Raw genomic sequence first — 54,695 nt, forward strand, 5'->3', positions numbered from 1 at the left:
GCATTGGCCTTGAGGTAGTACGCGCCCAGCAACTGGCCCTCGTCCTCGACCACCAGCGTGTGCAGCGGCACCTCAAGCCACAGGTGCCGGGCCTGCTCCAGGCTCAGGTTCGGGTCGTAGGCGTAGGTCTCCCGCGCTGCGATCACGGCCTGGAAGGTGGGCCAGAAGCGGTCGAAATCGGCGGCGGTCATCGGGCGGATCTGCAGCATGGGAATCCTTGGCGGGCGAAGGGGGCGGGTGGGGCGCCATTCTAAGGGATTGCGCCCCGACCGGCGCAATCAACTGAACGCTGGCGCCGGGGTGGGCTCCAAATTCGACCACTGGTTGCGGATACCCAGACATGTCGAAAATCATCACCCAGCCCTTGCCCGTGCAATCGAGCGACGAAGACGACCCGTTGCTGTTCGGCTCGCCCAAGGAGCGCCTGGACTTCTACCGGCGCGAGATCCAGTACGAAACCAGCCTGCTGTCCAACCGGACCAACGCCTACCTCACGGCGCAGTCGTTCCTGGTGATCGCCTTTGCCTCGTCGATGGCCAACCTCAACCCCGAATGGGGCAAGCTGTTCACCCTGGTGGTGCCGTGCCTGATGGCGCTGCTTGGCATCGTCAGCTCGCTCAACGCCTGGCCGGGCATACGCGCGGCCTACCTGATCATCGATCACTGGCACTTCAAGCAGAGCAACCTGCTGCACAGCAAGCCGGCCATGGGCCTGGCCTACGACGAATCGCCGCTGTTCAACGAGCTGGAATCGAGCCACAAGGGCTTTTGCAAGTCGCTGCTGTTCTCCATGCGCACGCCCTGGCTGTTCATCGGCTTCTGGCTGCTGCTGGGCAGCTTCTGCCTGTACATCCAGTTCACCAACCCGGGTGGTTGAGGCCACCGTACAGGCCGGCTAGAGTGGCGGCTCATGCATTCACAGGGGAAGGGAACCCATGGAGTCGATCACCTTGCGCGCGGCCCGGGCCGGCGATGGGGCAGCGGTATTTGCGGTGACGCACCAGTCGATCACGCAATTGGCGGGTGGGCGCTATTCGGATGAGCAGCTGCGCGGCTGGATGGGCCAGCGAACCCATGAGGATTACGAGCGTTCCATTGCCAAGGGCTCGATGGTGGTGGCATGTCAGGGTGAGACGGTGGTCGGTTTTGTCGACGCTGAACCTGGCGAAGTCACGCGTCTGTTCGTGCTGCAGCAGGCGGCCGGCCAGCAACTGGGCAGCCGCCTGCTGGAGGCGGGCCTGGCCAAGGCCCGGGCGCCGGGCGTGGAGGTGATCAAGGTCGAGTCCACGCTCAATGCCGAGGGCTTCTATCAGCGTCACGGGTTTGTCGCCAAGGGGCGCGACTTCTTCTCCCACGGGGTGGGCGGCGACCCGATCGAGGTGGTGCTGATGGAGCGGCCTGCGCAGCCCTGAGCGCAGGCCCCGGGCCGGGTTACTCCCCGGCCTTGCCCACCGCATCCAGTGCGCGCGCCGAGTACACCAGGGCGGCGCCGGCGTTCATCGCCACGGCCACGCCCAGGGCCTCGGCGATTTCCTCACGGGTGGCGCCTTGCTTGACCGCCTGCGCCGAGTGCACCGCAATGCAGCCGTCGCAGCGGGTGGTCACCGCCACGGCCAGGGAGATCAGCTCGCGGGTCTTTGCGTCCAGGTGGTTGGTCTTGGCCCCGGCGCCGCTGGCGGTCATGTAGCCGTCGACCGTGCCGGGCGAGAGTTGCTTGAGGTCGCCGATACCGGCCATCAGCTGTTTGCGGTAGCCATCCCAGTCCATCATGCTCATCGTCTTCACCTTTTTGTGTTGCGACAAAATGAACAGTGAAGCTAGTTTTTTCGGCACTGGGGCGCCGTTGGTCGATGGTCGGGGTGGGGGCGTACTTTGGTAGGGGCCGTTTTGCCGCAAGGCCGGCCCCCACAGGCTCACGCGCCGCCGGCAGGAGCCGGCCTTGCCGGCGAAAGGGCCACCTCAGATATAGATGAACACCAGCAGCAACAGCGCCACCACTGCCCACTTCTCCAGGTAGTAGCGCAGCCGGTTGCGCTTCTTCAGCGCCTTGCCGCGCTCGCGGATCTTGTAGATGCGCGTGAACAGCCGGTTGATCCCGCCGGTCTTGTCGCCCGCATCGTTCGGCGCCGCAGCGGCGGCCATCACCTTGCGGCTGAACCAGCGGTTGAACGCCGTCGCCCAGCGGTACTTCAGCGGTCGCTCCACATCACAGAACAGGATGATGCGATTGTGCTCGGTGTGGTTGGCCGCGTAGTGGATGTAGGTTTCGTCGAACATCACCGCCTCGCCGTCGCGCCAGTGGTAGTTCTCGCCGTCGACGCAGATATAGCAGGCCTCGTCGTTGGGCGTGTCCAGCCCCAGGTGGTAGCGGTAGGAGCCGGCATACGGGTCACGATGGCGCACAAGTTTGGAGCCCGGCGGCAGGGTGGCGAACATCGCCGCCTTGACCGTGCCGATGCCCTGCAGCAGTTCGGTGGTGCGTGGGCACAGCTTCATGGCCGACGGGTGGCTTTCGCCGTACCACTTCAGGTAGAAGCGCTTCCAGCCGCTCTTGAAGAACGAGTTGAAGCCGACGTCGTCATGGCTCTGCGAACTCTTGATTTCGCCCACGTGCAGCAGTTGCTGGGCTTCGGCACGAATTTCCTGCCAGTTGTCCTGCAGCGGCTTGAGCTCGGGGAAGGCCTCCACCGGCAGGTAAGGCTTGGCCGGCAGCCGGGAGAACAGGTAGAGGAACACGTTGATCGGGGCCAGGAAGCTGGAGTGATCGCCCAGCTGGCGGGTGAGCTTGTGCCGCACGCGCCCGCGCAGGTGCACGTAGGCGATGGAGAAGACAAACAGTAGAACGAGAAAGATTTTCATGGTCGATTAACAGGTCGATGTGGCTATGCGCCATGGCATGAGCAGGCCAGCATAAACAATCAACCGCGTGCTTTGTACATATTGTTACGTTTTGGGGTGCCGACCTTTGGCTAGGTCGGCGGTCGTTCGGCAGGCATCAGGACGGTTGATGGCGCCACACCGGCTGGCCATGGGCATCCAGTGCCCAGTGCGCCAGCCCGGCCTGCAGGCGTACACCGCCTACCCAGCGTTCGGGGGCCGCCTGGTCCAGCCAGTAGGCGTCACCTGCCAGTACCCGCTGGCCCAGGGCCGTTAGGGTCAGGCTGCGTTGCGGCCAGGGCAGGTGAACGTCCGCTTCGAACAGCAACGGCGTGGGCGCATCGATCAGCGGGCGCATCAGCGCATGGAACATCTGGTCGCCCAGGTACGGCAGTGGCTCGCGCCTGCCCATGAGCTCTGCGAACACCCGGCCGAACGCCAGGCTGCCGGCTTCGGCGACGATGCCCAGGGCCAGGCGCTCGGTCAGCGACAGGCCGTCGGCCAGCCCCGGCAGTTCCTGCAACTGGCGCAGCAATGCCGGCGCCAGCAAGGGCAGTGCCGGGCTTGGCGCATGGGCCAGCTGCGCCCAGGCCAGTGGCGAGGGCGCGCAGTACGCCGCCCAGGCACGCCGGGCCAGCGCCAGCGCTGCCTCGTCCAGGCGCCGACGCTGGGGCCACAGCCAGGCCAGCAGGTCCGGCGCGAGCTGGCCGATGCCGATGAAACGCTGCACACCCGGCACCTGGCTGATCTCGATCAGTTCCAGGCACTCGGGCAACTGCTCGATGCCCGCCAGCACTCGGATCAGGAACAACTGGTCATAGGCATCCGCCTCGCACCACAGCACGGCATGCGGGCACCCGTCGAGCTGCGCCAGGGCGGCGTACTCCTCGGCACTGCGCCGCGCCACGTCGGCTTCTGGCATGCCGAACACGCGGCTGATGTAGTCGTTGCGCAGGGCGAGCAACGGTTGCGCCGGCAGTGCCGGTACCGGGCCCATGCACAGCGGGTCGATGAAGGTATGGAAGGCTCCCTTGAAACCGGCCAGGCGCAGGGTATGGGCGATGTCGTTGCCACACCGCCAATGCACGCTGCGGGCTTCGTCGTCGGCTTCGAAGCCGGGGTTGCGTGCGGCAAAGTCGATGGCGTCGACATGCGCCTTGAGCCTTGGCCAGCTGGCAAAGCCCAGCTCCTGCGCGATCAGCCACTGCGCATCGGCCAGGCGTGGGGCGCGGCTGTGGGGCAGGGGCTTGAAGTGCGCCGGCGCAGTGCCGGCCAGCAGGTGCCTGAGCAGGGTCTTGGCGCGTTTGCGCTGGTGTTCGAGGTTGATTCTGCCGTCATGGCAGATGTGCGGGGGCAGGGCGGCGAGCATACGATCTCCTGGGTCGGGCCTTGTCCGCTTGCAGGCCGGGAGTCGTATCGACGAATGAGGCTGTTCTGTACCGGGGCGTGGCCCTTTGCGCGGACGGCAGGCGCGGAGAACGCCAGGGCGTGACTATAGCGAAGCCCGCCGGCAGCGACAACGGGCAACCGGCGTGAGCGCACGATGCGGGAGAAATCGTGCCCTCGCCGTGCAGCAGGAGTACCCTGTCGCCTTCGCTCATTCTGGAACCCACTGGGCAAGGACCTTATGCCGATACTCCCTTCCAACAGCGATTTCATGCAACTGGCCCTGATCGAGGGGCGCCGTGCCTTGCCGGCGTGCCGGCCCAACCCGCCGGTGGGCTGCGTGATGGTCCGCGATCACCAGGTGATCAGCCAGGGCCACACCCAGCCGCCGGGGCAGCCCCATGCCGAGGCGATGGCGTTGGCGAAATTGCCGGAAGGGGGCCGGGGTGTGACAGCGTATGTGACCCTGGAGCCCTGTTCGTTCCAGGGGCGCACCCCGTCGTGTGCCCTGGCGTTGATCGACAAGGGGGTGGAGCGGGTGTTCGTCGGCATGCTCGACCCGGACCCGCGCAATGCCGGGGCCGGGGTTCGCCTGTTGCGCCAGGCCGGTGTCGAGGTGATCGTCGGGCTGCTGGCCGAAGAGGTCTCCAGGGACCTGCGCACCTACCTGCTGGCCGAGGCCTGAGGCGCCCCACCCACTCCAGCCGCCGGCCTTGCCGGCGAAGGCGCGCCCGCAACCTGGCATGCATAGCCTCATCGCTATGTATTTTTGTATATTGCGAAGGTCTTCCCCGAAGTGCCATCGCCATGTCCAGCATTCGTCAACGCAACCAGCAGCTGATTCTCGAGGCCGCCAGCGAGGAATTCGCCAGCAAGGGCTACAACGCCGCCCAGACCCGCGACATTGCGGCCCGCGCCGGCGTGCCCAAGGCCAACCTGTACTACTACTTCCAGACCAAGGAAAACCTCTACACCCGGGTGCTGATGGCCTTTCTGGAACCCTTGCTCGCGGCCTCCGCCGTGTTGCGCGCCAGCGATGACCCGCAGGTGGCGCTGCCGGCCTACATCCAGGCGCGCATCCGCATCGTGCGTGACCACCCGTACACCTCCAACGTGTTCAGCAGCGAGCTGCTGCACGGGGCCAAGCAACTGCCCGGGGTGTGCCGCGACCTGCTGCGCGCCGAGGCGCAGCTCAACGTGCACTGCCTGAACAGCTGGATCAAACGCGGCCTGATCGCCCCGGTCGACCCGCAACACCTGATGCTGTTCATCTGGTCGGCCACCCGCACCTACACCAATTTCGGCTGGCGCATGGCCCAGCTCACGGGCGTGCATGCGCCCCAGGGCGACGACTACGCGCTGGCGGCCGCCACCATCACCCGCCTGGTGCTGCAGGGCGCCACGCCTGGCATGCCGGCGCCGCGCCCCATGCGGCCGACCAACTAGAAACAATCCTGCATTTTTTTGTACACGAAACTGTATTAAAGATTTTTACCCCCCCAGCCGAAACAGCGGTGATAGCAAATTGCCAGAACTCACGCTGCACGGGTGACTGGCGCCTCATGCCCGGGGAGGGTGAAGCGCGCGATGAATATAAAAAACAAGCTGGTCCTTGCGTTTGTACTGGTGGCTTTCATCCCGGTGACGGTGGTCGCGGTGGTCAGCGTGATGAATATCCGCACCCAGGCGGTTGAACAGTTCATCGATGGCAGCACCCGGGAAATACGCCAGATCGACGGCAACATGCGCCAGTTCTTCGACGGGATGCAGCAGAACGTCGATCAGATGTCTGCCGATCCTGTATACAGCGCTGTGCAGACGCTCAAGGACTACCGCGCTGCCGACGCTGCCAGCCAGCCCCTGCCAGCGCCGGCCCAGGGGGTGATCGACGCCTTTGCACGCTTTGGCGCCACCCACCCGGCGGCGGCCATCCTGTCCATCGGCCTGGAAGACGGCACCTACGCCAAGTGGCCGGATGACCCGCAACTGGCCAACTACGACCCGCGCCAGCGCCCCTGGTACAAGGCCGCGATGGCCAGCCCCGGCAAGACCGTGCGCACCCCGGCCTACTACTACGACAAGGACGACGTGGCCCTGGTGGGCACCGCCCGGGCCATGCTCGACGGCGCCGGCAAGCCCCGCGGCGTGTTCGTGGTCAGCGTCTCGCTGAAGAACCTCACCGAACTGGTCAAGAGCATCAAGCTGGGTCAAAGCGGCTACGTGATGCTGATCGAGGACGGTGTGGTGCTGGTCGACCCGCGCGACGACGGGCACAGCTTCAAGCCGCTCAAGGACCTGGGCGAGCCCTACGCCAGGCTCGCGGCCACCGAACAGGGGGCTGCCGACGTCGAGATCGACGGGGTTCGCTACATGGCCAACGTATGGACCTCCCCAGGCCTGGGCTGGCGCTTCGTGGGCCTGATCGAGCAGCGCGAAGTGATGGGCGCCGCCACGCGCATGACCTACCTGGCCGGGATCATCGTGGTGGTGCTGGCGATCTTCTTCGCGCTGATCGGCGCCGCGTTCGCCCGGGTGATCGTCAAGCCCATCGGCCAGGTCAGCACGGGCCTGCAGTCGATCGCCGAGGGCGAGGGCGACCTGCGCCGCGACCTGGTTGTGCAGGGCAAGGACGAAACCGCCGAGCTGGCCGGCTGGTTCAACCGGTTTCTGGCGGCCATCCGCCAGTTGATCCAGCGCATCGGCGCAGCTTCCACCAACCTGCACGACGCCTCGCAGGTCAACAGCGAGGTGGCCACCAACATGAACCAGGCGGCCGGGCGCCAGCGTGAAGCGGTGGAGCTGGTTTCCACCGCATTCAACGAAATGGTCGCCACCGCCAACGAGGTAGCCCGCTCGTGCAGCAACGCCGCCGATTCCGCCGAAAGCGGGCATCGCCGGGTGGCCGAAGGCAAGCAGCAGATCGAGCTGACCACCGAGAACGTCAACCGCCTGGGCAACCGCCTGAGCGAGTCGTCCCAGGCCATGGTCGAGCTGGAGGAGGGCAGCCGCAGCATCAACCAGATCCTGGGCACCATTCGCGCCATCGCCGAGCAGACCAACCTGCTGGCGCTCAATGCCGCCATCGAGGCCGCCCGCGCCGGCGACCAGGGCCGCGGCTTTGCCGTGGTGGCGGACGAGGTGCGCGCGCTGGCCAAGCGCACCGCCGACTCCACCGGCGAAATCGACCAGTTGCTCGGTACCCTCGCCAGCAAGACCCAGGAGGTATCGCAGAAGATGCAAAGCTGCCAGGACCTGTCCCGGGCCAGTGTCACCTCCATCGAAAGCGCGCGCGACAGCTTCGAGGGCATCCAGCTGTCGGTCAACGAGATCCGCGACCAGAACCTGCAGATCTCGGCCGCCGCCGAGGAGCAGCACAGCGTGGCCGAGGAGATCAACCGGCATATCCAGCAGATCTACGACGAAGCGCGCCTGGTCGAAAGCCTGGCCAGCTCGGCGCAGGAGGACTCCGGACGACTGTCCACGCTGTCGGCCGAATTGAACGCACTGGTGGGCCGCTTCAAGTCCTGACCACCGACAACGTTACAATTAATGTCAATGTGATATCATGGCTTCACTGCCGCCGAGTGATCCCGCCGGCAGTGGAGCAAGCACTCATAAAGAACACTGCCCTCCCGCTTCACCGCCTTGCCTGCAGAACCTGACCGCGCCGCCTGTCCCGTCGCGGGTTGTACTTTTGCAGCCACAAGGAACACCCCATGCTTCTGCGCTCCCTCAACATTTCCCTGCGTGCCGGCCTCAGCTTCGCGCTGATTGCCCTGCTGGCGATGGCCCTTGGCGGCCTGTCGCTGCTGGAAATGCGTCGAATGAACGAACAGTCCAACCAGGTCGACCAGAACTGGCTGCCCTCGATTGTCGCGGCCAACGGCGTAGCGCTGACCAGCACCCAGATCCGCACCCTGACCCTGCGCCTGCTGGTACTGCGCGACGGCGACGACCTGCAGGACCTGATCACGCGTCTGCACCAGCTCGAAGCGCAGCTGGACACCCAGGAGGCGACCTATGCCGGGCTGATCACCCTGGCGCAGGAACAGGCCGCGTTCGCCCGCTACCAGCAGGCCAAGACGCGCTACCTTGCCGATCAGCACAAGGTCGTCCAATTACTGCAGCAGGGGCGCAAGGACGACGCCATCGCGCTGGTGGACGCCGGCCCGTACCTGACCAATGCCGACGGCATGCTCACCGACCTGCTCGAAATCATTGCGCTCAACGACAAGGGCGGGGAGCAGGCGGCCCAACGCAGCACCGAGGTATTCCATGGCGCCATCAGCCTGGTGCTGGCGATTCTGGCCGTGGTGCTGGCTTTGACCGTGGCGCTGGCAGTGCTGCTCACGCGCAGCATCGTGCGCCCGCTGGGCGAAGCCGTGGGCATTGCCCAGACCATCGCCGGTGGCGACCTGTGCGACGAGATCAGCATCAGCGGCAAGGATGAGCCGGCGCGTCTGCTGCTGGCGCTGCGCGACATGCAGGGCAGCCTGCGCGGCACGCTGCAGAAAATCGCCAGTTCCTCCAGCCAGCTGGCCTCGGCCGCCGAAGAGCTGCAGGCTGCCACCGACGACTCCAATCGCGCGCTGCAGCAGCAGAACGACGAAGTGGAGCAGGCGGCCACGGCGGTGAACGAGATGACGGCGGCCGTGGAGGAGGTGGCCCGCAACGCCGTGAGCACCTCCGAGGCTTCGCGCCAGACCGACGAGACCGCCCACCACGGCCGCGAGCAGGTGCAGCGCACCGTCGACTCCATCGGCCAGCTTACCGACGACGTGACCCACACCTGCGAGCAGGTCGAGCACCTGGCGGGCGATGTACGCAACATCGGCCAGGTGCTGGAAGTGATCCGCGCGATTGCCGAACAGACCAACCTGCTGGCCCTCAACGCCGCCATCGAGGCGGCCCGGGCCGGGGATGCCGGGCGGGGCTTCGCCGTGGTGGCCGACGAGGTTCGGGCGCTGGCGCACCGCACCCAGCAGTCCACCCAGGAGATCGAGACCATGATCGGGACCATCGAGCAGGGCACCGGCACGGCGGTCACGGCAATGCGCAACAGCAACCAGCGCGCCCACGCTACCCTGGAAGTGGCGCAGCTGTGCGGTCACGCCCTGGACGAGATCACCCAGGCCATCACCGGCATCAACGAGCGCAACCTGGTGATCGCCAGCGCCAGTGAGGAGCAGGCCCAGGTGGCCCGCGAGGTGGACCGCAACCTGGTCAACATCCGTGACCTGTCGATCCAGACCGCGGCCGGTGCACGCCAGAGCAATGCCGCCAGCCAGGCGCTGGCAGGCCTTGCGGTCGACCTCAACCTGCTGGTGACCCAGTTCAAGGTCTAGCAGTAGCCACCATCACGTAGCGCCCCCGGGTCCCCTGCCTTAGACTCAGGGGCTTGAACCCGGGGGACAACCGATGAACGAACCAGTACGCCTTACCCAGTACAGCCACGGCGCCGGCTGTGGCTGCAAGATTTCACCCAAGGTGCTCGAGGTGATCCTCGCCGGCAGCGGCGCGCAGAACCTCGACCCGCGCCTGTGGGTGGGCAACGCCTCGCGCGACGATGCGGCGGTGTATGCCATCGATGACGAGCGCGGCGTGGTCTCGACCACCGACTTCTTCATGCCCATCGTCGACGACCCCTTCGATTTCGGCCGCATTGCGGCCACCAACGCCATCAGCGACATCTACGCCATGGGCGGCGACCCGCTGATGGCCATCGCCATCCTGGGCTGGCCGGTCAACGTGCTGGCCCCGGAGATCGCCCGCGAGGTGATCCGCGGCGGGCGCGCGGTGTGCGATGCGGCCGGCATTCCCCTGGCCGGCGGGCATTCGATCGACGCCCCCGAGCCGATCTTCGGCCTGGCGGTCACCGGCATCGTCGACAAGCGCCACATCAAGCGCAACGACACCGCCACCGTCGGCTGCCAGCTGTACCTGACCAAGCCGCTGGGCATCGGCGTGCTCACCACGGCGGAGAAGAAGGGCCTGCTGCGCGCCGAAGACGTGGGCCTGGCGCGTGACCAGATGTGCACCCTCAACCGTATCGGCAGCCAGATTGCGCGCCTGGAGGGGGTCAAGGCCATGACCGACGTCACCGGCTTCGGCCTGCTCGGGCACCTGGTGGAAATGGCCGATGGCAGCGGCGTGACCGCGCGCCTGGAAGCGGCGCAGGTACCGCGCCTGGCCAGTGTCGAGCACTACATCGAGCAGGGTTGCGTACCCGGTGGCACGCTGCGCAACTTCGACAGCTATGGCGAGCGCATCGGCCCGTTGAGCGAGGCGCACAAGCTGTTGTTGTGCGACCCGCAGACCAGTGGCGGGCTGCTGGTGGCGGTGGCGCCCGAAGGGCAGGTGGCGTTTATCGAGCTGACGCAGGCACAGGGCCTGGCGCTGACGCCGATCGGCACGTTGGTGGCGCGCGGCACCCATGCGGTCGAGGTGTGTTGATGCACGACGACTGCACCGACTACCGTTCGATCTTTCTCGACGATGTGCCCCTGATGGATGTGCGCGCACCGGTCGAGTTCGACAAGGGCGCGTTCACCCACGCCAGCAATCTGCCGTTGATGAACGACGACGAGCGCCAGCAGGTGGGCACCTGCTACAAGCAGCATGGCCAGCAGGCGGCAATGGTGCTCGGGCACCAGCTGGTGTCCGGGGCGCTGCGCCAGGCCCGTATCCAGGCCTGGGCGCAGTTCGCCCGAGCCAACCCCGATGGCCTGCTGTACTGCTTTCGCGGTGGCCTGCGTTCGCAGATCACCCAGCAGTGGCTGCGCGATGAGGCCGGTATCCGCTACCGGCGCGTAGGCGGGGGCTACAAGGCCTTGCGCACGTTTCTGTTGGAGGTTGGCGACCAGGCCGTGGCGCAGTGCGATTTCGTGCTGCTGGGCGGCATGACCGGCACCGGCAAGACCGAGGCGCTGGCGCAGCTGGACAATGCGCTGGACCTGGAGCGGCACGCCAACCACCGTGGCTCCAGCTTCGGCCGGCATGCCACTGCGCAGCCGGCGCAGATCGGTTTTGAAAACACCCTGGCGGTGGACCTGCTGAAAAAGCGCAACGCCGGCATCGAGCAGTTCGTGCTCGAGGACGAGGGGCGCATGATCGGCAGCCGCGCGGTGCCGCTGGGCCTGTACCGGCGCATGCAGCAGGCGCCGCTGGTGTGGCTCGAAGACAGCCTGGAATGCCGCGTGCAACGAATCCTGCAGGACTATGTGATCGACCTGTGCGCCGAGTTCGTGCTGGCCCACGGGCCGGAGCAGGGCTTCGAACACTTTGCCGGGCGGCTGCGCGAGAGCCTGTCGGGCATTGTCCGGCGCCTGGGTGGCGAGCGTTACCAGCGCCTGGCGGCGGCGATGGACGCGGCGTTGCAGGTGCAGCGTGCGAGCGGCGCCGTGGAGCTGCACCGTGCGTGGATCGAGGGCCTGCTGAGCGAGTACTACGACCCGATGTACGCCTACCAGCGCGATGCCAAGGCGGCGCGGATCGAGTTCGCCGGCGATCGGGCCGCGGTGCTGGCCTACCTGCGCGAAAGGCGGCTGTAGGCATCTTTGCCGGTGCTGTGGGGGCGGTGCACGCCGGCCCTAGAGCACCAGCAGCGCAACCAGCCCGCTGAGCACCCCCACCAGCATCGTCAGCAGCGCAACCCACACCAGTACCCGCGTATCGAAGGAGGTGCGCAGCATCAGCAGTGACGGCAGGCTCACGCTGGGCAAGGTCATCAGCAATGCCACCGCCGGCGCGGTGCCCAGCCCCAGGGCCATCAGCGTCTGCACGATCGGGATTTCCGCCGCCGTCGGGATCACGAACAGCGTGCCGACCACCGCCAGCGGTACCAGCCACACCAGCCCTGAACCCATGCCGCCCTCGACATGCGGAAACAGCCATACCCGCGCCGCGCCCAGTACCAGCACGGCCAGCACATAGATCGGGATGGTGGTCCAGAACAGCTGCCACAGGGTTTTCATCCAGCGTGCCAGCAGGCTGCCGGGCACCGGGGTACTGGCCACATTGGCCGCGTCCACCGCGGGTTCGGGCAGTACGTCCGGGCGCGAGATGCGCTGGGCGAACAGCGACACCCCCACCACCAGTACCACACCCGCCACCAGGCGCAGGGCACTGAACTCCCAGCCCAGCACGAAGCCCATGAACACCAGCGTGGCCGGGTTGAGCACCGGGTTGGCGATCCAGAACGCCAGCGCCGCGCCTACCGACACATTCTGCCGACGCAGCCCGGCAGCCACCGGTGCCGCGCAGCAACTGCACATCATGCCCGGCAGGGCGAACAGGCCGCCACGCAGGGTCGAGCCCAGCCCGGCCTTGCCGAACAGGCGCAGCAGCCAGTCCCGCGGTATCAGCACCTGAACCAGCGAGCCGAGGATCACCGCCAGCAGCGCCGCCTTCCAGATGGCCAGGAAATACACCTGGGCATACGCCAGCGCTGCCGTCAGCGGTGCGTACTGGTGATCGTCCAGGATCGAGGCGCCGATGCTGTGGCTGTCGGCGGCAACAAACGACTTGGCGTAGTAGGGCGACCATTTCACGTAGTACAGGCCGATGGCGGCCACCAGCAGGAACGCCAGCGGTTTGCACCACTGCGTCCAGCCACGGGGGGCGGAAGTAGACAGGCCAGGCATGGTGCAACTCCAGGCAAGGGGGCGTTCAGGCAAGAATAGCCGCTGCGTCGGTGGCGCTCAGCGCGAATAGCCGGTCATTTCCAGGTAGCCACGCCCGGCCGTGCTGCCCTGTACCTTCACCGGCCCTTCCCAGTAGGGAAAGCGGGTGCCCATCCAGGCCTGCGGCACCAGGGCGTCGACCTCGATGTCCAGCTGCCGGTCGGGCACCTGCACCCGCCAGCGCGTGGGCACCTGCGGGCCGTCGACCAGTTGGGTGCGGGCCAGCGGCTCAAGCACGATCTGCGCACCGTTGAGCGCGGTGCTGCTGCCGTCGGCGGCAATCCAGGTGCCTGCCCGGTACGGTTGTGCATCGGCCTGACGGACCTGGAACAGCATCAGCCGCGTGCCGTTGTCCAGGTGCAGCGAAAACCAGTCCCAACCATGCTGGTCGGGGGCCAGCGGCTGGCTGCTCCATTCGCGGTCGAGCCAGGCGTTGCCGGTCACCTCGACGCGCCGGCCCTCGTGCTGTACTTCACCGCGCACTGTATAGAACGGCTGGCTGTAGTAATACGACGCCTGGCCCTGGCCGGACTTCTCGCTGTAGCCCTGATCGCCCTGCAGCACCAGGGGCTGCTGGCTGCTCAGTTGCAGGTCGTAGCTGAAGCCCTTGCCGCCTGCGCGCATCTGCAACTGCTCGATGCCTTGGCCGCCCACCGCCTGCAGCGACCAGTCGTCGATCCAGGCCTTGAACGGTTGCGCCTGTACGTCCGCCTGGCCGACACCGCCACGCGCCATCGTTTCACTGAACTGATGGCCAAACGGCCCGCTCAACGCCGCGTGCCCCAGCCATACGGCGGGGCTGGCCCAGCCCGGCTGTTCGGCGCCGGGGCGCAGCGCCGAACGGAACAGCGTCCATTGCGCACCCCAGTCGCGGTCCTGTGCATCGCGCAGGTTGGCGGTCACGTACCACCATTCGATGCGATACCCCGCATGGGCGCCGTGGTCACGCGGGAACTGCAACGGTCGGCCGCGCACCACCGGGGCAAATGCTGCGGCGTCCTGGCCCAGGCCGGCAAAACCGGCGGGTGGCGGTGGCGAGGGGTCGCAGGCGCCCAGCAGCAGGCACAGCAGCAGGACGCCCCAGTGTCTAGGTTCCATCGGCATAGTGCCTCAGCAGTTCGGCGGGCTGGCGGCGGGCCAGTTGCCACAGGGGCCCGGCGGCGGCGAGCAGGGCGGTGAACAGGCCCAGCAGCGCCAGTTGCAGCAGCTGGCCAGGGAACACCTGCAACGGCAGGCGCCAGCCGAACGCCTGCACGTTGACCACCGCCACCAGGCACCAGGCCAGCAGCAGGCCCAGGGGAATTGCCAGCAGCACGGTCAGGCTGGCCAGCAGCAGCGTCTGCCCCAGCGACAGCCAGGCCAGGTGCTGGCGCCTGACGCCCAGTGCCCATAGCGGCGCCAACTGGCCGAGCCGGCTCTGGCCCAGGGTCAAAAGGCTGATCAACAGGGCCACGCCGGCCACGCCCAGGGTCAGGCTGTTGAGTGCGGCGGTGGCGGCGAAGGTGCGCTCGAACACCTCCACCGACCAGCGCCTGAGGGTGCGCTGGTCCACCAGCCGGGTGCCGTCCAGCGCATAGCGTTGCTGCAGCGCGGCCTTGAGCGTCGCCACCTGCTCGCCCGCCACGCGCAGGTTGAGGGTGTTGAGCGTGGCCTCGGGCCAGGTGCGCCGCAGCCAGTCGGCGTTCACCAGCACCTGCCCGCGCGGGTTGCCGTAGTCGGCGTATACGGCCACCACGTCAAGGGGTGCAGCGCCGGGCAAGCTCAGGCGATCGCCCAGGCCCAGCGCCAGGCGCCGCGCCAATTGTTCGCTGAGCATCGCCCCGGCGCCGCTGGCCAACTGGCGCCACGCCTCGCTGCGCTGTTCGAGCAGCGGCCAGTGCTGCGCGTAGGCCGGGTGGTCGATCACCCCCTGCACTTGCACCGGGGCGCCGCCTACGCGCACTTCGGTGCGCCACTGCGCGAGCACGGCGCGCACCCCTGGCTGGGTGGGTAGCCAGGCCGCGATGGCCAGGCCCTGGGCGGTGTCATGCGGGGTCACGTAGAGCTCGGCCGACAGCCGTTGATCGAGCCAGCCCAGAAAGGTCTGGCGGAACCCGGACGTCATGCTGCCCACCCCGACGCTGGCGGCCAGCGCCAGCAGCAACGCCATCAGCGCCAGTGCCAGGGCCGGCAGTTGCTGGCGGCTGTCGGCCACGAACCACTGCGCCAGCGGCCGGTGGCACAGCCGCTGCAACAGCGCCAGGGCGCCATCGAGCAGCAGTGGCAGCATCAGCGCGGCGCCCAGCAGCAAGGCGGCCAGCAGGGTGAAGGCCGCCGGCAGGCTCGCGCCCCAGCGCCAGCACCCCAGGGCCACGGCCAGCAGCAGTAGCGCCAGCAGTGCCTGGCGTCGCAGCCAGCGCACCTGCGCCTGGCGCCAGGCCTGGGGCTGTGCCAGCGCCAGCAGCGGCAGGCGCGCGGCGCGCAGCAGGCTGCCGGCACCGGCCAGTGCTGCCCCGAGCAGGCTGATGGCCAGCCCGCTCAGCCACCAGTGCAGCGGCAGGCTCAGGTGCCCGGCCACCTGGGCGCCATACAGGCCGCGCAGGCTGGCGGCCACGTCACCCAGCAGCAGGCTGGCCAGCAGGTAACCGCAGGCCACCCCGGCCAGCCCGGCCAGCAGCGCGAACAGCCCCAGTTCGATGGCCAGCGCAGTCACCAGCGCACGCACACTCACGCCGCAGGCACGCAGGGTGCGCAACAGGCTGCGGCGCTGCTCCAGGGCCAGGCCGATGGCCGCATGCACGATGAACAGCCCCACCAGGAAGGCCAGCAGGCCCAGCGCAGTGAGGTTGAGGTGGAAGCTTTCGGTCAGCCGTTGCAGGTCGTCGGTGTCGCTGGCGGCCTGCACCACCAGTAGCTCGTTCAGGCCCTCGGGCAGCGCGGGCGGGGTGTAGCCGGCGGGTATCAGCAGTCGCGAGAGCTGTTGCGGTGCCTGCAGCAGGCGTTGGGCCTGGCCGATGTCGACCACCATTACCCCCGGGGCCAGCTGCGCCTGTACCTGCAACGGCGGCAGACGCTGGCCGTCGCCGCTCAGCGGTTCGGCACCGGGCGCCAGGCCAAGGCGCTGCAGGGTGTCGGGTGCGATCCATGCCTGGCCCGGTGGGCCGATGAAGGCGGCGGGGTCGATGCGTTGGGCGGCCTGGCCGGCGATGGCGCTGCCGGGTGGCAGGCTCAGCGGCTCGATGCCCAGCAGCTTCACGCTGACCGGTTCGGCGCCGGCAAAGCGCAGGCGGCCTTCGAGCACCGGCGACACCGGCCAGCCGGCCCGGCGCAGTTGAATGTAGGCGTGCTGGTCGAAGCGTTCGCCGTGGCGTGGGCTTACCTGCGCCTGCGCTGCGCCGGTCAGCAGCGCGTTGGCCCGCGCGTAGTCGGCGCGGGCCTGCTGGTTGAGCGCCTGGACCCCGGCCCACAGGGTGGTAGCCAGCCACAGCCCGGTGAGGATGCTGGCGCATTGCAGGGGGTGGCGCCGCCAGTGGCTGAGCAGCGCCTGCAGGCACAGGCCGATCATGCGCGTACCCGGCCCAGGTGCAGGGTCAGGCGCTGGTGCAGGCGGGTGGCCAGGTGGGCGCTGTGGGTGACCATCAACAGGCTGCTGTTGCTTGCCCCGACCAGCTCCAGCAGCAGGTCGAGCACGTTTTCGCTGCTGGCTTCGTCGAGGCTGCCGGTGGGTTCGTCGGCCAGCACCAGCGCGGGGCGCGAGGCCAGTGCGCGGCCGATTGCCAGGCGTTGCTGCTGCCCGCCGGAGAGTTGCTCGGGGTAGCGTTGCAGCAGCGGCGCCAGGCCCAGGCGCTCGGCCAGGTGGGTGACCCAGGCCGGGTCATGACGGTCGGCCAGGCGCGCCTGGAAGGCCAGGTTGGCGGCCACGTCCAGGCTGCTGATCAGGTTGTATTGCTGGAACACCAGGCCGATGCCTTGTCGGCGCCAGTGGGCGAGCCCGGCTTCGGTGCGGGTGTGTAGCGGTTGGCCGTCGAACAGAATGCGCCCGCTGTCGGGGCGTTCGAGGCCGGCTATCAGGTGCAGCAGCGTGCTCTTGCCGCTGCCGGACTCGCCCATCAGCGCCAGGCTGGTGGCGGCGGGCAGGTGCAGATCGACACCGCGCAGCACCGGCAGGGTGCCTTGGGCGGTGGTGAAGGTCTTGTGCAGGTTTTCGACGATGAGCATGGGTGAAGGGTAGGCCAGGTTGGGGCAGGTGGGTACATCGGGTTGTGCCATGGCGATCCTGCAGCCCAGGGTGGTTTTAAAAATGTGGGAGCCGGCCTTGCCGGCTCCCACATTGGTTGCAACGCACCCTGGCCTGCAGGATCGCAGTTGTCAGCCCTGGTGGCTCGACACCCGATTGCCGCGTCGCCTCTACTTGCGCGCCTCCAGTATCAGGTTGAACGGCGTCTCGCACGCCCGGCGCATGTGGCTGAACCCCGCCGCTTCAAGCACACCCCGAATGCGCGCCTCACCCGCCTGCGCGCCAAGCCCCAAACCCACCTCCTGCGACAGTGAATTGGGCGTGCACAGAAACGTCGATACCGCATAGAACAAACGCCCCACCGGGTTGAGGTTGTCGTCCAGCCGATCATTCGAAAACGGCTCCACCAGCAACAGCGTGCCCCCCGGCTTGAGTGCCTGCCAGGCATGCCTGGCCGCACCCACCGGGTCGCCCAGGTCATGCAGGCAGTCGAAGAAGCACACCAGGTCATAATCGCGGCCAGGGTAGTCCTTGGCGCTGGCCTGGGTGAAGCGCACCCGTTCGGTCAGGCCGCTGTCCCTGGCCCGTTGGACGGCAGTGGCCACCGAGGGCGCGTGGTAGTCGATGCCGTCGAAATGCGAAGCCGCAAAGGCCTCGGCCATGAGCAGCGTCGAGGTGCCAAGACCACACCCGATGTCTGCCACCAGGGCCCCGGCGTGCAACTTGTCCACCACACCCTCCAGTGCCGGCAGCCAGCTGCCCACCAGATGGTTGCGGTAGCCAGGCCGGAACAGGCGCTCGACGCCACCGAACATGCACGCATGATGGTCGCCCCATGCCAGGCCACCGTCGCCGCGCATCGCCGCCACCAGCTTGTCCTTGTCGAGCACCATCGAGGCGATGGCCTGGGTGCCGCCAGCAATGTAGGTGGCGGAGTCCTCATGGGCCAGGGCCTGGGCCTGCTGCTCGTCAAGGCTGAAATGTTCGTCGTTGTGCTGCATGTAGCCAGAGGCGGCATGGGCGTTGAGCCATTCGCGAAGTAGGCGGGCATTGCAGCCAGTGCGTGTGGCCAGGGTCTGGGCGGTCACCGGCTGGCCGTCGGCCATGGCCCGGTACAGGCCCAGTTCTTCGCCGAGCATGATGTTGGGCAACATCGCGGCAGCGCCGAGGTCGTTGATAAGGGTATGGATGAAAGGGGTCGATGCAGGTTTGCTCATTGCCACTACTCCATTAGTTGGCATCCTTGAACGCGCAGATAACGTCGCCTATCTGCAGCCATCTGTCCTTGATGGGCAGCCTTTGACTCTAGTTCAGGGGGGCAGCAGGTCAAGTGCGAAGGGTATTTCGCCAGCAGGGGCGGTCAGCCGCGCCGCCCGTAGTAGTTCAGCATCGGTTGCGTGCTCAGGCCATGCACCACGATGCTCAACGCCACCACCGACAGCGTGATGTTCAGGCACTGCGCCGAAAGCGTGCCGCCCAGGCCGTGGCTCAGGGCGTAGAACAGGTAGAACAGGCTGCCGATGCCACGAATGCCGAACCAGCCGACCATCAGCCGCTGGCGCAAGTCGAGCAGGCTGCCCCAAGGCATCAGCAACACGCTCAACGGGCGCACCACGCAGAACAACGCCAGGCCAAAGCCCAGTGCGCGCCAGTCCCAGTGGCTGGCCAGCGCCACGCCGAGCACGGTCACCAGAAACACTTCCATCACCCGCTCCACCAGGCTGCCGAAGGCAAGCATGTCGCCCATCATCACCCCGGCCGCCACCTGGGTGTCTTCGAGGTTGTCCAGGTCGCCATGCACCGCATTCTCCGGCGCGGCTTCCAGGTGCCCGGCCACCGGTTGCGCCAGGTGCTCGGACGGGGTCTGCGAACCGCCGGTGAAGCTCACCTCGGCCTGGCGCAGCCCCAGCCCGGCGGCAAACACCGCCAGAAACCCATAGGCGTGCAGGGTGTCGGCCACCACATACGCCAGTGCAATCAGCGCCAGTGCCAGGTAGTCGTTGGGGGTGAGCGTGCTGTCGGCATGGCTGATGCGCAGGGTCAGGGTCAGGCGCCCCAGCAACTTGCCCATCCAGTAGCCCACCAGCAACCCCACCGGCATCGCCCACAGCAGGTCGCGCCACAACCAGGTGAACAGCGCCGAGCCGTCGACGGCCTGGCCCTGCACCAGCAGCAAGCCCAGCAGCACGAAGGGAAAGGCCACGCCGTCGTTGAGCCCGGCCTCGCCCGACAGGCCGAAGCGCAGCGGGTCGTGGTCCTGCGCATCGTTGACCTGCACCAGCGCTGCCAGCACCGGGTCGGTGGGCGCAAGGATGGCGCCGATCAGCAGGGCCGGCGCCCACGCCATGTCACCCAGGTAGTGCAGCACCACGCTGAAGCCACCGATGCTCAGCAGCATCACCGGGCCGGCCAGGCCGAATGCCACCCGCCAGACACGGCTGCGCAGCGGCAGGCGCAGCTTCAGGCCACTGATGAACAGCGAGAACAGCAACGCGACTTCGGTCAGGTGCTTGAGCCAGCCGGCGGCGTGGTCCAGGTCCAGGTGCAACAGGCCCAGCCCCAGCGGGCCGATGCCGATGCCCAGCAGCAGGCACACGGCGGAGGTGGTCACCGGCATCCAGCGCAGGTACGAGGAGGTCAGGGCCAGGATCAGCAACACGGCGCCGAACACGGCGATCCACAGGGTAAAACTCATCGAAGGCACCGTCGCATGGGGTCGGGCCAGCGCTGGCCCCTGAGCATTCGAGGGGCGCGGTGCGGCAGAGGTTCACTGCACGCAGCATCAGGGCGCCGGGCTGTCGACCTGCTGCAGGCTGAAGGTGCCGGTGAACGGGTTGCCCTGCAGCCTGTAGCACTGGCTGTGGTTCTTGCGCAGCCACGCAGTGCCCGCGTCGACCGGGCCGCAGTTGGAGGCGGGCATGGCATCTACGATCAGGGCGTACTCCAGGCCCTCGTCAAGCTGCTGCAGGGCAAACCCCGCACAACAGACCAGGGCCGCGGCAAAGAAGGGTTCGAACGTCGGCACTTTCTGCGCCGGGGCCGGCGCGGCGCCGGGGCGTAGTCTGCCAGCCGCCCTGCGCAGCCACTGGGGCAACAGCAGGTAGACCCCCAGCAGCATCAGCGAGAACGGGATGGAATAGAGCGCCCCATATACCACCGCCGCGTTGTCCAGGTAGTCCACCTCGATGCCAAAGCGCGCATTGAGCATCCGTTGCGCAGACAGCTTGCACAGGTACACCACGACCACGCTGTACAGCAACGACCCTGGCCAGTAGCTGAGAAAGGCGAAGAGGCGCGACAGGTTCAGCAGCGCATAGATGCCGCCGGCCGCCAGCCCGCCGACCAGTATCAGGTTCGCGCCGAGGCTCGGCGGCAGGCGCGCGAAGCCCCACAGCCCGGCCAGCAGCAACAGCAGCTTGAGGGTGTCGCGTACCGGTTTGCTCACGGTCAGTGGCTACCTTCGTTCAAGGCGCCGAGGATCTGGTAGGCCAGCTTCACCCGCGCTTCGTTGGGGTAGTTCTTGTTGGCCAGGATCACGATGCCGATCCGCTGCGAGGGCACGAACGCCACGTAGCTGCCAAAGCCGTTGGTGGAGCCGGTCTTGTTGATCCACACCGCCTGCTGCGGGGCCAGCGGGGGTTGCAGCGGCGTGACGTCGAGGGTTTCAAGGGCCATGCGGCTGGCATTGCCGTCGAGCAGGGTCTGCAATGCGACCGGGTAGGGGTACTGTTCCCAGATCAGGTCCTGGGTCATGGGGCCCACCTGGTAGTAGCCGGTATGGGTGGCGGCAATGGCCTGCTTGAGGGGCGTATCGAGTTTCTCCAGGCCCATGTTCGCCTCGACGAAGCGCAGCATGTCGTCACTGCTGGACTTCACCCCGTAGGCTTCGTCGGCCAGCACCGCAGGGCTCAGCCGGGCGGGCACGTTGTCGCGGGTATAGCCCTGGGCGTACATACGCTGCCAGTTGGCAGGTACCTGCAGATGGGTGTTGTTCAGGCCCAGCGCCGGAAACAGCAGGTCCTGCAGGGCGGACCGGTAGCTCATGTCCAGTTGGCGGGCGCTGATCACCCCGAGCAGGCCGATGCTCGGGTTGGCATAGGTACGCCGGGTGCCTGCCGGGTAGCTCGGGGTCCAGTGCTTGAAGTAGCGCATCAGTTGCCCGTTGTCGTGCACGCTGTCTGGCAACTGCAGCGGGAAGCCGCCGGCGGTGTGGGTCGCCAGGTTCAGCAGGGTGGTGTTTTCCAGGGCCCGGCCGCGCAGTTCGGGCAGGTAGCTGGCCGGGCTGTCGGTCAGCTTCAGCTTGCCGGTGGCCTGTGCATAGGCCGCCAGGGTGACGTTGAAGGTCTTGCTGATCGAGCCCAGTTCGAACAGGGTGTCGCGGTCGACGGCCTGGCCGCTGTCGCGCGAGGCCACACCGAAGTCGTAGTAGTGGTGCTGGCCATTGACTGTCAGGGCCACGGCCATGCCGGGTATCGCGTGCTCCTGCATCACGGCCTGGCTGGCGGCCTCTACCAGGTTGTCGAGGTTGTCAGGCACGGTGGCGGCCCAGGCGGCAGGGCTGGCCAGCAGCAGGGCGCTCAGCAGGTGGTGCGGTTTGAACAGGTTCACGTAATGGGTTTCCGGTGGGTCTGGAGGAATTCGCCCGGTGACAGGCCGAACTGTTTGCCAAAGGCGGCGATAAAGGCCGACAGCGATTCGTAGCCGCAGGCCAGGGCCACGTCGGTGACGCGCTCGCCGCGGCTGAGTGCTGGCAGCGCACTGAGCAGGCGCATGCGCTGGCGCCAGGTGCGAAAGGTCATGCCGGTGTCACGCAGAAACAACCGGCTCAGGGTCTTTTCCGAAACGCCGTACTTCAGGCTCCAGGCTGCCAGCCCGGTGCTGTCCTCGGGGTGTGCCTGCAGACGCCGGCACAGTGCACGCAGGCGGGTGTCCTGGGGCAGCGGCAGAATCAGGTCTTCCTGCGGGGCGCTGGCCAGCTGGTCGAGCAGCACGGCGACCAGGCGCCCGTCTGCGCCCTCGGTGTCGTAGGCCACCGGCAGGCCGCTGAAGGTGCGGATCAGCTCGCGCAGCAAGGCATTCACGCCGATCACCCGGCACTGGGTACCCGGCCACACGCTGTGCTCGATGTACAGGCTGCGGATGCAGGTGTCGTCGGCGCAGCTGACCTGATGGGGGGTATGCGCCGGGATCCACACCGCGCGCTGCGGCGGCACCACGTAGCGTCCGGCGCCGGTGTGCACATGCAGCACGCCCTGGGCCGCATACGACAGTTGCCCCCAGGCATGCTTGTGGCGAAAGCCCAGGGCGATGTTGGCCAGCGACTGCGCCTGCCCGTACAGCGGGCGCGGCAGTACCTTGAGCTCGCTCAGGGGCGGGATGCGCGGGGCGTGGGATTGTCCTTTGGGCGACACTCTTGGGGTTCTGTCGTTAGTCGGAAAAGAAAAGAAACCTTACCGTCTGCGCCATCCCAATAACAAGACAGGACGTGACATGAAACACCTGCGGTTGCTGTTCGACAATTTCACCCTGGCCCTGCTCGGCGTGATTGCACTGGCCACCTTGCTGCCCTGCGAGGGCCAGGGCGCGGTGGTGTTTGGCTGGCTGACCAACCTGGCCATCGGGCTGCTGTTCTTTCTGCACGGCGCCAAGCTGTCGCGCGAGGCGGTGGCGGCCGGGGCAGGGCACTGGCGCCTGCACCTGCTGGTTTTTGGCTGCACCTTCGTGATGTTTCCGCTGCTGGGCATGCTGTTCAAGCCGCTGTTCCTGCCGCTGGTGGGCGACGAGCTGTACTTGGGCGTGCTGTACCTGTGCGCATTGCCGGCCACCGTGCAGTCGGCGATTGCCTTCACCTCGCTGGCGCGGGGCAACATCCCGGCGGCGATCTGCAGCGCGGCGGCCTCCAGCCTGCTGGGCATCGTGCTGACGCCGCTGCTGGTGATGGTGCTGATGGGCGTGCAGGGCGATACCGGGTCCAACCTCGATGCGGTGTTGAAGATCGTGCTGCAACTGCTGGTGCCGTTCGTGGCCGGGCAACTGGCGCGGCGCTGGATCGGCGCCTGGGTGGCGCGCAATGCACGCTGGCTGAAGACCGTCGACCAGGGCTCGATCCTGCTGGTGGTGTATACCGCGTTCAGCGACGCGGTGATCAGCGGGTTGTGGCAGTCGGTGCCGCTGGTGCGGCTGCTGGGGCTGGCGCTGGTGTGCTGCGTGTTGCTGGCGGTGGTGCTGTGGTGCACGCAGTTGCTGGGCAAGCGGCTGGGGTTCAACGTGGAAGACCGCATCACCATCCTGTTTGCCGGCTCCAAGAAAAGCATGGCCACCGGTGTGCCGATGGCCCAGGTGCTGTTTGCCGGGGGGGCGATTGGCGCGATGATTTTGCCGCTGATGCTGTTCCACCAGATCCAGCTGATGGTGTGTGCGGTGCTGGCCCAGCGCTATGCGGCGCGGGAGGAGGTGAGCGCCTGATTCAGGTGCTGTGGTGACCACTTCGCCGGCAAGGCAGGCTCCCGTAGGAGCCGGCCTTGCCGGCGAAGCGGCCTGAGCACTCACCGCAAGGCACGGCGCCTGCGCGAGTAGCACAACCACGCATAGACCCCCGCATTCACCACGAACACCAATGCCCCCAGCCACAGCTGGATGCCTGCCGTCAGCTTGGCCGGGTAGATCAGCGGTATCAGGTAATGCTCCACAAAACTGTCGGGGTAGCCGGTGTCACCCGCCGCTGCACGCAGGCGGTTTTCCCATTCGGTCAGCGGGCAGGGCAGGTGCAGCACCTCCACCAGCACGCCCCAGGTCACGGCCGGCAGGTGCAGACAGCACAGCCGCGGCCACCTGAGCACCAGCAACCCGCCCAGCATCACGAACACGATGAACGTCAGATGAAACAGTACCAGCCCGTCGGCGGCCAATCGAAAGAACATGGCGTGGTCTCAACCCTGGGCGAAGCTGCGCAGCGTTTCACCTTCCATGCGATAACGCACCCACTCGTCCTGCGGCTGCGCGCCGATGGACTTGTAGAACTGGATGGCCGGTTCGTTCCAGTCCAGCACGCTCCACTCCAGGCGTCCGCAGCCCTTGGCACAGGCCTCCTGCGCCAGGTGGCGCAGCAATGCCTTGCCCGCACCCGTGCCGCGGGCCTGGGGCGTGACGTACAGGTCTTCGAGGTAGATGCCCTGGGTGCCGAGCCAGGTCGAATAACTGAAGAAGTACACCGCAAAGCCGATGGCCTGGCCGTCACGCTCGCAGATCAGCGCCTGGGTGCTGCTGCCTTCGCCGAACAGCGTGCGCTCGATATCGGCGACCGTGGCGATCACCTCGTGGCGGGCACGCTCGTACTCGGCAAGCTCGGTGATGAAGGTGAGAATCTGGCTGGCGTCTTCGACGCGCGCGGGGCGGATATGTACGGGCATGGCGGGGCTTCTGTTCCGGAAATCGAGGAGGGTTATCCTAAGGCAATTGCCCGTCGAGGGCACGGGAAGCCTGGAGGGTGGTGAGGGCTCGCCAAGTGTAGTGCCACAATTGCCCCCAACTGTATCGCAGCGCTGCGCACCGACTTGGTTAGTGTCACTTCACAACAACACACTGCCGGACACCCGCCATGCTCACCTCGCTCAACCTGCTGATGGCCTTCGTGCTGTTCGCCTTCGTCTCCTCGATCACCCCCGGCCCCAACAACACCATGTTGCTGGCCTCCGGCGTGAACTTCGGTGTGCGTCGCACCATTCCCCACGCGCTGGGCATCAGTATCGGCTTCATGGTGCTGGTACTGGCGGTGGGCCTTGGCCTGGGCGAGCTGTTCAAGGCCTATCCGCTGGCCTACGGCGTGCTGCGCTACGTGGGCGCCAGCTACCTGCTGTACCTGGCCTGGAAGATCGCCAATTCCGGCCCGCTGACCAGCGCCGAGCCCGGCACGCGCAAGCCCCTGGGTTTCTGGGGCGCGGCAGCCTTCCAGTGGGTCAACCCCAAGGCCTGGGTCATGGCCGTGGGCGCCATCACCACCTATGCACCCAGCCAGGGCTACCTGACCAACGTGATCGTGATCGCCGCGGTGTTCGCCGTGGTCAACCTGCCCAGCGTGTGCGTGTGGGTGATGTTCGGCAGCGCGCTGCGCACCGTGCTGCAGGACCCACGCTGGCTCAAGCTGTTCAATTGGCTGATGGCCGCGCTGCTGGTGCTATCGCTGTATCCACTGCTGTTTGTAGAATCCGGTTTTGTGTAACCCCCACAGCGAGTCCCGATGGAACTGATCCCCTGGTCGCATGACTGCGCCGAACACTTCACCCTGCGCGGCTGGCGCTCACCCGCCAGCGGCAAGCCGCTGCTGCATTTCATCCACGGCACCGGGTTCTGCTGCCTGGCCTACCAGCCGTTGCTGGAGCGCCTGGCCGAGCATTTCGACCTGTGGCTGTGCGATGTGCAGGGCCATGGCGACAGCGATCATGGCGGCGCCTTCGTGGGCTGGAACCGCAGCGCCGCGCTGGCGATCGAGGCCTTCCAGGCAGGCCGCGGCGAATACGGGCAGGTGGCGTGCTTTGCCATGGGCCACAGTTTCGGCGGGGTGCTGACCGGCTTGATGCTGGCGCTGGAACCGGGCCTGTTTCAGCGGGCGGTATTGCTTGACCCTGTGGTGTTCAGCCGCTCGATGCTGGGGGTGATGAGCGTGGCCACGCTGTTCGGCATGCACCGTCGCCACGGCCTGGCACGCAAGGCCGCCACCCGGCGCAGCCACTGGCCCGACCGCGAGGCGGCCTACGCCGCGCTGCACGGGCGCGGCATTTTCAAGGGCTGGCACGACGAGGCGCTGCAGGCCTATGTGGACCACGCCATCGGCGACTGCGGCGAAGGGGTAGTGCTCAAGTGCCGGCCTGCGCGCGAAGTGGACGTGTTCAGTTCGTTCCCTCGCGGGCTGTGGGCTGCCCTGGCCCAGGTGCAGACACCCGCACGGGTGCTGCATGGCATCACCACCTATCCCTTCGTACCCGTGTCGCTGGCGCGCTGGGCCCGTCTGAACCCAAGGGTCGAGCTGCGCGAGGTGCCCGGCGGGCACTGCTTCATGCAGGAAGATCCGCAGGCCTGTGCGAACGAGGTGCAAACCTACCTGCTGGGCTGATGGCAGGTTGTCCATTTCGCGACGAATACTGGTCTGTACGCTAGCGAACGCCAACCGCTGACCCCCTTAGAGTGCATCCTTGAACAACAACAGGGAGCACGAACATGAACCAGGCGGTCAGCCCCGAACCACCGGTTACCCAAGCCACCGAGCGCGTGCGCGTGATGACGCTGCGCCGCGCCCTGGGCGCAGCCGGCACGCTGGCGGTACTAGGGGTTGCCTTGTATGTGTGGCACAGCGGGCGCTTCAACGAACAGACCGACGATGCCTACGTGCGCGCCGACTGGGCGCCGATCAGTGCGCGGGTGGGCGGCTATGTGGCCCAGGTCAGCGTGGCCGACAATGCCGTGGTCAAGGCCGGCGACCTGCTGGTGCAGCTGGACGACCGCGACTATCGCCAGCAGGTGCGCCAGGCCCGTGCGGCGCTGGCCGCCAGTACCGCTTCGGTGCAGGCGCAGCAGGCCGTGCTGGTGACCCTGGCGGCGCAGCTGGAGGGGCAAGGGCAGGCGATTGCCCGTGCCGCCGCCGAGCGCGAGGCGGGCGGTGCCGAGGCGCGGCGCGCCGAACTCGACTGGCAGCGTTACCGCCAGTTGATCGGCATGAACGCGGTGAGTGCCCAGCGTGCCGAACGCGCCAGCACCACACGCACCCAGGCGCAGGCCACGCTCAAGGGCGCGGACGCCGGCTGGGCGATGCAGCGGGCCCGGCACCAGGTGCTGGCCAGCCAGCAGCGCGAGGCCCGAGCCGAACTGGTGCGCCGCGAGGCCGAGCTGGAACAGGCCGAGGCGGCCCTGGCCCTGGCCGAGAACGCCCTGGCCGACACCCAGGTACGGGCGCCCTTCGACGGCGTGGTGGGGCAGCGCAAGGTGCGTGTGCAGCAGTACGTCAGCCCCGGCCTGCCACTGCTGGCAGTGGTACCGGTGGAGCAGGCCTACGTGGTGGCCAACTTCAAGGAAACCCAGCTCGAACACATGCGCCCGGGGCAGCGCGCGACCCTGGAGGTGGACACCTTCGGCCGGCACTGGCAGGGCACGGTCGACAGCGTCTCGCCCGGCTCGGGGGCGGTGTTCGCGCTGTTGCCGCCCGACAACGCCACCGGCAACTTCACCAAGATCGTGCAGCGCTTTGCCGTGCGTATTCACCTCGACCCGGTGGAACCCGGCACGCCGCGGCTGCTGCCGGGCATGTCGGTGATCGCCACCATCGATACGCGCACGGCGCAGGTGCGCGATGAGCACTGAAGACAAGGTATCGCTGCGCGCGTGGGTGGCGGTGATCGGAGGCTTGTTCGGCTGCTTCATGGCGGGCATGAACGTGCACGTCACCAGTGCCGCGCTGCCGGAAATCGAAGGCGCGCTGGGGGCGACGTTCGAGGAAGGCTCGTGGATCTCCACCGCCTACCTGGTGGCGGAAATCACCATGATTCCGCTCACCGCCTGGCTGGTGCAGGTGTTCTCGCTGCGCCGGGTGATGCTGGTGGGCTCGCTGGTGTTCCTGATCAGCTCGGTCAGTTGCGCGCTGGCGCCGAACCTGCAGGCGATGATCGCCATCCGCGTGATCCAGGGCGCTTCGGGGGCGGTGCTGATCCCGCTGTCGATGCAATTGATCATCACCGAGCTGCCGCCGAGCAAGATCGCCCTGGGCATGGCCTTGTTCAGCCTCTCCAACAGCGTGGCCCAGGCCGCCGGGCCGTCGATCGGCGGCTGGCTGACCGACGCCTATTCATGGCGCTGGATCTTCCTGCTGCAACTGCTGCCCGGGGTGGCGCTGCTGGCGGCGGTGGCGTGGTCGATCCCGGCGCAGGCCGGCGACCGCGCCCAGTTGCGCGGCGCCGACTGGCTGGGCATCGCGGCCATGGCGCTGGGGCTGGGCGCGCTGCAGATCGTGCTGGAGGAGGGCGGGCGCGAGGACTGGTTCGATTCGGCGTTCATCGTCACCTTCAGCGTGATTGCCGTGGTGGCGCTGGCGCTGTTCGTGCAGCGCCAGCTGTGGGGCGCGCGGCCCTTCATCAACCTGCGCCTGCTGGCCAGCTACAACTTCGGCGTGGCCAGCCTGGCCATGGCGGTGTTCGGGGCGGCGACCTTCGGGCTGGTGTTTCTGGTGCCCAACTACCTGTCCCAGGTGCAGGGCTACAACGCCCGCGAAATCGGCATCAGCCTGATCGCCTACGGCATGGTGCAGTTGCTGCTGGCGCCGCTGCTGCCGCGCCTGATGCGCTGGCTCAACGCCAAGGTGCTGGTGGCCAGCGGCTTCGCGATCATGGCGCTGGGCTGCTGGCTGGGGGCGCACCTGTCGGCGGACGCGGCGAAGAACGTGATCATCCCCTCCACGGTGGTGCGCGGGCTGGGCCAGCCGCTGATCATGGTGGCGCTGTCGGTGCTGGCGGTGAAAGGGCTGGACAAGGCCCAGGCCGGCTCCGCCTCGGCGCTGATATCGATGCTGCGCAACCTGGGCGGTGCGGTGGGCACGGCGCTGCTGACGCAGCTGGTGTCGTTGCGCGAACGGTTTCACGGGCAGCGTATCAATGAGAGCCTGACGCTGTTCGATGCACCCGTGCAGCAGCGTCTGCCCGGCGGGGTGCTCGATGCACAGGCCCCGGCGCACCTGCAGGTGCTGGCGCAGCTGGACCAGACGGTGCATCAGCAGGCCTACCTGATGGCGTATTCGGATGCGTTCTATGTGTCGTGCGTGGCGTTGACGGTGTGTGCGCTGGCGTCGCTGCTGCTGCGCCAGCATGCACGCTGACTAGTCGGCGTCGGGCTGGCCGTAGGCTGGGGTCTTGCCGAAGTAGGCACTGGGCGAGACCCCCAGGGTGCGGCGGAACATGGCGCTGAAGGCGCTGGGGCTGTCGTAGCCCAGGTCCAGCGCCACGTTCAGGATCGAGTGCCCGGCGGCCAGCGCGTCGAGGCTGGCCAGCAGGCGCAGGCGGCGCAGCCACTGGATGAAGCTCAGGCCGGTTTCGCGCTGGAAGGCGCGGGTCAGGGTGCGTGCGTTCAGGCCGCTGTGGGCGGCGGCGCGCTGCAGGCTCCAGGGGCTGGCCGGGTCGTCGCGCAGGGCCTGGCACAGCGCGGCCAGTTGCGGGTCGACCGGCAGCGGCACGTGCAGGGCCAGAATCGGCAGCACGCGGATCTCGTCCAGAATCAACTGCATCACCCGCTCGTCACGCCCGCCGGGCGGGTAGTCGGCGGGGATGAGCATGGCGCTAATGATCAGTTGACGCAGCAGCGGCGGGATGTCCACCACGCGGCAGGTCAGCGGCAGGTCGGGGCGCGCGTCGGAGGCGACGAACAGGGTGCGCATGCGGACCTGGCCGGCCATCTTCAGGTCGTGTTCGACGGCGGCGGGCACCCATACGCCGCGCCCTGGCGGAACCACCCAGCAGCCCTGGCTGGAGTTGACCGTGATCACCCCGCTCAGGGCATGGATCAGCTGGGCGCGGTTGTGGCAGTGCGGGGCGATGCGCTCGCCGTGGGGGTAGTTTTCTGCCAGGGGGACAATCGGCTGCATGGCGGTGCGTTGGGATTGAGGGTGGGGGGGCAGTATGCCTGATGATCGGTGGGTGCAGGATCAGCGAATGCTGTGCATTCGATCGCGGGGCAAGCCCGCTCCCACAGGTACAGCGCCTATTCAAAGAGTGCCGCAATCCCCGTGGGAGCGGGCTTGACCCGCGATCTGGCGCATAGCGCCAGCAAACCCTGGCACATCAATCGATCCCGCTCTGGGCAAACTCCTGGGCCAGAAAATCCAGCAGGTGCCGCACCGAAGGCAGCAGCCCGCGCCGTGAGGCAAACACCGCGTGCACCAGCCCGCATTGCGGTGCCCAGTGCGGGGTGGGCTGCACCAGCTCGCCACGGGCAAGCTCGTCGCGGATCACCACCAGTGGCAGGTGCACCACCCCCACGCCCGCCAGCGCCGCCTGGCGCAATACCACCAGGTCGTCGGTCACCAGCCGCGGCGTGTGCCGCAAGCTGGCCGTGGCGCCGTCCGGGCCATTGAGCTGCCATTGATAATCGCGCTGCGGGTTGCCCCAGTGCAGGCTCGGCAAGGCGGCCAGGTCGGCGGGCACGATGGGCCTGGGCAACGACGCCAGCAAGCCGGGCGCGGCCACCAGCAACTGCGTGCTGTTGGCCAGCACCTTCATCACCAGGTCGCTGCTCTCCAGCGGCGGCACCCGCACCCGCAGCGCAATGTCGATGCCTTCCTGGATCAGGTCCACATGGCGGTTGGTGCTCTCGATATGCAGCTGCACCAGCGGGCACTGCACCATGAAGCGCGACAGCATCGGCCCCACCCAGAAATCCAGCAGCGCCGTGGGGCAGCTCAGGCGCACGATGCCCTGGGGCTCGGCACGGTGGCGCTCGATCAGCTCGGCCGCACCCTCGGCCTCCACCAGCATGGCCACGCAATGGCGGTGGTAGGCCTGCCCGATGTCGGTTACCGAAAAATGCCGGGTGGAACGCTGGATCAGGCGCACCCCGAGGCGCTCCTCGAGCCCGGCCACCCGCCGGCTGAGTTTGGACTTGGGCATGTCCAGGGCACGGCCGGCGGCGGCAAAGCCACCGTGCTCGACCACCTGGGCGAAGTAGTACAGGTCGTTGAGGTCTTCCACCACTGTTCTCCAAATGGAACGCTGAGGGCACTTTACGCTATCTACCGCCTTCAGCGTTGCGCCCTTATCGTTGGCTTCATGCACGAGAGGAGGTAGCTCATGAAAAAGATCCAAGGCGTCTACAGCAGCCCGCACCCGCATTGGGTGGGTGACGGCTTCCCGGTACGCAGCCTGTTCACCTACGACAACCTGGCCCAGCACATCAGCCCGTTCCTGCTGCTCGACTACGCCGGGCCCCATGCCTTCACCCCCACCAGCGCCCGTCGCGGCGTCGGCCAGCACCCGCACCGCGGTTTCGAAACGGTGACCATCGTCTACCAGGGCGAACTGGAGCACCGCGACTCCACCGGTGCCGGCGGCCTGATCGGCCCGGGCGATGTGCAGTGGATGACGGCCGCAGGCGGCATCCTGCATGAAGAGTTCCATGCGCCGTCGTTCGCCCGCAGTGGCGGCACCCTGGAGATGGTGCAGTTGTGGGTCAACCTGCCGGCCCGGCACAAGTCTGCCCCTGCCGGCTACCAGACCCTGCTGGCCGCCGACATCCCCAGCGTGGCGCTGCCCGGCGGTGCCGGCAGCCTGCGGGTGATCGCCGGTGACTACCACGGCCATCGCGGCCCGGCGCGCACCTTCACGCCGATGCAGGTGTGGGACATGCAGCTCAAGTCCGGCAAGCCCGTGCGGTTGCCTGCCCAGGCCGGTCACAGCAGCGCCCTGGTGGTGCTGCGCGGCCAGGTCACGGTCAATGGCGAGCGTTCGGTGGGCCCGGCCCAACTGGTGCTGCTGGAGCGTGCCGGCGACGAAGTGCTGCTGCAGGCCGACAGCGAGGCGGCGGTGCTGTGGCTCAGCGGCGAGCCGCTGGATGAACCCATCGTCGGCTACGGCCCGTTCGTGATGAACAGCGATGCCGAGATCGAGGCGGCGTTCGCCGATTTTCGCGCCGGGCGCTTCGGCCAGATGACCAATGGCGGCGGCACTGTCACACGCGCCGACTAGGGTCTGTATGCAACTCACGTTTGTCCCAACTCCGGCGCCACGGCGCCGGACCACCCCTGCAAGGAGTATGACCATGAGTGTTCCCTACACCCGTCTGGACAAGAACAACGCCGCCGTGCTGCTGGTCGACCATCAGGCCGGGCTGCTCTCGCTGGTGCGTGACATCGAGCCGGACAAGTTCAAGAACAACGTGCTGGCGCTGGCCGACCTGGCCGAGTACTTCAAGTTGCCCACCATCCTCACCACCAGCTTCGAAAGCGGCCCCAACGGCCCGCTGGTGCCCGAGCTCAAGGCGCAGTTCCCTGACGCGCCGTACATCGCGCGCCCCGGCCAGATCAACGCCTGGGACAACGAGGACTTCGTCAAGGCGGTCAAGGCCACCGGCAAGAAGCAGCTGATCATCGCCGGTGTGGTCACCGAGGTGTGCGTGGCGTTCCCGGCGCTGTCGGCGATTGCCGAAGGCTTCGAGGTGTTCGTGATCACCGACGCCTCCGGCACCTTCAACCCGATCACCCGCGACGCGGCCTGGGACCGCATGTCGTCGGCCGGTGCGCAACTGATGACCTGGTTCGGCGCAGCCTGCGAACTGCACCGCGACTGGCGCAACGATGTCGAGGGGTTGGGCGCGCTGTTCTCCAGCCACATCCCCGACTACCGCAACCTGATCACCAGCTACAACACCCTCACCGGCGCCAACCAGTAGCCCGCCTCACTGCGCGTCGCCGCGCCTGCCCCCGGTTTCATCGGCGGGCAGGTCGGTGGCGCGGTCTTCGCCGATCTCCCGGTACTCCTTGAGCAACTGCTTGAGCTGGCTGTTGTCCAGCTGGTCGAGGTTCATCAGCGCGTTGTGCGCCGCCTTGGTCGAGCGCAGCAGTTCGTCGAGCTTGATGTGCAGCACGTCGTTGTCGCGGTTCTGGGTGTTCTGGATGACGAACACCATCAGGAAGGTGACGATGGTGGTCGAGGTGTTGATGATCAGCTGCCAGGTGTCGTTGTAGTCGAACCACGGCCCGGTGACGGCCCAGACCACGATCAGTACCAGTGCGATGAGGAAGGTGCGCGAGCGACCGGCCTGTTTGGCCAGGCCCTGGGCGAAGCGTTCGAATTTCATGGCAGACTCTTGTGTGGGGATCTACTGGGTAGACCCTGCGGCGTTGCCGAAATTCTTTGTAACATCAGGGGAAGAAGACATGGGGCAGGACCACGGGGCACCGACGCACCTGGTGCGGGTGATACCCACCGATTACGGCCAGTTCGTGCTGGAGCTGAACAATGGCGAGCACCGCTTGCTCAAGGGCCTGGTGCTGACCCGCGAGCTGGGCTGGAGCGAGCTTGCCAACCCACGCAAGGCGCGCCAGCGAACCTTCAGTGCCACCCAGCTCGGTTGGCCGGGTGGGCGTACGCTGGGGCTCGACTACCTGCTCGCGCAGGCACAGCCGATGAACGAGCGCGAGCTGGGCTGGCAGTCGGTGGACTTCTCCCAGTGCAACCGCGCGCCCACCCCGGAGCACGACACCCACCACGTGTACTACGTGAGCCTCAAGCCCTTCGACCCGCAGCCATTCGGCCTGGGCGAGTCGATTCACGGCGGCCATGGCGAGCGGGGCGGCATGTTTTCCTTCGACCTGGCCGGGCTTGTGGCGTGGCCCAACTGGCGCGAACACTTCGAGCTGGCCGGCTGTGGCTGGGCCATTGCCCTGGTCGACGCCAACACCACGGATGCGCAGGCATTGCTGGACGTACTGATAGACGCCTGGTGCCAGCGTGAGGCCTGAGCTCAGCCCCGGGGCATCAGGCCCAGGCCATTGAGCAGCAGCGCCGCGACAAACAGGCTGACCCCGAACGCCGTGTGCGCCGCCAGGCTGCGCAGGCGTGCCACCTTGGGGTTGGGGGTGCGACGGGCCAGTACGCCTGCGCCCATGCCCGGCTGCAGAATGAAGAACGGCGCCACCAGCGTGCCGATACCGATCGCCAGCGCCGGCAGCAGGGTAGGGCTGTGGGCCCAGCCGATGCCGAAGATCGCCAGCAGCAGCCCGGCGTACAGCACCCCGATCACATAGTGCGTCGCCCAGCCCAGCAGGGCTTCGCCCGGTACGGGCGGCGCCTTGGCGATGCTGTCATGAGTGAACTGACCATGGCGCAGGTGCGCCACCCAGCGCCCGACCATCGGCCAGCTGGGCGTGGGCACCTTCAGCAGCCGCTTCTGTGTTTCGGCCCACAGGTCGGCCAGCGCCGTGCCCAGCAGCCCGATCAGGCTGGCACTGGCGATGAAGTGAAGCAGAGGGGACATGGCGTTGCTCCTGAATAAAACATTCAATGAATTGATTGAATGATTGGCGAATGATAGCTTCCTGTCAATGACCGACCTTCCTCAGCAACACTTCATCGATATCGCCGAGCTGGCCCGCACCCTGGGCCATGCGCATCGGCTGCACCTGCTCGAACACATCGCCCAGGGCGAGCGTGCGGTCGAGCGCCTGGCCGAACTGTGCGGGTTGTCCGTGGCCAACACCTCCCAGCACCTGCAGCACCTGCGTCGCGCCGGCGTGGTACAGACCCGCCGCGACGGCAAGCGCGTGCTGTACCGCCTGGGTGGTGGGCCGATCCTGGAGGTGCTGGCGGCACTGGGGCAGTTCGCCGAGCACAACCGCCTGGCGGTGCGCGAGCTGCTGGCCGACAGCATGAGTGCGCAGGAGCGCCTGGAGGCGATGTCGCGCGACGAGCTGGTGCAGCGCCTGCACGAGCAGAGCATCACCCTGTTGGATGTGCGCTCCCACGAGGAATACGCCCTGGGGCACTTGCCGGGGGCGATCAGCATGCCATTGGACGAGCTGCAGCAGCGCCTGGCCGAACTGCCGCAGGACCAGGAGATCGTTGCCTACTGCCGTGGCCCCTGGTGCGTGCTGTCGAGTACCGCCACCGCGGCCTTGCGCGAGCACGGCTTCAAGGTGCGCCGGCTCGACAGCGGCCTGCCGGACTGGCAGGCGGCAGGGCTGCCGGTGGAGGCCTGAGCCTCTGCGGCGGCCCCTGGCGCTTTCGCGCGCGGGCCTGGCAGCGTTACCATCGACGGTCTGACTTTCCATAAAAACAATCAGGAAGCCTATGAACGCCCAAGCCTTACCCCTGCAAGACCTCGCCGCGCCAGAGGGCGTGTGCTACGGCTGCGGTACCTCGCACCCCAGCGGCCTGCACCTGAAAAGCCACTGGGCCGAGGACGGCAGCCACGTGCTGTGCCGGCACGAACCCGATGCCACCTTCACCGGCTGGCCGGGGCTGGTGTACGGCGGGTTGCTGGCGATGCTGGTGGACTGCCATTCGAACTGGACCGCCATGGCCTGGCACTACCGCGCCGAAGGCCGCGAGCCGGGCAGCCTGCCGCGCATCGACTGCGTCACCGGCAAGCTTTCGCTGACCTACCTCAAACCCACCCCGATGGGCGTGGAGCTGGTGCTCAAGGCGTGGGTCGAGGGTGAGGTGGGGCGCAAGAGCCGGGTCATCTGCGAAGTCTGGGCCGGCGACGTACTCACCGTGACGGCCGACTCGGTGTTCGTGCGCGTCGACACCGAACGCCTCAAGCAACAGGCCCACGCGACCGTGTAACCCCGGGGGCGATGGCCTTGGACATGTCCCTGGCCGTCGCCCCAGCCAACTCAGAACGGCATCGCCAGCGTCACCTGGCTGTACAGGTTGGTGCCATTGCCGCCCACCTGATTGCCCCCCGTGTTCTCGTCCTTTTTCGGCTGGTACAGCCCCACCAGCGGGCTGACGATCAGGTGCGGGCTGACTGCCCATTCCACGTACAGGTCCAGCTCGCGGGCACCGAGGTTCAGCGCGTTGCGTGTGTGCAGGGTATCGAAGTCGAAATACAGCGCGCCCAGGGTCAGGTTCTCCAGTGGCTTGGCCACCAGGCCCAGGTGATGCACCCCGGTATTGCTGTTGAACGGCCCCGCGTAGTTGGCCGCCACCTCACCCTGGAACCAGGTGCCGTAGCCGGTGCTCAGCCCGGTGAACAAGGCATCCCAGCCTTCGGAATAGCGGGTGTAGCGGTAGGTCAGGCTCGGTGCCCAGGGCAGCTCGGCGAAGGTGTAACCGGCCTCGGCGTACCAGGCCTTTTCCGGGCCGGCCTGCTTGTCCTGCCAGGCGTATTCGAAGGCGAAGCTGGCGTTGTCGATACCGGCGTTGCCTTCGCCGCGCAGGCTGTAGGTGTCCATGCCGTCGCGTTGGCGCTGGAATTCGCTGGCCCATTGCTCGGTCACGCCCAGGCCGTGAACCCAGGTCAGTCCCAGGGTGCCGGCCGCGGTGGTGTAATCCAGGGTGCCGGCGGCCAGTTCGGTCTCGGCCTGGGCGCGGTTGTCGGACTTGAGCCACAGCACGCTGGCGTGCACGCCACGCTCGCCGCCCAGGCGCAGCACGGCGGTGCGGTCGAAGGCGTGGCGCGCCGCCAGGTAATAGGCGCCGCCACGGTCCAGCGCGCCGTCGGCGGGGCCCTTGCCGAGGTTGGGGCCATCGTCGTTGATCAGAAAGCCGCGGCCCAGCTTGACCACCTGACGGCCGAGCGAGGCATCCACGCCATCCTTGCCCAGCAACGGGAACAGCTCGCCGGAGCGCCAGCCGAGGTAGGCGTCCTCCAGCTTGGTGGTGCGCTCGGTGCCGTCGGTGTTGCCGGCTGCGTCGCCATCGCCCCAGGTGGCGGAACTGACCCAGCTGAGTGCGCCGTAGGCACTGCCGTTGCCGGCCAGGCGCTGGTCGCCGCTGATTCCATACTTGATGAAGCCCTCGCGCCAGGTCGAGCCGCCGGGCGTGGCGTCGTAGTTCTTGCGGCTGTTGAACAGGCCGTACACCGCCAGGATGTCGGCATTCAGGTGGGACTCGTCATCGGCGTAGAGCTCGATGGCCTGGGCTGATGGCTGGGCCAGCAGCGCAGCCAGGCTGAGGGCGGCAAGCAGGTGAGGGTGCAGGTTCATGGTGGTGGGGTCCCCGGGTTGGCGTGAGTGGTGGCCATTTAGGGCGGGGACGGTGGGGGCTGTCTTTGATCTGGCTGCCACATGGATTGATTGTGTGCGCCAGGCGGGTAGGTGCCGGGGTGCTTGCCAGAAGCAGGTTGCTTGGGGCTGTGAGGTCGGCTTCTGCCCGCAGGGTGTGTCAGGCAAACCGTGCGCGCAGGTTTTGCTGCCGCTTCGCGCCAGATCGCGGGGCAAGCCCGCTCCCACGGCCTTGCGGCCAGAAGCAGGTTGTTAGGGGCTGTGAGGTTGGCTTCTGCCCGCAGGGCGTGGGAGTTGGCTTGGCCGACGATCGAGCGCGAAGCGGTCGTAAAACCTGAGTGCAGGGTGTGTCAGGCAAACCGTGCGCGCAGGTTTTGCTGCCGCTTTGCGCCAGATCGCGGGGCAAGCCCGCTCCCACGGCCTTGCGGCCAGAAGCAGGTTGTTTGGGGCTGTGAGGTCGGCTTCTGCCCGCAGGGCGTGGGAGTTGGCTTGGCCGACGATCGAGCGCGAAGCGGTCGTAAAACCTGAGTGCAGGGTGTGTCAGGCAAACCGTGCGCGCTCGTTTTGCTGCCGCTACGCGCCAGATCGCGGGGCAAGCCCGCTCCCACGGCCTTGCGGCCAGAAGCAGGTTGTTAGGGGCTGTGAGGTCGGCTTCTGCCCGCAGGGCGTGGGAGTTGGCTTGGCCGACGATCGAGCGCGAAGCGGTCGTAAAACCTGAGTGCACGGTCCGCCAGGCAAACCGGCTACGGCCAGAAGTGCCCTGGCAGCCTGCAACAAAACCCCAGGCAGCCACGGGCAAGACGCCAGTCAACCGCCAGCGCACAGTGGCGCATAACCACAACAACGGCATTCGAGGTCGCTCATCATGTCGCTCAACCACACCCTCAGCGTGCACCTGAACCGCGGCACGGTCGGGTTCCCCACCGCGCTGGCCAGCACCATCGGCCTGATCATGGCCAGCCCGGTGATCCTCACCGCCACCACCGGTTTCGGCATCGGCGGCGGTGCGTTCGCCGTGGCCATGCTGATCGCCATGCTGATGATGCTCGCCCAGTCGACCACCTTCGCCGAAGCCGCCGCCATCCTGCCCACCACCGGCTCGGTGTACGACTACATCAACTGCGGCATGGGGCGCTTCTTCGCCATCACCGGCACGCTGTCGGCCTACCTGATCGTGCACGTGTTCGCCGGCACCGCCGAAACCATCCTGGCCGGGGTGATGGCGCTGGTGAACTTCGAACACCTCAACACCCTGGCCGAATCCTCCGGTGGCTCGTGGCTGCTGGGGGTGGGCTTCGTGGTGGTGTTCGGCATCCTCAATGCGTTCGGCATCAGTGTGTTCAGCAAGGCCGAGATCATCCTCACCTTCGGCATGTGGACCACGCTGATGGTGTTCGGCGTGCTCGGCCTGATCGCCGCCCCGGCGGTGCAACTGGACGGCTGGTTCGGCGCGTCGCTGGTGGGCACCGACCTGATCACCGTGCTGTCGCTGGTGGGCATGGCGATGTTCATGTTCGTCGGCTGCGAGTTCGTCACCCCGCTGGCACCCGACCTGCGCCAGTCGGCGCGCACCCTGCCCAGGGCCATGGCGCTGGGGCTGTTCGGCGTGGCCTCGTGCATGTTCATCTATGGCGCGGCGATGAAGCGCCAGGTCGACAACGTGCTGCTCGACGCCGCCAGCGGTACGCACCTGCTGGACACGCCCATGGCCATTCCGCATTTTGCCCAACAGGTGATGGGCGATATCGGCCCGTTGTGGCTGGGCATCGGCTTTCTGTTCGCCGGCGCCGCCACCATCAACACCCTGATGGCCGGGGTGCCGCGCATCCTCTATGGCATGGCGGTGGATGGCGCATTGCCCCGGGTGTTCACCTACCTGCACCCACGCTTCAAGACCCCTATCGTATGCATTCTGGTGGCGATGCTGATCCCGTGCCTGCACGCCTGGTGGCTGGGCGGCAACACCGACACCATCCTGCACCTGGTACTGGCGGCGGTGTGTGCCTGGAGCACCGCCTACCTGCTGGTGACGCTGTCGGTGGTGATCCTGCGCATTCGCCGGCCCGACCTGCCACGGGCCTACCGCTCGCCGCTGTTCCCGCTGCCGCAATTGCTGTCGAGCGTCGGCATCGGCCTGGGCATGTGGTTCATCACCCCGCCGGGCATGAACCCGGCCCAGGTTTACGTGCCATTCGCCTGGATGCTCGGCGCCACGGCGGTGTACGCGCTGTTCTGGACCCTGGTGGTGCAGAAGGTCAACCCGTTCAAGCCGGCCTCGGTCGAAGAGGTGCTGGCGCGCGAATTTGCCCACCAACCGGGAGTCGAGCATGGCGCATACCCTGCCCACACTGTGGCAAAGGCTGTTTGACCGCGCGCCCTCGGGCTACCGCCCCGGGGTGACGCTGGCGCACCTGCAGCGCAACCTCGGCCTGGCCGGTTGCGAGGTGCTGGGGCCGGGCAGTGCACGCTACGCCCTGGCCGATGGCAGCCTGACGTTCGAGGTGCGCGAGCGCACCGAGTCGCAGTTGCTGATGCACCTGGTGCTGTGCGAGTTCCGCCTGCAGGTGCCCGGCCCGCAACAGGGCACGGCGCGGCTGGCGTTGCAGCATACCGGTGCACTGCGGCGCAGCGGCCTGCGCTGGCGCCGGCTGCGTGGCGAGCAGTCCTGGCAGGCGCGGCTGGAACAGGCCCTGGCCCACGACCCGGCCCTGCAACAGGCGCTGATGCCGCTGGAATTCAAGCGCCTGCACCTGGACCTGGCAGGCGGCTGCTGGACCCTGACCCTGGAGCACATGGGCGGCAGCGAGGTGGTCAACCGCATGCCGGCGTTTCGTCGCTACATCAGCCTGAACCCCGCACAGCGTGACCTGCTGCTGGCCGCATTGAAAGGTCTGGCGCGGCTTGTCGAAGACCTCTGAACCCGCAGACTGGCACCAAAACTGCTTCCACCCTGGCGACGACGAACGTGTTGCGCGCATATAGCTAACATGTTAACTATTGCCCAACAAAAACAAGATGCCATCGTGGAGGTACCCATGAGTACTCATCAGCTCGCCGGCACTGCGCTGGACCGCTGGAATGCCGACATGCAGCACATTTGCGGGCATTTCGAGACCGAACTTGCATTCAACCGCTCGCTGTTCATCGGCGAGATTTCCACCTGGTCACGCGGCGGCCTGGCCCTGGCCAACCTGCGCACCAACGCCGGGCTGATCCGCCGCGACGGCATCAAGCCCGACCGCGACAACGACCAGCACTGCTTTCTGGTCAGCCAGCGCACCGGTTTCTCCCAGGTCACCCAGAACGGCGTCAGCGTGCAGCTGGCACCGGGCGAGATGCTGCTGATGGACGCGGTCGGGGCCTGTGAAATCATGCCGTTCGGCCTGATCGAACACGCCTCGCTGTCGCTCTCGCGCGAGGCGGTGTGCCGGCAGCTGGGGGGCGATGCGCGTACCTTCGGCAAGATCTCCCAGACCAAGGCCTGCGGGCGCATGCTGCATGTGCTGATGGATCAGCTGTGCAAGGAAAGCGCTCCGGGGGAGGGCGAGCTGGCCGAGGGCCAGGCCCTGCACAGTGCATTTCTGTCGCTGCTGGGGTCGGCCCTGGAGGGCGGCGATGACCAGGTGCAGCCGGGCGCGGCGCTGCACGGCGCCAACCTGCGCAGCTATGTGCAGAAGGTGATCGACGAGTCCCTGGGCCAGCCCGGCCTGTCGCCGGTGAACCTGGCCAACCGCCTGAACATTTCGGTGCGCCACCTCTACCGCCTGTTCGAAGAGCAGGGCGACAGCGTGTGTCGCTACATCCAGCGCACGCGCCTGCAACGCAGCGCCGACGACCTGGCCAACCCGATCCTCAAGACCGAGTCGATCACCACCATCGCCTACAAATGGGGCTTCACCGATTCGGCGCACTTCAGCCGCTCGTTCAAGAAACAGTTCGAACGCTCGCCCAAGGACTACCGCTCCCATAGCCTGGCCGGCCCGGCCTGATAAACCACTGGCTTGACCCTGCGGGGCACAGTGTATAGGCTCGCACGCTCTGGCTACCTACCGGTCGGTAGGTTAGGCATTCGGCAGCCAGACCTGTGACCTTTTTGTGGATTCGAGCTATGCACACCCCGCAGTCCCCCCATGTGAAATTTGCCGTGTCCCTGGCGCTGATCGGCGCCCTGGGGCCGTCGGCCATCGACATGTACCTGGCCAGCATGCCGAGCATCGCCGCCGAGTACGGCGCGACCTATGCCGGGGTGCAACTGACGCTGACGGTGTTTCTGCTGGCCATGGGCGCCGGCCAATTGCTGTTCGGCCCGCTGGTCGACACCCTGGGCCGGCGCCGGCCGCTGCTGGCCGGGCTGCTGGTGTTTGTGCTCAGTTCGCTGGCCGCGGCCCAGGCGCCCAGCCTCGAAACCCTGCTGGCGGCGCGCTTTGTCCAGGGCCTGGGCAGTGCGCTGACCCTGGTGGTGATCATGAGCATGGTCCGCGATGTGGCCGAAGGGGCGCGCGCCGCGCAGATCTTCGCCCTGCTGATGACCGTCGAGGGCCTGGCGCCGGTGCTCGCACCGGCGGTGGGCGGTTTTGTGGGGGCGCACCTTGGCTGGCGCGCGATCATGCTCACCCTGGCCGGGCTCGGCGTGCTGGTACTGTTGAACTCGGCCTGGGTGCTCAAGGAAACCCTGGCCGCCGACAAGCGCCAGCCCTGGCAGCCGCGGGACATCCTGCGCACCTACCTGCGCATCGGCAGCGATGGCCAGTTCCTGCGCCCGGCGCTGGCGCTGGCGGCGGTGTTCTTCTTTCTGTTTGCCTACATCGGCGGTGCGGCGTTCGTCTACCAGACCCACTTCGGCCTGTCGGTGCAAGCCTTCGGCACGCTGTTCGGCGCCACCGGGGTGGCAATTCTGCTCGGCGCCATCGCGGCGGGTCGGCTGGTGGCGCGCAAGGGCCTGCTGCGCCTGGCCAAGGCCGGTGCGGGGTGCCTGCTGATCGGTTCCCTGGTGGTACTGGCAGGGGCCCTGAGCGCGGCGGGGCTGGCCGGCATCGTTGCCGGCATGGCGCTGGCGATGTTCGGCCTGGGCATTCTCGAGGCCACGCTGATGTCGCTGGTGATGTCTTCGCAAAGCCGCGCGCTGGGCTCCACGGCAGCGTTGCTGGGCGCCTTCCAGTTGATCATTTCGTCGTTCGCCACGCCGTTGTCGGGCATCATGGCGCCTTTGGGCGCGGCGCACTGGGCGTCGCTGCTGGTGATTTCGGGTGTTGTCGTGGCGCTGCTGGTGCGCGCCTGCACCCGGCACGCGCCGGTCGAGGCGAGCAGCCTGGCCGGGCATTGATACGGGAGAACCCTGCATGAGAACCCTCACGCCTTCGGCGCAGAAGGTCTGCGCGATCGCGGTCGAGCAGTTTGCCGAGCATGGCTACGATGCCGCCTCGCTCAACGACATCGCGGCGGCGGCCGGCATGCGCAAGCCGTCGCTGTATGCGCACTTCAGCAGCAAGGACGACCTGTTCGAGGCGGTGTTCGAGCGTGCGGTGGAGGCCGAGCGGCTGTATGTGGAGCAGTGCTTTGCGCAGTGCGACGACGCGTTGCCGGGGGCCGGCTATGCCCATTGCCTGGGTGAGCGCTATCAACAGTCGGCGCACCTGCGGTTTCTGCTGCGCACCGCGTTCTTTCCGCCGGCGGCGCTGCGGCCGATCATCTCGGCAGGCTTCGAGGGGTACCTGGCGCGGCTGGGCGAGGTGTTCGAGCAGGCGCTGGGCACGTGCCTGCCGCAGGTGCCGGTGGCGCGGCGGGGGGTGTATGTGGACGCGTACCTGGGGGTGGTGGACAGCCTGAATGTAGAGCTGATCTATGCCGGGCCGCAGGCGTACGCGCGGCGGTTGCGGGCGATGTGGGTGGTGTTCGGGGATGCGCTGGGCGCGGCACCGAGGTGATGCCTTCGCCGGCAAGGCCGGCTCCTACAGGCACCGCGTCATCCCGTAGGAGCCGGCCTTGCCGGCGAAGAGGCCCGTCAGGCCACCGCCAGGTAATGCTTCACGAAGCTCTCGCTCAGCACCTCCCACAGCACCGGTGTGCCCTTGGTCACGAACCAGCTGTCGCCCACCTTGTACAGCGTGCTCTGCCCGGTGCTTTCATCGGTCAGGCGCACTTGGCCGGTCATCACCGTGGCCTGCTCGTTGAACGGATAGACCATGCGGAACCTGCCCTGGGTGGTACCGAAGTAGGCGCTGCTGAGCGCGTCGGTCGGCGCGCCGAAGGTCATCTTGCCGAAGGCACGCACCTCGCCTTCGAGAATCTCCGAGCCCAGGTCGGCAACGGTGCCCCAGGCGTCGAGTTCGCCGAGCTGGATGTTGTGCTTGAGTGCAGTCAGGGTCATGGCAGTGTTCCTTGAACAGTGGAAAAAAAGGGGGGGTCAGCGCCGGCCATTCCAGTACCCCGACAGCTGGTGCCAGGATTTGCCGGCCGTGAGCAGCAGCGGGCGGATATGGTCCTTGCCGACAATCGTCGGGCGCGGGATTGAACTGACCAGGTCATAGCGGGCCGAGCCTTCGCTCATGCCCTCGGCCAGCACCTTGCAGATGATGTGGCTGGGCGTCACGCCGAACCCGGAGTAGCCCTGCACGTAGAACGCATTGCTGCGCCCGGGCAGGGTGCCGACCTGCGGGAACAGGTTGGGGCTGCAGGCCATCGGGCCACCCCAGGCCAGGTCGATCTTCACGTCCTTCAGGTACGGGAAGATCTTCAACATCAAAGCCCGGTTCCAGGCCTTGAGGTCGCGGGGGATATGCTCCACCAGCGGCGTCGCGGCGCCGAACAGCAGACGGTTCTCGTTGGTCACGCGGTAGTAGTCGATCACCGGGCGAATGTCGCTGTAGGCGCCGCGAATCGGGCTGATGCGCCGGATCAGCTCCTCTGGCAGCGGCTCGGTCATCATCTGGAAGGCGTAGGTGTTGATGGTGGAGCGGTGCAGTTCGGGTTCAAGCCTGTTCAGAAAGCTGTCGCAGGCCCACAGCAGCTTGCTGGCGCGTACCGAGCCGCGGCCGGTGCGCACGGTGATGCGCTCGCCGTACTGCACCTGCAGCGCCGGGCTGTTCTCGAAGATGCGCACGCCATGCCCGGCCACGGCCTTGGCCTCGCCCAGCAGCAGGTTGAGCGAGTGTACATGCCCGCCGCCCATGTGCAGCAGGGCGCTGCCGTAGGCGTTGGAGCCGATGATCTGGCTGACCTCGCTGCCGCCCAGAAAGCGGATCTCGTGCTGGGAATTCACCGACTTGAAGTCTTTCTCCCAGGCGCGCAGGGTTTTCTCCTGGCGGGCATTGAAGCCCATGTAGCCATAGCCGTGGCAGAAGTCGGCATCGATGGCGTACCGGGCGATGCGCTGCTTGATGATGTCGGCGCCCAGGTCGCTGATCTCGAAGATCTGGCGCAGGCCATCTTCGCCCACGGCTGATTTGATCTTTTCAAGGTCGTGGCCGATGCCGGCCATGATCTGCCCGCCGTTGCGCCCGGTGCCGCCAAAGCCCAGGTAGCGGGCCTCGAGCACGACGATGTTGGTGATGCCCTTTTCGGCCAGCTCCAGCGCCGTGTTGATGCCGGAAAACCCGCCGCCGATGATGACCACGTCCGCGTCTTCATCGTGTTCCAGGGTCGGGAAGCTCAGGTTGTATTTCTTGGTTGCCGTGTAGTAGGTCGGCGTTTCGATCGTGATCATGGCGCAGCCTGAAAAGTGGAGGAGCTTTCGAGGCCTATTAGGGGGCTTGGCGGGGTGGTGTGTCTTGACCCTGCGTGCCGCGTGCCTTGACCGCGGGTGCCAGCGCTGCGCAGGCGGGTAGGTGGCCGCCGGCTTCTTTGTTAAAGTGTTAACAAATAACCTGATGACCGTAGCCTTCCATGTCCAAACCTCGTGTTTCGCTGACTCTTACCTTGTTGCAAGCCCGCGAGGCGGCAATGAGCTTCTTCCGCCCCTCGCTCAACCAGCATGGCCTGACCGAGCAGCAGTGGCGGGTCATTCGTATCCTCAGCCAGCAGGGCGAGCTGGAGATCTACCGGCTGGCCGAACAGGCGTGCATCCTCAAGCCGAGCATGACCGGTGTGCTGGTGCGCATGGAGGCGGCGGGGCTGGTGTGCCGGCGCAAGGCCGAGCAGGACCAGCGGCGGGTGCTGGTCAAGCTGGCGGACAAGGGCGTGGCGTGTTTCGACTCCATGAGCCAGAGCATGGAGGCCAACTACCAGCAGCTGCAGGACCAGTTCGGTGAACAGAAGCTGCAGCAGTTGCTGGGGTTGCTGGAAGAACTGAAGCAAGTACGGCGCTAACTCATTCGCCGGCAAGGCCGGCTCCTGCAGACACCGCAGCCTGTGTAGGAGCCGGCCTTGCCGGCGAAGAGGCCCGTCAGATCAATACACCCCGCCAGCCTGGTCGACAGGTGCCGCCTCACCCTTGAACTTGCCCACCAACCCCTGCAACCCGCGCATCAGCACCGTGGTATCCACCCCCACCGCCACGAACGCCGCGCCCAGTTCGATGTAGCGGCGCGCCAGCGCTTCATCGGCGCTGAGAATCCCGGCCGCCTTGCCCGCACGCTGAATCCGCACGATCGCGTCTTCGATTGCCGCCTGCACGTCAGGGTGCCCCGGATTGCCCCGGTGCCCCATCGACGCACTCAGGTCGGCCGGGCCGATGAACACCCCGTCCACCCCCTCCACGGCCGCAATCCGGTCCAGCTGCGCCAGCCCCTCGGCGCTCTCGATCTGCACCAGCAGGCACATCTGCGCATCGGCCTGGTCCAGGTAGCCGGGGATGCTGTTCCAGCGCGACGCCCGCGCCAGTGCACTGCCCACCCCGCGCACGCCCAGCGGCGGGTAGCGCATGGCGCGCACCAGCTCGCCGGCCTGGGCCGCGCTTTCCACCATCGGCACCAGCAGCGTCTGCACACCGATGTCCAGCACCTGCTTGATCAGCGCGGTGTCGCCGATCACCGGGCGGATGATCGCCTCGCCAGGGTAGGGCGCCACCGCCTGCAGCTGCGCGAGCATGCCGCGCAGGTCGTTGGGCGCATGCTCGCCATCGATCAGCAGCCAGTCGAAGCCGGCATTGGCCGCCAGCTCCGCGCAATACGCGCTGGCCAGCCCCAGCCACAGGCCGATCTGCGGCTCGCCACTGGCCAGGCGTTGTTTGAAACGGTTCACAGGCAGGTGCATGGCAGTCTCCGAAGGTCAGACAAAACGGCAGGCGATGGAACCGAGCATGTCGTAGTCGACATGGAAGGTGTCGCCGGGGTTGGCGGCCACCGGCCGGGTGAACGAACCGCCCAGGATCACCTGGCCGGCCTCCAGCGCCACGTCATACGGCGCCAGCTTGTTGGCCAGCCACGCCACGCCCTTGGCCGGGTGGTTGAGCACCGCCGCCGACACCCCGGATTCCTCGATCACGCCGTTGCGGTACAGCACCGCCGGCACCTTGCGCAGGTCGATGTCGCCCGGGCGCACCGCGCGCCCACCCATCACCACCCCGGCATTGGCGGCGTTGTCGGAGATGGTGTCGAACACCTTGCGCGTGGCGCCACTGTGCGGGTCCACCTGCTGGATGCGCGCATCGATGATCTCCAGCGCCGGGATCACCCATTCGGTGGCATCCAGTACATCGAACAGGGTCACATTGGGCCCCTTGAGGGGTTTGCCGAGGATGAACGCCAGCTCCACCTCCACCCGCGGCACGATGAAGCGTTCGAAGGGGATGTCGCTGCCTTCGTCGAAAAACATGTCGTCGAGCAGCGCGCCGAAGTCCGGCTCGGTGATGTTGGACGACACCTGCATGGCGCGCGAGGTCAGGCCGATCTTGTGCCCGACCAGCTTGCGCCCGTCCTTGATCTTCTGCGCCACCCAGGCGCGCTGGATGGCGTAGGCGTCCTCGATGCCGATGGCCGGGTGGTCGAGGGAAAACTGGCGCACCTGCTCGCGGCTGCGCTCGGCGCGGTCGAGCTGGGCGGCGGCTTGAAGGATCTGGCTAGGGTCGAGCATGTTCGGCATCTCTTACTGGGGGTTGACGATGGCAGCCCGGGTGCGCAGCACCAGCAGGCCACCCAGGGCGATGAACAGGGCCAGCACGTACAGCGCAAGGCTGGCGCTGTAGGTGGTGTCGCGCATCCAGCCGATCAGGTAGGGCGCAAGGAACGAGGCGATGCTGCCGAACGAGCTGATCAGCGCGATACCGGCCGCCTGCGTGGTGTTGGACAGAAACGCCGGCGGCAGCTGCCAGAACATCGGCAGGGCGGCGCTGGCGCCCATGCCGGCGACGATCAGGCCGCCCAGCACCATCAGCGGGTTGCCCGGGGCCAGCCCGGCCACGGCGATGCCGAGTGCCGACATCAGCAGCGGCACGCACAGGTGCCAGCGCCGCTCGCGCTGGCGGTCTGACGAGCGCCCGCAGGCGATCATGAACAGGCAGCCGGCCAGGTAGGGGATGGCGCTGAGCAGGCCCACGCGGCCGTCGCTACCGATACCGGCGCCGTGGATCAGGGTCGGCATCCAGAAGGCCAGGGTGTTGACCGCCAGCATCACCGCGAAGTACACCGCCACCAGCAGCCATACCTGACGGTTGCGCAGGATGCCGCCGAACGAGGTGATCGACTTGCGTTGCTCTTCGCTGGCCAACTGCTCGCGCAGGTGCTGCTTCTGGCCGGCGTCCAGCCAGCTGACGTGCTCGAAGCTGTCGGGCAGGCGCTTGAGCACCACCAGGCCCAGCAGCATCACCGGGGCCCCTTCGATCAGGAACATCCACTGCCAGCCGCGCAGGCCGGCGGCGTCGTGAAACAGTTCCAGGATGCCGCCCGAAAGCGGCCCGCCGATCACCCCGGCCATCGGCACGGCAATCGCGAACAGCGCGGTGATCTGGCCACGGCGCCGGGCCGGGTACCAGCGGTTGAGGTACACCAGGATGCCGGGGAAGAACCCGGCCTCGGCCACGCCCAGCAGAAAGCGCAGCACGTAGAAGCCCGAGGCCGACTCGACCCACAGCATGCCGGTGGACAGCGCGCCCCACACGATCATCAGGGTGGCGATCCAGCGCCGCGGGCCGACCCGGTCCAGGGCCATGTTGCTGGGTACGCCGAACAGCGCGTAGGCGATGAAGAACAGGCCGGCACCGAAGCCGTACACCGTGTCGCTGAAGTGCAGGTCGCTGCTCATCTGCATCTTGGCGAAGCCGATGTTGATGCGGTCCAGGTGGGCAAACAGGTAGCAGACCAGCAGCAGCGGCATCAGCCGCCAGGTGACGGTGCCGTGGGTGGAGTCGTGCTGGGCAAGGCTGGCCGATGCGGCGGTATTGGCTGTGCTCATGATCTTGTTCTTTTTGGTCAGAGGGCCGATGGGGGAGCGCAGGGCCGGGTTCAGCCCGGCTGCTGCTGGTTCAGAAACGCGTGCACGTTGTTCTGCTTGAAGTTCAGTTGCGGGTGCAGCTCGATCATTTCGAACGACAGGGCCAGCAGGCGCTGGCTCTGCAGGTCGGCAAAGTGCTCGGTGATCACCGCGAACAGGGCCTTGGCCACCTGTTCGCGGGTGGCCAGGTCGCGCCCGTGGCCGACCTTGAGGGTCATGTGCACGAAGGCGTAGTCGTGCTGCCCGTCGGCCATGCGCCAGGTGTCCAGGCGCACCGCCCGGCTGCGGATGCCGCCCAGCGGGAACACGCCCGTGGCGCCCAGGCAGTGGTGGACCTTTTCGAACAGGCCGGGCAGGTCGGCCTGGGCTTGGAGGTTGTCGGTGTACTCGGCGATGAAGTGGGGCATCCTGGGCTCCTTGGCGGGGTCAGACGGGGAAGATGGCGTTGATCTGGCCGGTGCCGGAGCTGCCGAACGGCTCGGTCAGCACCTCCACCGGCCTGTCGTAGTCGGCGCCGCCAAGCAGGCCCAGCAGCATCGCGGTGTCGTGCATGCCACCTTCGCCGTAGCAGTGGCTGGCGTAGTCGGGCAGCATCGCGCAGAACTCCCTGAAGCGGCCCTGCTTCCACAGTTCCACCACGCGCAGGTCCATCTGCTTGTCGAATTCGCGGGTCCAGTTGTGGATGTTGGCCTCGGCGTTGCGGTCGTCCGAGAAGCGGTGCGAGAGCGAGCCGGAGGCCAGCACCAGCACCTTGCGGTCGCTCTTCTCGATGGCCCGGCGCACGGCGGCGCCGAACGTGAAGCTGTCTTCCAGGCGGTGCCAGGCGCACCAGGCGGCGATGGACACCACCTTGAGTCTGTCGGCGGCGGGCACGTCCATGTGCATGTAGCGCATCGGTACCAGGGTGCCGTATTCCAGCTCCAGGCTCGGGATGTTGTGGGCCAGGGTGCGCACGTCGGCGGCATTGGCCTCCTGTGCGATCAACTCGCCCAGTGCCGGCAGGCCGGGGTACTCGAAGTCCATGTTCTTGATGAAGTGCGGCAGTTCGTTGCTGGTGTAGGTGCCCTTGAAGTGCTCGCCGCAGTTGATGTGGTAGCCGCTGTTGACCAGCCAGTGCACATCGAACACCACGGCGGTGTCGGCGCCCAGTTCGCGGGCGCGGCGGCCGATCTCCTTGTGGCCGGCGATGGCGGCCTCGCGGCAACCGTGGTGCTTGCCGGGCAGTTCGGACAGGTACATCGAGGGGACGTGGCAGACTTTGGCTGCGAGGACGACTTCGCCCATGGTGGGGTACTCCTGGATCTGTTGTTCTTGTGGTGGGTCAGGGCGGGTGCTTTCGCCGGCAAGGCCGGCTCCTACAGGGGTTGTGCCGTCTGTAGGAGCCGGCCTTGCCGGCGATGCGCTTAGAGGCCCCAGCGCGGAATGGCGTGGCTGCCCATCGACACGCACACGTTCTTGATCTCGGCAAACACCTCGAAGCTGTACTGGCCACCTTCGCGGCCGGTACCGGAGCCCTTCACCCCGCCGAACGGCTGGCGCAGGTCACGCACGTTCTGGCTGTTGATGAACACCATGCCGGCCTCGATGCCATGGGCCAGGCGATGCGCCTTGCCGATGTCCTGGGTCCAGATGTACGAGGCCAGCCCGTACTCGGTGTCGTTGGCTAGCTTCAGTGCCTCGGCCTCGTCCTTGAACGGGATCAGGCACACCACCGGGCCGAAGATCTCCTCCTGGGCGATGCGCATGCTGTTGCTGACGTCGGCAAACACCGTGGGCTGGATGAACTGCCCGCGCGCCAGGTGCGCCGGCAGGTTGGCCGGGCGCTCCAGGCCACCGGCCAGCAGGGTGGCGCCTTCCTCGATACCGATACGGATGTAGCCGGTCACCTTGTCGTAGTGGGCCTGGGTGATCATCGAGCCGACCTGGGTCTTGGGGTCTTGCGGGTCGCCCACGATCAGGCGCCTGGCCCGCGCCGCGAACTCGGCCACGAACTGCGGGTACACGCTCTCTTGAATGAAGATGCGGCTGCCGGCGGTGCAGCGCTCGCCGTTGAGCGAGAAGATGGTGAACAGCGCCGCGTCCAGCGCGCGCTCGAGGTCGGCGTCCTCGAAGATCAGCACCGGCGACTTGCCGCCCAGTTCCATCGAGTACTTCTTAAGGCCCGCGGTCTGCATGATCTTCTTGCCGGTGGCGGTGCCGCCGGTGAACGAGATGGCGCGTACGTCCGGGTGACGCACCAGGGCATCGCCTGCGGTGGCGCCGTAGCCCTGGATCACGTTGAGCACGCCATTGGGGATGCCGGCCTCGACCGCCAGGCGGCCCAGTTCGTTGGCGGTCAGCGGCGACAGTTCGCTCATCTTCAGCACCGCCGTGTTGCCCAGGGCCAGGCAGGGCGCGGTCTTCCAGGTGGCGGTCATGAACGGCACGTTCCACGGCGACACCAGCGCACACACGCCGACCGGCTGGTACAGGGTGTAGTTGAGCATCTGGTCGTCGACCGGGTAGGTGTGGCCATCCATGCGCGTGCACACTTCGGCGAAGAAGTCGAAGTTGTGCGAGGCCCGCGGGATCAGCACGTTCTTGGTCTGGTGAATCGGCAGGCCGGTATCCAGGGTTTCCAGCTCGGCCAGCCGGGGCACGTTCTGCTCGATCAGCTCGCCCAGCCTGCGCATCAGCCGCGCCCGCTCCCTGGCCGGGGTGCCGGCCCATTTGGGGAACGCCTCCCGGGCCGCTGCAACTGCCTGGGCGACTTCTTCGGCGCCGCCGCTGGCGACTTCGCCGATGGCCTCGCCGGTGGCCGGGTTGTAGTTGACGAAGACGTCCTTGCTTTCGACCTCACGGCCATTGATCCAGTGCTTGATCATCGGGTTCATGCCTCTTGCGGGTTCAGGGCGAAGAACTCGGCTTCGCTGACAATGCGGTTGACCAGGCGGCCGACACCTTCCACTTCCACCACCACTTCATCACCCGGCACCACGTCGGCCAGGCCTTCAGGGGTGCCGGTGGCGATCATGTCGCCCGGTTGCAGGGTCATGAAGCTGGACAGGTATTCGATCAGGTAGGGGATGTCGAAGATCATGTCGCGGGTGCTGCCCTGCTGCTTGAGCTCACCGTTGATCCAGGTGCGCAGGGTGAGGTTGGACGCATCCGGCACATCGGCCACATCGACCATCCACGGGCCCACCGGGGTGGTGGCGTCGCGGTTCTTCACCCGCAGGTTGGGGCGGTAGTAGTTCTCCAGGTAGTCGCGGATCGCGTAGTCGTTGCACACCGTGTAGCCGGCCAGGTACTGCAGCGCGTCCTCGCGCCTGACGTTGCGCGCCGGCTTGCCGATCACCGCCACCAGCTCGCACTCGTAGTGCATGTACTTGACGTTGTCCGGGCGCCAGGTGACCTGGTTGTGGCCGGTGTAGGTACCGGGCGACTTGACGAAGGCCAGCGGCTCGGTGGGTGCGGCAAAGGCCAGTTCGGCGGCGTGGTCGGCGTAGTTCAGGCCCAGCGCGAACATGCTGCCGGTGGCCGGCGGCAACCACTGCACCTCGTGCTCGGCGAGCAGGCGGCCATCGGCCAGGCGCACGTTGTTGCCATCTTCCACGGTCACGGCGTGGTCCTGGCCCTGGTAACGGATACGGGCGTGTTTCATCAGCGTTGCTCCTGTTCGGCCACGATCGGGTTGGCCAGGCGGCCCAGGCCGCTGATCCGGACCTCGACCTGATCGCCTGGCAGCACGTCCACGCGGCCTTCGGGGGTGCCGGTAATCAGCACGTCGCCTGCGTGCAGGGTCATGAACTCGCTGATCTCGGCGATCAGCTGCGGGATGTTGCGCACCAGGTTGGCGGTGCTGTTGTGCTGGCGCAGTTCGCCATTGACGAACAGCTCGATGGCCAGCTGATGCGGGTCGGCCACCTGCGCGGTCGGCACCAGCTCAGGGCCGAGTACGCAGAAACCATCGCGGCACTTGGCCTTGACCGCCGGGCGGTAGTAGCTGTCTTCGGGCAGGCTGAACTCGTTGACGATGGTGTAGCCGGCCACGTGCTCCAGGGCCTGTTCGACGCTCACGCGGCTGGCGCGCTTGCCGATCACCACGCCCAGCGCCGGGCCCGGCTGCAGGCGTTCGACACCTTGCGGGTACACCACCGGGGCGGCATGGCGGTTGCGCGTGTTGGGGGTCTTGATGAACAGCACCGGCTTGACCGGGGGCTTCTGGTACGGCGCCTGTTCGAATTCGGCGAGACGCTGGTTCAGCAACCCCTGGTAGTTCAGCGCAACGCCGAACAGGGTGCCGGTGGCAACGTCGTGCAGGGCACGGCTCATGCTCTTCTCCTGGCAAGGGCAGGGCGGCAAGCACCCTGCGGGACAAATCGTTAATGTGTTAACGTTATAATTAAGATGTTAACGAAAGGCAAGCGGCGCGTGTCAGGCGTTAAGCTGCCGGCAGAACAAGAACACAGCAGGAAACCCCGTCATGAACGAACGCACGCCGATTCCCAACATCAACATCGGGCAGGTCTACGACCAGCGGTACAGCGATGCCGAGGTGCATTACGACAAGCTCGGCAACCTGGCCGGCTTTTTCGGCCGCAACATGCCGGTGCACCGCCACGACCGCTACTTTCAGGTGCATTACGTCAAGAGCGGCACGGTGCGGGTGTACCTGGACGACCAGCAGTACGTGGAGTCGGGGCCGATGTTCTTCCTTACCCCGCCGACCATCCCGCACTCGTTCGTCACCGAGCCCGACGCCGATGGCCACGTGCTGACCGTGCGCCAGCAACTGGTATGGCAACTGCTCGAAGCCGACCCTGCGCTGGCGCCTGGGCCGCAGGTGGCGCCGGCGTGCGTGGCGCTGAGCGGGCTGGAGGGACGGTTTGCCGACGAGGCGCGGCGCCTGGTGCTGCTGTTCGACGAGCTGCACCGCGAGATCAATGCCGCGCAGGTGGGCCGTGGCCCGGCGCTGGACAGCCTGACCCGGCTGATCATGCTCAGCCTGCTGCGCCTGTGCGCGCGCTCGCTGCCGGCGCGCCAGACCCGGCATGAGGACCTGCAGGTGTTCCACCGCTTCAACGAGCTGATCGAGGCGCATTACCTGGAGCACTGGCCGCTGTCGCGCTATGCGCTGGGGGTGGGGGTGACCGAGGCGCGGCTCAATGACGTGTGCCGGCGTATCGCCGACCTGCCGTCCAAGCGCCTGATCCTGGAGCGCCTGATGCAGGAAGCCAAGCGCCTGCTGCTGTTCACCGGCAGTTCGGCCAACGAGATCTGTTACAGCCTGGGCTTCAAGGACCCGGCGTACTTCAGCCGGTTTTTCCTGCGCTATGCGCAGGTGACGCCGGGCGAGTACCGCCAACGGCAGGCGGGCGTGCGCTGACATGGCATTTTTCCGTTTTTGTTGTTAGGCGCGGCAAGCGCCGCTGCCGCCATGATGGCGGTAGCGGTGTAACGGAAAAATGCCTTTTACAGGGGTGCGCTTGTACTTTTCAGAGCGCTCAGGCGGCGTTGTTCAACCACAGGTTTTCAAAACGCCAGGTGCTGAACAACGTCTGCTCCGGCGCCGCGCCGCCGACCTTGCGTGAAAACGCATCGAGCAGGTTGGCGTAGCCCCAGATCAGCAGGCCGCCCTTGTCGTACTGGATCTGCTGCGCCTGGTGGACCAGTTCGGTGCGCCTGGCCAGGTCCGGCTGGGCCATGGCCTGCAGAAACAGCTGGGTGAACTGCGGGTCGTCGAAGTGGGTCTTGTTGGCCACCGCGAACGGCGCGTCGGTGTGCATGGCGCTGGCCAGGAACGGCGCGCCGATGGTGCCGCCGGTGCTCAGCAGCCATTGGTCCTGCTGCGGGCCGTTGAAGGTGGCGCTGTCGACCTGGCGCACATCGAGGGTCACGCCGATGCGCCTGGCCTGCTCGGCCAGCACCAGCGCCGAGGCCAGCGCCGGCCCGGCGGTGGTCACCAGTTCCACCCGCAGGTGTTCCTGGCCAGCCTCGCGCAGCAGTTGCGCGGCGCGCTGCGGGTCATGGGCACGCGGGGGCAGGGCGTGGTTGAAGGTAGGGTCGAACGGGGCGTACAGGTCGTTGGCCACGCGGCCCTGGCCGTTGAGGGCGCGGCGCACCAGCTCGTCGCGGTCGGCCAGCAGGCGCAGTGCCTCGCGCACCCGCGGGTCGTTGAATGGCGGCTTGCTGGTGTTCATTTCGAACGACAGCCAGTTGCCGCTGATCGACGTCACCAGGTTCAGCCGCGGGTCGCGCTCGAGCACCTGCAACTGCTCGCTGGGCATGCCGTTGGCCATGTCGATCTGCCCGGCACGCAGCGCGGCCAGGCGCGAGACCTGGTCCTTGAAGTCGATGATCTCCAGTTCATCGGCATACGGCCTGCCGGCCTTGTAGTAGTTCTCGAAGCGGCTGAACACCGAACGCTGGCCGGGGGTGAAACTCTTGAACCGGTAGGGCCCGGCGCCGACCGGGTTGGTGACCGGGTGATAGTCCA

The 54,695-nt window shown here is 67.0% G+C and carries 55 protein-coding genes and 3 pseudogenes (2 of these 58 only partly in view); 27 read left to right on the plus strand and 31 right to left on the minus strand.

All coding sequences use genetic code 11. From position 1 onward, the window contains the following. Positions 1 to 209 carry the 5' end (the start) of a GNAT family N-acetyltransferase gene (locus KH389_RS11880; protein ID WP_043863946.1) on the minus strand. Its footprint begins 358 nt before the window's first position, so only the first 209 of its 567 coding nucleotides appear in the window; its start codon is at positions 207 to 209; the stop codon falls past the left edge of the window. A 131-nt stretch (positions 210 to 340) separates the two neighbouring features. Between KH389_RS11880 and KH389_RS11885 the strand changes: the two genes are divergently transcribed. Beyond that, positions 341 to 877, plus strand: coding sequence for a hypothetical protein (locus KH389_RS11885; protein WP_043860251.1), 537 nt, complete (start codon positions 341 to 343; stop codon positions 875 to 877). A gap of 58 nt (positions 878 to 935) precedes the next feature. Further along, positions 936 to 1,412 (plus strand): GNAT family N-acetyltransferase, encoded by a 477-nt coding sequence (locus KH389_RS11890; protein ID WP_043860250.1) that lies wholly within the window; start codon positions 936 to 938, stop codon positions 1,410 to 1,412. A 19-nt stretch (positions 1,413 to 1,431) separates the two neighbouring features. Here the strand turns inward: KH389_RS11890 and KH389_RS11895 are convergent, their stop codons facing one another. The 3 genes from KH389_RS11895 to KH389_RS11905 form a co-directional block, all read right to left on the minus strand. Continuing rightward, entirely contained in the window at positions 1,432 to 1,776 is a 345-nt protein-coding gene (locus KH389_RS11895) for a carboxymuconolactone decarboxylase family protein (RefSeq protein WP_078481264.1), read from the minus strand. A gap of 183 nt (positions 1,777 to 1,959) precedes the next feature. Further along, positions 1,960 to 2,859: a lipid A hydroxylase LpxO gene (gene lpxO, locus KH389_RS11900; protein WP_043860248.1), complete on the minus strand. Its 900-nt coding sequence runs from the start codon at positions 2,857 to 2,859 to the stop codon at positions 1,960 to 1,962. A gap of 136 nt (positions 2,860 to 2,995) precedes the next feature. Then, positions 2,996 to 4,246 carry a DUF1835 domain-containing protein gene (locus KH389_RS11905; RefSeq protein WP_054914405.1) on the minus strand — a complete coding sequence of 417 codons (1,251 nt, stop codon included), beginning with the start codon at positions 4,244 to 4,246 and terminating at the stop codon, positions 2,996 to 2,998. 258 nt (positions 4,247 to 4,504) lie between these two features. Here KH389_RS11905 and KH389_RS11910 point away from each other — a divergent pair, with 258 nt between their 5' ends. From KH389_RS11910 to mnmH, 8 genes and pseudogenes are all read left to right on the plus strand, one after another. Then, positions 4,505 to 4,948 (plus strand): bifunctional diaminohydroxyphosphoribosylaminopyrimidine deaminase/5-amino-6-(5-phosphoribosylamino)uracil reductase RibD, encoded by a 444-nt coding sequence (locus tag KH389_RS11910; RefSeq protein ID WP_043860246.1) that lies wholly within the window; start codon positions 4,505 to 4,507, stop codon positions 4,946 to 4,948. A gap of 122 nt (positions 4,949 to 5,070) precedes the next feature. Next, entirely contained in the window at positions 5,071 to 5,709 is a 639-nt protein-coding gene (locus KH389_RS11915; RefSeq protein ID WP_043860245.1) for a TetR/AcrR family transcriptional regulator, read from the plus strand. Positions 5,710 to 5,931: 222 nt separating this feature from the next. Then, positions 5,932 to 6,936: pseudogene (locus tag KH389_RS27745) on the plus strand (cache domain-containing protein); the annotation flags it as partial. 87 nt (positions 6,937 to 7,023) lie between these two features. Then, positions 7,024 to 7,791, plus strand: coding sequence for a methyl-accepting chemotaxis protein (locus tag KH389_RS27750; protein WP_370409269.1), 768 nt, complete (start codon positions 7,024 to 7,026; stop codon positions 7,789 to 7,791). A 257-nt stretch (positions 7,792 to 8,048) separates the two neighbouring features. Continuing rightward, positions 8,049 to 8,702 (plus strand): annotated as a pseudogene (locus KH389_RS27755) (MCP four helix bundle domain-containing protein); the annotation flags it as partial. Positions 8,703 to 9,008: 306 nt separating this feature from the next. Further along, positions 9,009 to 9,608: pseudogene (locus tag KH389_RS27760) on the plus strand (methyl-accepting chemotaxis protein); the annotation flags it as partial. Between the two features lie 73 nt (positions 9,609 to 9,681). Beyond that, positions 9,682 to 10,716, plus strand: a complete 1,035-nt coding sequence (gene selD / locus KH389_RS11930; protein ID WP_078481260.1) for a selenide, water dikinase SelD — start codon at positions 9,682 to 9,684, stop codon at positions 10,714 to 10,716. Beyond that, positions 10,716 to 11,813, plus strand: a complete 1,098-nt coding sequence (gene mnmH, locus KH389_RS11935; RefSeq protein WP_054914408.1) for a tRNA 2-selenouridine(34) synthase MnmH — start codon at positions 10,716 to 10,718, stop codon at positions 11,811 to 11,813. The genes selD and mnmH overlap by 1 nt, the downstream gene beginning before the upstream one ends. 39 nt (positions 11,814 to 11,852) lie before the next feature. Here the strand turns inward: mnmH and KH389_RS11940 are convergent, their stop codons facing one another. The 9 genes from KH389_RS11940 to KH389_RS11980 form a co-directional block, all read right to left on the minus strand. Further along, entirely contained in the window at positions 11,853 to 12,905 is a 1,053-nt protein-coding gene (locus KH389_RS11940) for a permease (RefSeq protein ID WP_054914409.1), read from the minus strand. Between the two features lie 57 nt (positions 12,906 to 12,962). Next, entirely contained in the window at positions 12,963 to 14,042 is a 1,080-nt protein-coding gene (locus KH389_RS11945) for a lipocalin-like domain-containing protein (protein ID WP_213607395.1), read from the minus strand. Next, positions 14,032 to 16,488, minus strand: a complete 2,457-nt coding sequence (locus KH389_RS11950) for an FtsX-like permease family protein (RefSeq protein ID WP_078481257.1) — start codon at positions 16,486 to 16,488, stop codon at positions 14,032 to 14,034. The genes KH389_RS11945 and KH389_RS11950 overlap by 11 nt, the downstream gene beginning before the upstream one ends. Further along, positions 16,485 to 17,141, minus strand: coding sequence for an ABC transporter ATP-binding protein (locus KH389_RS11955; protein WP_213607519.1), 657 nt, complete (start codon positions 17,139 to 17,141; stop codon positions 16,485 to 16,487). The genes KH389_RS11950 and KH389_RS11955 overlap by 4 nt, the downstream gene beginning before the upstream one ends. Positions 17,142 to 17,330: 189 nt before the next feature. Next, complete coding sequence (locus KH389_RS11960) at positions 17,331 to 18,377, minus strand: class I SAM-dependent methyltransferase (protein WP_213607396.1); 1,047 nt, start codon at positions 18,375 to 18,377, stop codon at positions 17,331 to 17,333. 143 nt (positions 18,378 to 18,520) lie between these two features. Next, positions 18,521 to 19,855 (minus strand): cation:proton antiporter, encoded by a 1,335-nt coding sequence (locus KH389_RS11965; protein WP_043860236.1) that lies wholly within the window; start codon positions 19,853 to 19,855, stop codon positions 18,521 to 18,523. An 87-nt stretch (positions 19,856 to 19,942) separates the two neighbouring features. Then, complete coding sequence (locus KH389_RS11970; RefSeq protein WP_043860235.1) at positions 19,943 to 20,605, minus strand: hypothetical protein; 663 nt, start codon at positions 20,603 to 20,605, stop codon at positions 19,943 to 19,945. Between the two features lie 2 nt (positions 20,606 to 20,607). Beyond that, positions 20,608 to 21,744: a class C beta-lactamase gene (gene ampC / locus KH389_RS11975; protein WP_373870427.1), complete on the minus strand. Its 1,137-nt coding sequence runs from the start codon at positions 21,742 to 21,744 to the stop codon at positions 20,608 to 20,610. A gap of 20 nt (positions 21,745 to 21,764) precedes the next feature. Continuing rightward, positions 21,765 to 22,571: an AraC family transcriptional regulator gene (locus tag KH389_RS11980; RefSeq protein ID WP_213607397.1), complete on the minus strand. Its 807-nt coding sequence runs from the start codon at positions 22,569 to 22,571 to the stop codon at positions 21,765 to 21,767. Positions 22,572 to 22,650: 79 nt separating this feature from the next. Here KH389_RS11980 and KH389_RS11985 point away from each other — a divergent pair, with 79 nt between their 5' ends. Continuing rightward, positions 22,651 to 23,625 carry a bile acid:sodium symporter family protein gene (locus KH389_RS11985; protein ID WP_043860233.1) on the plus strand — a complete coding sequence of 325 codons (975 nt, stop codon included), beginning with the start codon at positions 22,651 to 22,653 and terminating at the stop codon, positions 23,623 to 23,625. 80 nt (positions 23,626 to 23,705) lie between these two features. Here the strand turns inward: KH389_RS11985 and KH389_RS11990 are convergent, their stop codons facing one another. Both KH389_RS11990 and KH389_RS11995 read right to left on the minus strand, forming a co-directional pair. Further along, on the minus strand, positions 23,706 to 24,080 hold the full coding sequence (locus KH389_RS11990) for a DUF2784 domain-containing protein (RefSeq protein WP_213607398.1): 375 nt from the start codon (positions 24,078 to 24,080) through the stop codon (positions 23,706 to 23,708). A 9-nt stretch (positions 24,081 to 24,089) separates the two neighbouring features. Then, entirely contained in the window at positions 24,090 to 24,569 is a 480-nt protein-coding gene (locus KH389_RS11995) for a GNAT family N-acetyltransferase (RefSeq protein WP_043860231.1), read from the minus strand. Between the two features lie 188 nt (positions 24,570 to 24,757). On the opposite strand from KH389_RS11995, the gene KH389_RS12000 reads away from it, so the two are divergent. From KH389_RS12000 to KH389_RS12015, 4 genes are all read left to right on the plus strand, one after another. After that, positions 24,758 to 25,378, plus strand: a complete 621-nt coding sequence (locus tag KH389_RS12000) for a LysE family translocator (RefSeq protein WP_043860230.1) — start codon at positions 24,758 to 24,760, stop codon at positions 25,376 to 25,378. 18 nt (positions 25,379 to 25,396) lie between these two features. Further along, positions 25,397 to 26,269: an alpha/beta fold hydrolase gene (locus tag KH389_RS12005; RefSeq protein WP_054914416.1), complete on the plus strand. Its 873-nt coding sequence runs from the start codon at positions 25,397 to 25,399 to the stop codon at positions 26,267 to 26,269. Between the two features lie 104 nt (positions 26,270 to 26,373). Further along, positions 26,374 to 27,510 (plus strand): HlyD family secretion protein, encoded by a 1,137-nt coding sequence (locus KH389_RS12010; protein ID WP_058540268.1) that lies wholly within the window; start codon positions 26,374 to 26,376, stop codon positions 27,508 to 27,510. Beyond that, a complete protein-coding gene (locus KH389_RS12015; protein ID WP_213607399.1) occupies positions 27,500 to 29,014 on the plus strand; it encodes an MDR family MFS transporter in 1,515 nt (504 codons plus the stop codon). The genes KH389_RS12010 and KH389_RS12015 overlap by 11 nt, the downstream gene beginning before the upstream one ends. On the opposite strand, the gene KH389_RS12020 is transcribed toward KH389_RS12015, so the two are convergent. Together KH389_RS12020 and KH389_RS12025 are read right to left on the minus strand one after the other, a co-directional pair. Further along, positions 29,015 to 29,776, minus strand: coding sequence for an AraC family transcriptional regulator (locus tag KH389_RS12020; protein ID WP_043860226.1), 762 nt, complete (start codon positions 29,774 to 29,776; stop codon positions 29,015 to 29,017). A 196-nt stretch (positions 29,777 to 29,972) separates the two neighbouring features. After that, on the minus strand, positions 29,973 to 30,881 hold the full coding sequence (locus KH389_RS12025; protein WP_173925050.1) for a LysR family transcriptional regulator: 909 nt from the start codon (positions 30,879 to 30,881) through the stop codon (positions 29,973 to 29,975). Between the two features lie 96 nt (positions 30,882 to 30,977). Between KH389_RS12025 and KH389_RS12030 the strand changes: the two genes are divergently transcribed. Both KH389_RS12030 and ycaC read left to right on the plus strand, forming a co-directional pair. After that, positions 30,978 to 31,871 carry a pirin family protein gene (locus tag KH389_RS12030; RefSeq protein WP_078481248.1) on the plus strand — a complete coding sequence of 298 codons (894 nt, stop codon included), beginning with the start codon at positions 30,978 to 30,980 and terminating at the stop codon, positions 31,869 to 31,871. Between the two features lie 73 nt (positions 31,872 to 31,944). After that, a complete protein-coding gene (gene ycaC / locus KH389_RS12035; protein WP_213607400.1) occupies positions 31,945 to 32,574 on the plus strand; it encodes an isochorismate family cysteine hydrolase YcaC in 630 nt (209 codons plus the stop codon). Positions 32,575 to 32,580: 6 nt separating this feature from the next. Here ycaC and KH389_RS12040 read toward each other — a convergent pair whose 3' ends face one another. After that, positions 32,581 to 32,982 (minus strand): low affinity iron permease family protein, encoded by a 402-nt coding sequence (locus KH389_RS12040; RefSeq protein ID WP_043860056.1) that lies wholly within the window; start codon positions 32,980 to 32,982, stop codon positions 32,581 to 32,583. Positions 32,983 to 33,061: 79 nt separating this feature from the next. On the opposite strand from KH389_RS12040, the gene KH389_RS12045 reads away from it, so the two are divergent. Beyond that, positions 33,062 to 33,646, plus strand: a complete 585-nt coding sequence (locus KH389_RS12045; protein ID WP_102063821.1) for a hypothetical protein — start codon at positions 33,062 to 33,064, stop codon at positions 33,644 to 33,646. A 2-nt stretch (positions 33,647 to 33,648) separates the two neighbouring features. Here KH389_RS12045 and KH389_RS12050 read toward each other — a convergent pair whose 3' ends face one another. Then, on the minus strand, positions 33,649 to 34,161 hold the full coding sequence (locus KH389_RS12050; protein WP_210015466.1) for a DUF2938 domain-containing protein: 513 nt from the start codon (positions 34,159 to 34,161) through the stop codon (positions 33,649 to 33,651). Positions 34,162 to 34,228: 67 nt separating this feature from the next. Between KH389_RS12050 and KH389_RS12055 the strand changes: the two genes are divergently transcribed. Together KH389_RS12055 and KH389_RS12060 are read left to right on the plus strand one after the other, a co-directional pair. Next, positions 34,229 to 34,882 carry an ArsR/SmtB family transcription factor gene (locus KH389_RS12055; RefSeq protein WP_043860058.1) on the plus strand — a complete coding sequence of 218 codons (654 nt, stop codon included), beginning with the start codon at positions 34,229 to 34,231 and terminating at the stop codon, positions 34,880 to 34,882. A 91-nt stretch (positions 34,883 to 34,973) separates the two neighbouring features. Beyond that, complete coding sequence (locus KH389_RS12060; protein ID WP_043860059.1) at positions 34,974 to 35,471, plus strand: PaaI family thioesterase; 498 nt, start codon at positions 34,974 to 34,976, stop codon at positions 35,469 to 35,471. 50 nt (positions 35,472 to 35,521) lie between these two features. Here the strand turns inward: KH389_RS12060 and KH389_RS12065 are convergent, their stop codons facing one another. Then, the gene (locus tag KH389_RS12065) at positions 35,522 to 36,835 is read right to left on the minus strand and encodes an alginate export family protein (RefSeq protein WP_213607401.1); all 1,314 of its coding nucleotides are present in this window, start codon (positions 36,833 to 36,835) and stop codon (positions 35,522 to 35,524) included. An 883-nt stretch (positions 36,836 to 37,718) separates the two neighbouring features. Between KH389_RS12065 and KH389_RS12070 the strand changes: the two genes are divergently transcribed. From KH389_RS12070 to KH389_RS12090, 5 genes are all read left to right on the plus strand, one after another. Continuing rightward, entirely contained in the window at positions 37,719 to 39,221 is a 1,503-nt protein-coding gene (locus tag KH389_RS12070) for an APC family permease (RefSeq protein WP_213607402.1), read from the plus strand. Beyond that, positions 39,181 to 39,771, plus strand: a complete 591-nt coding sequence (locus KH389_RS12075) for a DUF3156 family protein (protein WP_213607403.1) — start codon at positions 39,181 to 39,183, stop codon at positions 39,769 to 39,771. The genes KH389_RS12070 and KH389_RS12075 overlap by 41 nt, the downstream gene beginning before the upstream one ends. Before the next feature lie 117 nt (positions 39,772 to 39,888). Beyond that, the gene (gene feaR / locus KH389_RS12080; RefSeq protein WP_058540261.1) at positions 39,889 to 40,842 is read left to right on the plus strand and encodes a transcriptional regulator FeaR; all 954 of its coding nucleotides are present in this window, start codon (positions 39,889 to 39,891) and stop codon (positions 40,840 to 40,842) included. 119 nt (positions 40,843 to 40,961) lie between these two features. Continuing rightward, a complete protein-coding gene (locus tag KH389_RS12085; RefSeq protein ID WP_088515092.1) occupies positions 40,962 to 42,176 on the plus strand; it encodes a multidrug effflux MFS transporter in 1,215 nt (404 codons plus the stop codon). Positions 42,177 to 42,192: 16 nt separating this feature from the next. After that, positions 42,193 to 42,777, plus strand: a complete 585-nt coding sequence (locus KH389_RS12090; RefSeq protein ID WP_078481241.1) for a TetR/AcrR family transcriptional regulator — start codon at positions 42,193 to 42,195, stop codon at positions 42,775 to 42,777. Positions 42,778 to 42,854: 77 nt separating this feature from the next. Here KH389_RS12090 and KH389_RS12095 read toward each other — a convergent pair whose 3' ends face one another. After that, a complete protein-coding gene (locus KH389_RS12095; protein ID WP_100632703.1) occupies positions 42,855 to 43,220 on the minus strand; it encodes a cupin domain-containing protein in 366 nt (121 codons plus the stop codon). Between the two features lie 36 nt (positions 43,221 to 43,256). Then, positions 43,257 to 44,555, minus strand: coding sequence for an NAD(P)/FAD-dependent oxidoreductase (locus KH389_RS12100; protein ID WP_043860067.1), 1,299 nt, complete (start codon positions 44,553 to 44,555; stop codon positions 43,257 to 43,259). Positions 44,556 to 44,734: 179 nt separating this feature from the next. Here KH389_RS12100 and hpaR point away from each other — a divergent pair, with 179 nt between their 5' ends. Continuing rightward, on the plus strand, positions 44,735 to 45,157 hold the full coding sequence (gene hpaR / locus KH389_RS12105) for a homoprotocatechuate degradation operon regulator HpaR (protein ID WP_043860068.1): 423 nt from the start codon (positions 44,735 to 44,737) through the stop codon (positions 45,155 to 45,157). Between the two features lie 81 nt (positions 45,158 to 45,238). On the opposite strand, the gene hpaI is transcribed toward hpaR, so the two are convergent. From hpaI to KH389_RS12145, 8 genes are all read right to left on the minus strand, one after another. Continuing rightward, positions 45,239 to 46,042 (minus strand): 4-hydroxy-2-oxoheptanedioate aldolase, encoded by an 804-nt coding sequence (gene hpaI / locus KH389_RS12110; protein ID WP_104572505.1) that lies wholly within the window; start codon positions 46,040 to 46,042, stop codon positions 45,239 to 45,241. A gap of 15 nt (positions 46,043 to 46,057) precedes the next feature. After that, positions 46,058 to 46,861 (minus strand): 2-oxo-hept-4-ene-1,7-dioate hydratase, encoded by an 804-nt coding sequence (hpaH, locus tag KH389_RS12115; protein ID WP_043860070.1) that lies wholly within the window; start codon positions 46,859 to 46,861, stop codon positions 46,058 to 46,060. A gap of 12 nt (positions 46,862 to 46,873) precedes the next feature. Continuing rightward, complete coding sequence (locus KH389_RS12120; protein ID WP_213607404.1) at positions 46,874 to 48,178, minus strand: MFS transporter; 1,305 nt, start codon at positions 48,176 to 48,178, stop codon at positions 46,874 to 46,876. A gap of 50 nt (positions 48,179 to 48,228) precedes the next feature. Beyond that, positions 48,229 to 48,624 carry a tautomerase family protein gene (locus KH389_RS12125; protein WP_043860072.1) on the minus strand — a complete coding sequence of 132 codons (396 nt, stop codon included), beginning with the start codon at positions 48,622 to 48,624 and terminating at the stop codon, positions 48,229 to 48,231. Between the two features lie 19 nt (positions 48,625 to 48,643). Next, a complete protein-coding gene (gene hpaD, locus KH389_RS12130) occupies positions 48,644 to 49,501 on the minus strand; it encodes a 3,4-dihydroxyphenylacetate 2,3-dioxygenase (protein WP_043860073.1) in 858 nt (285 codons plus the stop codon). Between the two features lie 119 nt (positions 49,502 to 49,620). Continuing rightward, on the minus strand, positions 49,621 to 51,081 hold the full coding sequence (gene hpaE, locus KH389_RS12135; protein WP_213607521.1) for a 5-carboxymethyl-2-hydroxymuconate semialdehyde dehydrogenase: 1,461 nt from the start codon (positions 51,079 to 51,081) through the stop codon (positions 49,621 to 49,623). Positions 51,082 to 51,086: 5 nt separating this feature from the next. Continuing rightward, positions 51,087 to 51,860, minus strand: a complete 774-nt coding sequence (locus KH389_RS12140; protein WP_054914429.1) for a fumarylacetoacetate hydrolase family protein — start codon at positions 51,858 to 51,860, stop codon at positions 51,087 to 51,089. After that, complete coding sequence (locus KH389_RS12145) at positions 51,860 to 52,531, minus strand: fumarylacetoacetate hydrolase family protein (protein ID WP_196932177.1); 672 nt, start codon at positions 52,529 to 52,531, stop codon at positions 51,860 to 51,862. The genes KH389_RS12140 and KH389_RS12145 overlap by 1 nt, the downstream gene beginning before the upstream one ends. A gap of 151 nt (positions 52,532 to 52,682) precedes the next feature. Between KH389_RS12145 and hpaA the strand changes: the two genes are divergently transcribed. Next, positions 52,683 to 53,585, plus strand: coding sequence for a 4-hydroxyphenylacetate catabolism regulatory protein HpaA (gene hpaA, locus KH389_RS12150; protein ID WP_043860076.1), 903 nt, complete (start codon positions 52,683 to 52,685; stop codon positions 53,583 to 53,585). Between the two features lie 118 nt (positions 53,586 to 53,703). Here hpaA and KH389_RS12155 read toward each other — a convergent pair whose 3' ends face one another. After that, positions 53,704 to 54,695: the 3' portion of an ABC transporter substrate-binding protein gene (locus KH389_RS12155; protein ID WP_196932178.1), read on the minus strand. Its footprint extends 583 nt past the window's final position; the window shows 992 of its 1,575 coding nt (coding positions 584-1,575); its start codon lies off the right edge, out of view; its stop codon occupies positions 53,704 to 53,706.

It is taken from the genome of Pseudomonas qingdaonensis, assembly GCF_018398475.1.
In the GTDB taxonomy this organism is placed as follows: domain Bacteria; phylum Pseudomonadota; class Gammaproteobacteria; order Pseudomonadales; family Pseudomonadaceae; genus Aquipseudomonas; species Aquipseudomonas palmensis.

Excerpts from the sequence above, each read along its gene's own strand:
- KH389_RS11885 (WP_043860251.1), top strand. The coding sequence starts at position 341 with ATGTCGAAAATCATCACCCAGCCCTTGCCCGTGCAATCGAGCGACGAA.
- KH389_RS11890 (WP_043860250.1), top strand. The coding sequence starts at position 936 with ATGGAGTCGATCACCTTGCGCGCGGCCCGGGCCGGCGATGGGGCAGCG.
- KH389_RS11895 (WP_078481264.1), bottom strand. The coding sequence starts at position 1,776 with ATGAGCATGATGGACTGGGATGGCTACCGCAAACAGCTGATGGCCGGT.
- lpxO (WP_043860248.1), bottom strand. The coding sequence starts at position 2,859 with ATGAAAATCTTTCTCGTTCTACTGTTTGTCTTCTCCATCGCCTACGTG.
- KH389_RS11905 (WP_054914405.1), bottom strand. The coding sequence starts at position 4,246 with ATGCTCGCCGCCCTGCCCCCGCACATCTGCCATGACGGCAGAATCAAC.
- KH389_RS11910 (WP_043860246.1), top strand. The coding sequence starts at position 4,505 with ATGCCGATACTCCCTTCCAACAGCGATTTCATGCAACTGGCCCTGATC.
- KH389_RS11915 (WP_043860245.1), top strand. The coding sequence starts at position 5,071 with ATGTCCAGCATTCGTCAACGCAACCAGCAGCTGATTCTCGAGGCCGCC.
- KH389_RS27750 (WP_370409269.1), top strand. The coding sequence starts at position 7,024 with ATGAACCAGGCGGCCGGGCGCCAGCGTGAAGCGGTGGAGCTGGTTTCC.
- selD (WP_078481260.1), top strand. The coding sequence starts at position 9,682 with ATGAACGAACCAGTACGCCTTACCCAGTACAGCCACGGCGCCGGCTGT.
- mnmH (WP_054914408.1), top strand. The coding sequence starts at position 10,716 with ATGCACGACGACTGCACCGACTACCGTTCGATCTTTCTCGACGATGTG.
- KH389_RS11940 (WP_054914409.1), bottom strand. The coding sequence starts at position 12,905 with ATGCCTGGCCTGTCTACTTCCGCCCCCCGTGGCTGGACGCAGTGGTGC.
- KH389_RS11945 (WP_213607395.1), bottom strand. The coding sequence starts at position 14,042 with ATGGAACCTAGACACTGGGGCGTCCTGCTGCTGTGCCTGCTGCTGGGC.
- KH389_RS11950 (WP_078481257.1), bottom strand. The coding sequence starts at position 16,488 with ATGATCGGCCTGTGCCTGCAGGCGCTGCTCAGCCACTGGCGGCGCCAC.
- KH389_RS11955 (WP_213607519.1), bottom strand. The coding sequence starts at position 17,141 with ATGCTCATCGTCGAAAACCTGCACAAGACCTTCACCACCGCCCAAGGC.
- KH389_RS11960 (WP_213607396.1), bottom strand. The coding sequence starts at position 18,377 with ATGAGCAAACCTGCATCGACCCCTTTCATCCATACCCTTATCAACGAC.
- KH389_RS11965 (WP_043860236.1), bottom strand. The coding sequence starts at position 19,855 with ATGAGTTTTACCCTGTGGATCGCCGTGTTCGGCGCCGTGTTGCTGATC.
- KH389_RS11985 (WP_043860233.1), top strand. The coding sequence starts at position 22,651 with ATGAAACACCTGCGGTTGCTGTTCGACAATTTCACCCTGGCCCTGCTC.
- KH389_RS11990 (WP_213607398.1), bottom strand. The coding sequence starts at position 24,080 with ATGTTCTTTCGATTGGCCGCCGACGGGCTGGTACTGTTTCATCTGACG.
- KH389_RS11995 (WP_043860231.1), bottom strand. The coding sequence starts at position 24,569 with ATGCCCGTACATATCCGCCCCGCGCGCGTCGAAGACGCCAGCCAGATT.
- KH389_RS12000 (WP_043860230.1), top strand. The coding sequence starts at position 24,758 with ATGCTCACCTCGCTCAACCTGCTGATGGCCTTCGTGCTGTTCGCCTTC.
- KH389_RS12005 (WP_054914416.1), top strand. The coding sequence starts at position 25,397 with ATGGAACTGATCCCCTGGTCGCATGACTGCGCCGAACACTTCACCCTG.
- KH389_RS12010 (WP_058540268.1), top strand. The coding sequence starts at position 26,374 with ATGAACCAGGCGGTCAGCCCCGAACCACCGGTTACCCAAGCCACCGAG.
- KH389_RS12015 (WP_213607399.1), top strand. The coding sequence starts at position 27,500 with ATGAGCACTGAAGACAAGGTATCGCTGCGCGCGTGGGTGGCGGTGATC.
- KH389_RS12020 (WP_043860226.1), bottom strand. The coding sequence starts at position 29,776 with ATGCAGCCGATTGTCCCCCTGGCAGAAAACTACCCCCACGGCGAGCGC.
- KH389_RS12030 (WP_078481248.1), top strand. The coding sequence starts at position 30,978 with ATGAAAAAGATCCAAGGCGTCTACAGCAGCCCGCACCCGCATTGGGTG.
- ycaC (WP_213607400.1), top strand. The coding sequence starts at position 31,945 with ATGAGTGTTCCCTACACCCGTCTGGACAAGAACAACGCCGCCGTGCTG.
- KH389_RS12040 (WP_043860056.1), bottom strand. The coding sequence starts at position 32,982 with ATGAAATTCGAACGCTTCGCCCAGGGCCTGGCCAAACAGGCCGGTCGC.
- KH389_RS12045 (WP_102063821.1), top strand. The coding sequence starts at position 33,062 with ATGGGGCAGGACCACGGGGCACCGACGCACCTGGTGCGGGTGATACCC.
- KH389_RS12050 (WP_210015466.1), bottom strand. The coding sequence starts at position 34,161 with ATGTCCCCTCTGCTTCACTTCATCGCCAGTGCCAGCCTGATCGGGCTG.
- KH389_RS12055 (WP_043860058.1), top strand. The coding sequence starts at position 34,229 with ATGACCGACCTTCCTCAGCAACACTTCATCGATATCGCCGAGCTGGCC.
- KH389_RS12060 (WP_043860059.1), top strand. The coding sequence starts at position 34,974 with ATGAACGCCCAAGCCTTACCCCTGCAAGACCTCGCCGCGCCAGAGGGC.
- KH389_RS12065 (WP_213607401.1), bottom strand. The coding sequence starts at position 36,835 with ATGAACCTGCACCCTCACCTGCTTGCCGCCCTCAGCCTGGCTGCGCTG.
- KH389_RS12070 (WP_213607402.1), top strand. The coding sequence starts at position 37,719 with ATGTCGCTCAACCACACCCTCAGCGTGCACCTGAACCGCGGCACGGTC.
- KH389_RS12075 (WP_213607403.1), top strand. The coding sequence starts at position 39,181 with ATGGCGCATACCCTGCCCACACTGTGGCAAAGGCTGTTTGACCGCGCG.
- feaR (WP_058540261.1), top strand. The coding sequence starts at position 39,889 with ATGAGTACTCATCAGCTCGCCGGCACTGCGCTGGACCGCTGGAATGCC.
- KH389_RS12085 (WP_088515092.1), top strand. The coding sequence starts at position 40,962 with ATGCACACCCCGCAGTCCCCCCATGTGAAATTTGCCGTGTCCCTGGCG.
- KH389_RS12090 (WP_078481241.1), top strand. The coding sequence starts at position 42,193 with ATGAGAACCCTCACGCCTTCGGCGCAGAAGGTCTGCGCGATCGCGGTC.
- KH389_RS12095 (WP_100632703.1), bottom strand. The coding sequence starts at position 43,220 with ATGACCCTGACTGCACTCAAGCACAACATCCAGCTCGGCGAACTCGAC.
- KH389_RS12100 (WP_043860067.1), bottom strand. The coding sequence starts at position 44,555 with ATGATCACGATCGAAACGCCGACCTACTACACGGCAACCAAGAAATAC.
- hpaR (WP_043860068.1), top strand. The coding sequence starts at position 44,735 with ATGTCCAAACCTCGTGTTTCGCTGACTCTTACCTTGTTGCAAGCCCGC.
- hpaI (WP_104572505.1), bottom strand. The coding sequence starts at position 46,042 with ATGCACCTGCCTGTGAACCGTTTCAAACAACGCCTGGCCAGTGGCGAG.
- hpaH (WP_043860070.1), bottom strand. The coding sequence starts at position 46,861 with ATGCTCGACCCTAGCCAGATCCTTCAAGCCGCCGCCCAGCTCGACCGC.
- KH389_RS12120 (WP_213607404.1), bottom strand. The coding sequence starts at position 48,178 with ATGAGCACAGCCAATACCGCCGCATCGGCCAGCCTTGCCCAGCACGAC.
- KH389_RS12125 (WP_043860072.1), bottom strand. The coding sequence starts at position 48,624 with ATGCCCCACTTCATCGCCGAGTACACCGACAACCTCCAAGCCCAGGCC.
- hpaD (WP_043860073.1), bottom strand. The coding sequence starts at position 49,501 with ATGGGCGAAGTCGTCCTCGCAGCCAAAGTCTGCCACGTCCCCTCGATG.
- hpaE (WP_213607521.1), bottom strand. The coding sequence starts at position 51,081 with ATGATCAAGCACTGGATCAATGGCCGTGAGGTCGAAAGCAAGGACGTC.
- KH389_RS12140 (WP_054914429.1), bottom strand. The coding sequence starts at position 51,860 with ATGAAACACGCCCGTATCCGTTACCAGGGCCAGGACCACGCCGTGACC.
- KH389_RS12145 (WP_196932177.1), bottom strand. The coding sequence starts at position 52,531 with ATGAGCCGTGCCCTGCACGACGTTGCCACCGGCACCCTGTTCGGCGTT.
- hpaA (WP_043860076.1), top strand. The coding sequence starts at position 52,683 with ATGAACGAACGCACGCCGATTCCCAACATCAACATCGGGCAGGTCTAC.